Here is a 57,671-nt window from a genome sequence, read left to right on the forward strand (position 1 = left end):
GTATTGTCTCAGCTCGCGCATGCTTTCGAATTCACACGCTGTCCATACTGAAACCTGACCTTCTAACCATTCTATGTCGCGCACGGTTTGTGCAAGTGATTCTGAGGTTTCATCTTCAATCAACCAGGTTACTTTGATGCCTTGAGGGGTTTCAAGTGCTTGCTTATCTGCTGCTGAGTTGATCTGAATGACAGCGTGACCTGTCGCTGTTTCTGGAAGCGTTTTTACTTTTGCAGAAAGCGCAGGTAGAGAAGTCATGTCTGCAACTAAGAAGAACCAGTCTGACTCTAGATTAAGACCTTGAATTAAACCTGGGCCAGCCACTGAAACCGTGTCACCCACTTTTGCGTTCATTGCCCATCGAGCCGCAAAACCACATTGCAAATCTGTAGTGATATGGCGAACAAAATCAACTTCAATCCACTGCTCTACAGGGTTGTACTGACGAATGGTGTAAGTGCGCATGGTTGGGCGCTCACCTTCGTTTAGTTGGCTTAAATCAGTCGTGCCGAGTGGCGAGAATAAAAGCTTGATGTAGCCGCCGGCACATTCTGTTGGGTATTTACTTAATCCCTCACCGCTAAGCGTTATGCGCTGCATGTTTGGAGTAATTGTTGAGGTTTGAGTAACGGTTAATGTGATAGGGCTAGGCTTGCTCATATAAGGCTCTCTTAGATTTTGATTTCCACATCATAATCCTGAACCCAAAAACACTCAATACTAATAGTTATCATTTACTTTGATTTACATATGTGAATGATAACTGATGCGACAGATTCTATTAAGAAACAGAACCGACAAAAAAAGAGCCCTTTAGAAAACTAAAGGGCTCTTAGGATTGATTTGACTCAGCGAACAGAATTAGCTGTTTGCTTGCTCTAGTTCAATCGTTTCGTCAGCGGCTTTCGCAGCTTCTAGCATCTTACGAATAATGAACGATGCTGCCATTGCTATACCTACCATCACGACTGCAAGAACAGTCAGCATTTGGAAGTAATCACCGTAAACCGTTTGCACGATCTCTTGTGTGATCTCTTGACCTTTCTCTAGTGCAATAGACGTTGAGAATACCGCGCCAACAATGCCTGATAGTGCGATAGCAACAGAGAATAAACTTACTGAGAAGTTCTCAATGTGCTTAGGCGCAACAGATAGGATGAAGGCTACAACCATTGAGCCTACAATCACTTCACCGAATGCTAGGAAGAAGTGAATCGCTAGGAAGACTTCTGGGCGGATCAGAACATCGTCACCCACTGTCGTTACTGCCATCGTAAGGATACCGAAAGCGATAGCCGTAAGGATGAAAGAGAAACCGACTTTGGTTGCAGTTGAGAAGTTAATGTTTTTCTTTTCTAGGTTAGAGAAGATACCCGCGATGATAGGGCCAGCAACCATACACCATAGTGGGTTCATTGCCATTGAGGCTTCAGGTGCGACAGGGATGAAACCAAATAGATCGCCACGCATTGTGTTGATCGCTACCATTGTCATCGAAGTCATCATCTGACCGTAGTAAACGAAGAAACATGTCGTCAGGAATGTGATGATTAAGATAGTGCCCATTTTCAGCATGTCTGACTTCTTCGATTTCATCATCAAAGAGACAAAGTAGATGATCGCTGCACCACCAATTGCGTATACGATGTTTTGGCCAATATCCATGTTAGAGAACATGAAGAACACCAAGCCGATCATTGCTGCAGATAGACCAAGGAACGCTGCCCAGTTTTTAGTGCTTACTGGTTTTTGGTCGATTTCAGCGCTTGCCTCAACAAGGCCTTTACGAACAAAGATCATCATCAGAAGTGCGGCACCGGCTAGAACCGCTGAAAGAAGGAAACCACCGTGGAAACCAACAACAAGCACTAGCATTGGGAACAGGTATTGGCCTAACAGAGCACCAATATTGTTTACTGAGTAGTTGATTGGGTAGCAGTTCTCAAAATCTTCTTGAGTTTTGAACGTGCGTTTGTAAAGACTTGGGTAAGAAGGGGACATCAAACCACGTGCATAACTTGCTAACGCAATACCACATAATGCCATCGGAACATTGGTTGCTGCTGCACCAAGTACCAGTAAAACGTAACCACTTGCGAAGCCTAGGAAGGCAATGGTTAAAGATCGGTAAGCGCCTAAAAACTTGTCGGCGATAAAGCCACCTGCAATAGCAAATAGCGGTCCGATTGCAGAGAAAGCCCCAACAACCATCATGGTGTCGGCTTCATTGTAGTTCAGATCTTCAAGGAAGAAACGAGTCAAGATCACCATGACGCCATAGAACGAAAGTCCGAACATCATTTGGCAGAACATCATTGATTTGTTTAATCTATTCCACATTATTTTATTCTCACATTTGTATTAATATGTAGTGTAATTACCCGATTATAATATCATTAGCAGTAATACATAAACTGAAACATCTGTCCCAAACAGAACTTTACTCGATATATCTTTTCTTATGAGTGCATTCATATTTCTCATGAATGAAATTTGCAATGTTAGATTTTGATAGTGGATGCATGGCGGTATGAAATTTAGCCATCATCATTTGTGGCTAAGTAATGAACTAATAAAGGGAAAGTTAGCGATTATCATTCTGTAAATGATTTGGAGTGAGTATCACTTTTAATTGGCTGTTGGACTTTAGAAAAAAAGGTTCATCGCGGCTTTCCGGGGAAAGCCGCTTTTATCTTCAAGAAGGAGTAGTCTGTATCTCGATACCCATACCCCATTCGCTTGATTAGCTTAATCTTGTTGTTTATCTCTTCCAATGTGCAGGTGTTGAGCGGATAACTTGCCGATGCGAGAATGCAGTGAAGATAAGGACTCAGTTTTCGTGCGAACTCTTTCAATGGCTTAATCCCACTCTCTTGTACTTGTGCCTACCACGCCTCCCAGAGCCCTTTGGCATGCACTTCTGATTCACAATACCAAAGCTCTTTGAGTTGTGCTCCGAGGATGTAAGTGGTTATTAAGTCCTTATTGATATTCAATATTTCTGTAAGATAGCTGTCTTGCTGTGTATTTAAGTTGACTCTATTTTTCAATAACACCCAGCGTGAACGCTTGACCCATTGCCTCGCTTTTTTATCTTGCTTGAGTTTGTTGGCTTGGTCGACTCTGACTCTATCCATGACCTCACGACCGAACTTGGAATAAGTCGTAAACGATTTTTGCGTTCGGGCAATGCGCTTTAACTTCAAGGTCAAAAGCCGTGTTCATGTCCATCGCGACCGCTTCGATATTATTGCCATGCTTGCCTAACAACTCGAAGAACGGTCGTATGTCTTTGTGGCTACGGCCTAACCCTACCCAAATGACTTGGTGAGTCTTAGCGTCAGCAATGATCGTGGCATACCGATGTCCTTTAAAGATAGCGAACTCGTCCATGACGAGTTGCCTTAGCCCCTCCCATTTCACTGCCGGTACAACTTGTCGAAGTCGGGGTTTATCTATCTCTTTAATGGTGTGCCAGTGTACGCTCGTTAACTGGGAGATATGCTTAATAGGAAGAAGAGGCAGCAGTTGTTCTATATAACTTTTTAGGCGCTTCGTTATACGAGCATAAGGCTCTAACCAAGATAAAGACTCTGTTTTTATACCGCAGTCACGACACTTAACTCTTCGTGTTTGAACGGAAAGTTCAACAGGAACACCGAGCAACATGGCTTCTTTCACATGATGCCATTGATACTCGTGGATAGCTTCGGCTTTAAGACCACAAAAGCACTTAGCCTCAGAGTTAGGTTTAAGAGTCAGGGTAATAAGTGATGCTGTCTGGTGAGACTTTATTATTTGAAAGCCTTCCCAGAATGAAGATAGGAAAGTATGATTCGGCATGATAACGGTAGTTTGTGTATGATTTTTGTTTGGCGACTAAACCACATCACTTACTAGCGTTTTTGTTTTTAATTCCCGTTAATCCGCGATGAACCATAACAAAGCCCCGCATTTTCATGCGGGGCTTTCTGTATGCATCAACCCATTGAAGGGCGAGACAATGTATTCAAGATTAAGCTAGAAGCTCTTTCGCTGTGTTTACTACGTTTTCAGTAGTGAAACCGAACATCTTGAATAGCTCACCTGCTGGTGCAGACTCGCCAAACGTTGTCATACCGATGATCTTGCCACCGAAACCAACGTACTTGTACCAGAAGTCAGCGATGCCAGCTTCTACTGCGATACGAGCTGTAACGTCAGATGGAAGTACAGACTCACGGTATTCAGCGTCTTGCTTGTCGAATGCGTCAGTTGCAGGCATAGATACTACGCGTACTTTCTTACCTTCAGCTGTTAGCTCAGCAGCAGCATTAACCGCTAGCTCAACTTCAGAACCCGTTGCGATAAGGATAAGTTCTGGCTTACCAGCACAATCTTTCAGGATGTAACCACCCTTAGCGATGTTTGCTACTTGCTCAGCGTCACGATCTTGTTGTGCAAGGTTTTGACGAGAGAAGATAAGCGCAGAAGGACCATCTTTACGCTCGATTGCTAGTTTCCAAGCAACAGCAGACTCAACTTGGTCACATGGGCGCCATGTGCTCATGTTTGGAGTTAGACGTAGAGAAGCGATTTGCTCAACTGGTTGGTGAGTTGGACCATCTTCGCCAAGACCGATAGAGTCATGCGTGTAAACTTGGATGTTCTGAGTTTTCATCAGAGCAGCCATACGCATAGCGTTACGCGCGTATTCCATGAACATTAGGAACGTTGCGCCGTATGGTACGAAACCACCGTGCAGAGCGATACCGTTCATGATAGCCGTCATACCGAATTCACGTACACCGTAGTGGATGTAGTTACCAGAGAAGTCGTTTGCTTCAAGAGACTTAGAACCAGACCACATAGTCAGGTTAGAAGGCGCAAGGTCAGCAGAGCCGCCCATGAATTCAGGTAGCATAGCACCGAACGCTTCTAGAGCATTTTGAGATGCTTTACGTGATGCGATGTTTGCTGGGTTAGCTTGAAGATCTGCGATGATTGCCGATGCTTTCTCTTCCCACTCAGCTGGTAGGTCACCGTTTACGCGGCGTTTGAATTCAGCTGCCAGCTCAGGGTATGCTGCTTCATAAGCTGCAAGTTTCTCGTTCCACGCTGCTTCCTTAGCTGCGCCTGCTTCTTTCGCATCCCACTCTGAGTAAACTTCCGACGGAATTTCAAAAGGACCGTGCTCCCAACCTAATTCTTTACGTGTTGCTGCAATTTCGTCAGCGCCTAGTGGTGCACCGTGACAGTCGTGCGTACCTGCTTTGTTTGGAGAACCAAAGCCAATCACTGTTTTAGTACAGATTAGAGTAGGGCGAGGGTCTGCTTTAGCCGCTTCAATCGCTGCGTTGATAGCATCAGAGTCGTGGCCATCTACCGCTGGGATTACGTGCCAGCCGTAAGCTTCGAAACGCTTAGGTGTATCGTCAGAGAACCAACCTTCAACTTCGCCATCAATAGAGATACCGTTGTCATCCCAGAAAGCAACCAGCTTACCAAGACCAAGCGTACCTGCTAGAGAACATGCTTCGTGAGAGATACCTTCCATCAGACAGCCATCACCCATGAATGCATAAGTGTAGTGGTCTACGATGTCGTGGCCTTCTTTGTTGAACTGTGCAGCTAGCGCTTTCTCAGCCATAGCCATACCAACAGCGTTAGTAATGCCTTGACCTAGAGGACCAGTCGTTGTTTCGATGCCTGGTGCGTAGCCGTACTCAGGGTGACCTGGAGTCTTAGAGTGCAGTTGACGGAAGTTCTTAAGATCTTCAATTGAAAGCTCGTAACCTGCTAGGTGAAGCAGAGAGTAAATCAGCATTGAGCCGTGGCCGTTAGACAGGATAAAACGGTCGCGGTCAGCCCACTCTGGGTTTGCTGGGTTGTGATTTAGGTGAGAACGCCAAAGTACTTCAGCGATATCAGCCATACCCATAGGTGCGCCTGGGTGACCAGAGTTTGCTTGTTGTACGCCGTCCATGCTTAGAGCACGAATAGCGTTAGCTAGATGCTTTCTGTTTTGAGGAGATTGATTCATAAGAACTTCCGAATAAAAATTAAGAAAAACAAAATTGATAAAAGTAGGGGAACTGAACGTTCCCCTATTTGAATTTGGTGAGAGTGATTACAGCTTAGCTGCGATCATGTCTTCTAGTTTGCCTTGGTCAACAGCGAAGTTGCGGATGCCTTCAGCCAGTTTCTCAACAGCCATTGCATCTTGGTTGTGGTCCCATAGGAACTCAGCGTGAGTCATCGCTGCTGGACGCTCTTTAGTACCGTTAGAGTCGATAAGCTTCTCTACTACTTCGCCTTCTGCTGCTTCTAGGTCTGCTAGAAGTTGAGGAGCGATAGTTAGACGGTCACAACCAGCAAGTTCAAGGATCTCGCCGATGTTACGGAAGCTTGCGCCCATAACAACAGTTTTGTAGCCGTGGTCTTTGTAGTAGTTGTAGATATCTGAAACAGAGATTACGCCTGGATCTTCTGAAGCTTCGAAATCACGACCTTCTTTCGCTTTGTACCAGTCCATGATGCGACCTACGAAAGGAGAGATTAGGAATACGCCAGCTTCAGCACAAGCACGAGCTTGAGCGAAAGAGAATAGAAGCGTTAGGTTACAGTTGATGCCTTCTTTCTCTAGGATTTCAGCGGCACGGATGCCTTCCCAAGTAGAAGCCAGTTTGATAAGGATGCGGTCGTTAGTGATGCCAGCGTCGTTGTACATTTTGATAAGTTGACGAGCTTTAGCAACGCTGCCTTCCATGTCGTAAGAAAGACGAGCATCTACTTCAGTAGAGATACGGCCAGGTACAACTTTCAGGATTTCTTTACCGATGTTCACGTTAAGCATGTCGCAAGTATCTTGAACTTGCTGTGCTTTATCACCGCTTTGCGCTTTTGCGTATTCGATAGAAGCATCGATTAGAGGAGCGTACTCAGCAATTTGAGCAGCTTTAAGAATTAGAGATGGGTTAGTTGTTGCATCTTCAGGAGTGTACTTGCTGATAGCTTCGATATCGCCAGTGTCAGCTACAACAGTTGTTAGTTTACGAAGTTGCTCTAATTTATTGCTCATTTTGATCATCCTATGTATCGCATAACACCTCATTAATGGGAGAGGTGTGGGCATTTGCAAGCTAACTAATGAAGTTCTCAATGGTTGTACCAGTGAGCCAAACTTACATTAATTTAAATTTTTCTCCGAACGAACATTTGCACAGAACATTTGATCGCTCGATGAGTAAATGATGTAGCCATATTTATCCGATCTAGCCCCAAAGTCAACGGTAAATAGTGCTGTATGGTGACTTCAGTCAAATATATTTCGCTCTAGTAATCATGGGGTATGCAAGCAAACGTTTAACGAGCAAAGTGAGGTGAATTAATCAACAACAAAACCATGGTTATGACGATGATCAAATGCACCTTGCTGTTACATATGTTCAGGGTGTAAACTTGTGTATCACTTGCTTAAGCATCGAACATTTGTTCTTCAAGCAGGTAAAATAATTGTTAAATATTGGTTGAATGGTATATGAGTAAGAATATCCAAGATGTTTCCGAAGAAAACACTGATCTCCTCACTGAAGTAGCGGTTGCTTATTATCAAGATGGTGCCACGCAAGAAGAGATATCTAAAAAGTACTCTATCTCTCGTGCAAAGGTTGGTCGAATGCTCAAGCAAGCCAGAGATGAGGGCATTGTTGAGATAACCGTGAAATACCACCCTGTCTTTAGTGCGAAGATCGAGCAACGTTTGATCGAACGGTTTGGTGTGAAGCGAGCACTTGTGGCACTAGATCAACCAAATGAAGAGAAGCAGCGATTACAGGTTGCTGGTTTAGTGTCTAACTATCTTACCAGTACACTGAAAAACGGCATGGTGGTGACAGTAGGACAAGGGCGAAACGTATCGTCTGTTGCTCACCACACTGGTGTCATTACGCCACGAGACTGCAAATTCGTGTGTGGTATCGGCGGTATTCACCCAAGAGGCGGTATGTTTAATGCCGACCATATATGCAGGCAGCTAGCTAAAAAGTACGGTGGATCTTCTGAAACCTTGTACGCGCCTGCTTATGCCGAGAATAAAGCGCAAAAAACCGCATTCATGGAAAACAGCACCGTTAAGCAGACCCTCGATCTCGCTCGAAAAGCCGATGTCGCTTTAGTCGGTATCGGTGATATGAGCGAAAACAGTTATATGGTCGACTTAGGTTGGTTTACCGCAGGTGAGGTCGTTCAATCTCGTTTATTACAAGGTGTCGTCGGTGACTTTGCGGGTTACGACTTTTTCGATGTTCACGGTAAAACAGCAAACACAGTAATGAGTGACCGTGTGATTGGTTTGGCCTTGGAAGAGTTCCGGCCAATAGCAGAAGTCATTGCCATCGCAGCCGAAAACAGTAAACCATTAGCTCTATTAGGCGCGTTAAGAACTGGCGTAGTTGATGTGATCGCAACCAGCGTAAGTAATGCTTTGACCGTTTTAAACTTGGACGAACAACTTAGCGTGAATAAACCAAAAGGCGGTGAATAGTAAGTTATTTATGCTTCGTTGAATTCACTATTTGAGTAACCATGGCAACTCCTCCCTAATGTAACCAGTGCAATAAGGGGGATAACTATTAGATATGACTCGAATAGTGAATTTGTTCAGCGGTTGAAAGAATTATCACTCTTTAATGTTAAGCCACACTAAAGGAGATAATTATGAAACTGTCATTTATCACACACGCTATTTCTAGCAACAGTGACCAATCAAGTTCTATCTTTAAATCTATTTCTATCTTTGGGCTTAGCTCAATAGCCGCGGCTTGTATGCTCACACCTACAGCACATGCCGATGATAAAGTCGTCGCAGGGTATTTTGCGGATTGGCAATATCTGAATAAAGACAACCCTTATACCGTTGACGACATACCTGCAGACAAGCTCTCACATATTATTTACGCCTTCTTGAGCATGTGTGGTCCTCATAGCGGTGCTGGTGAGCCCGTCCAAAAACAAATTCAGCAGCAATGTGCAGACAAAGAACCATATACCGCGATTATTGTGGATAAAGAAGCTGCGTTAGAAGTCGATTTCGGAGACGTGGGTGTTGATGTCGCCTATAAAGGTCACTTTGCCCAGTTAGCTCAATTGAAGGCCGACAATCAAAATATCAAAATCTTGCCATCATTTGGGGGATGGACAATGTCTGAACCTTTCCATGCGATGGCGAAAGATCCTCAAGCCATTGCGCACTTTTCAAAAACTGCTGTTGAGTTAATCCACAAATATGACTTCTTTGATGGTATTGATCTTGATTGGGAATACCCAGGAGGCGGTGGCTTAACCACTTCGCCTTGGAACCCAGAGACGAAACTAACGGATGAGCAAAAAGCGCTAGAGCGTGAAGCATTTACACTTTTAGTAAAAACAATCAGAAGTGATTTGGACGCTCTATCAAAGACGACTCAAAGAGATTATGAGCTTTCAACAGCTGTCGGTGTTGGCGCTAAAGCAGCCCAAATTGATTGGAACGCAGCCAGCCCATATTTGACGAATATGTTTGCGATGACGTATGACTTCCTCGGAGGCTGGGGAACTCAAACAGGTCACACAACAAACTTACATGCCACAGAGCGCAGTTGGTGGGGAATGGGAGCTGATGTTTTCATTAATCAGATGATAGAGCAAGGTATTCCTAGCGAGAAGCTCGTGATTGGGGCCGCTTTTTATGGTCGAGGCTGGCAAGGGACAAAAGACTTTGCTGGAGAGCTGCCTAAAGGTGACCTAGTTTCTGAACAAGGGGCGCAGTTTGGTACCGGTGAAAACGGTTACTTCATGTTTTGGGACCTTATGAATAACTACAGCAGCAAGCAAGGTTATGAGTATAAGTACGATGAACAAGCTCAAGCGCCTTATTTGTGGAACCCAGATAACAAAGTATTCATATCTTTTGAAGATCAGCGCTCTATTAAAGCAAAGGCAGAATGGGCGAAGAAATCAGACCTAGGCGGTATTTTTACTTGGGAATTATCAGGTGATCCTTCCGGACAGTTGATCGATGTTATGCATAGTGAAATGAATAAATAGTGAAATGAATAAATAACCGAACAGAAAATTCCCAGAGAATAAGGTAGGTGCTTATCCGCCTACCTTATTTAGCTCGTCTATTTAACTCACGTTCTTAAACAGAACATTCCGCGTGCTCAGTCACCTGCATGTTTAGGTGAGTAGCCAGCTCATCGTAAGGAACAGGGCGAGAGAAGTAATAGCCTTGCATTAAATCACATCCACATGCCTTTAGAATTGCGAAGTGTTCGTTTGATTCTACGCCTTCTGCTAATACCACCATGCCGAAGTTCTTACCGATTGCGATGATGTTTTGCACCATTGTGAGTGACTGCTGATCGACAGCAATGTTCTCAATAAAGCTCTTATCGATTTTAAGCTCATCGATAGGCAGTGCTTTCAACATGCTTAGTGATGAATAGCCTGTACCGAAATCATCTAAAGAGATCTTTATATTCTTCTCTTTGAGGGCTTCAAAAGTCGGTTTCACCAAAGTCACATCTTCAATGAACAAGCTCTCCGTAATTTCTAGCGTTAAACAGCTAGGAGAGAGTTGATACTTTTCTAGTGTCGCGAACAAGTGCTCAGAGAAGGATTGATGAGAAAACTGACGCACTGATATGTTGATCGACAGCCCGATCTTTTGTTCTGTTGTTCGGTGCAAGTGGGCGATCTGCATAATGCTGGACTCAATAATAAAAGTACCCAGTTTTTGCATTAAGCCTGTGTTCTCTGCTATCGGTATAAAGACATCCGGCGGAACAAAACCCAATTCGTCATCAATCCAGCGCACGAGTGCTTCTACACCGTGAATACTCTCATTTGCACGAACCAGTGGTTGGAAAACCATGAACAGTGTTTGTTTCTCAATAGCGATGCGTAGCCTTTGTTCTACTTTCATTTTGTACAGGTGCGCGTCTTGCATTTCTGTTGTGAAAATACTGTACGAGTTTTGCTGCTGTTTCGCTTTGTACATCGAAATATCGGCAGAACGTAACAGGCTATCCAGATCTTTTCCGTGTTCAGGGAAACGTGCTACGCCGATGCTGCAACCTAACAAAAACTGAGCATTTTCAACTTCATAAGGCTGAGAAAGCACTTCAATAATGCGCTTGGCGAGTCGTTTAATTTCAGCTTCATTCGACAAGGGCGTTAAGAACAAAAACTCATCACTGGATTCACGTACCAATAGGCTGAGGCGAGATCGGAACCTCATCAAACGCAAAGCGATCTGTTTGAGAACCTTGTCTCCAAAGTCGTGCCCGTGGGTGTCATTGACGCATTTAAAGTTATCTATATCGATAAACAACAGCGAAAACGGCTCTGACTTATCGTCTATCCATTTGCTAATATTTTTACGCATGTACAAACGGTTTGGCAGAGAGGTTAAAGGGTCATGGTTCGCCTGATAAATGAGTTGGCTACGAGTGCGTTGTTCATTCTTGGCAATCGACTTAACCAAAAAGTAGAAACCAAACTGAAGAAAAATAAAGGCAACGAAAAGAATGCTGAATTCTTTTATGAATATACTATCGACGTGAGTTAGATCCGTACGTCCTACCACCCATAATTTGTAGTTTGGGATGTATTTCGCGCTCATTAAAGAGTGGTACTGTTCATCGTCGACGACAAAAGAGTAGGTTTCTTGCCCATTCATCGCTTCTTGCACGCTAATTCCGAAGCGGTCGGTAAAGATACTTGCAATGCGCTGTATGACATCTTTGCCTACTGGAGAGGAATACGCACTCTCAGATTCGATATCACTCGAATAAAACTGGCGATAGCTGTCTTTTCTGATCAGGCTTAGTGTATTGAAACTTCCGGCGTGAGCATTATTTTCAAATACGATCGTTGCGTCTAATCGTAGCCCTGCGGTCATTACTGCATCGGTTTTCTTGCCATTGATTGAAATGGATTTTCTCAGCGGGATAACCAAGCTATTCAACGATTCTTGAAAATAGGTACGGCCAAGCACCATTCTACTGCTTGATAGGGCGTCTAAAAAGGAGTCTCTTGTTGGCGCGTATTGCAGCAAGTTCCTTTGATTCGCAAGCTCGAGATTTGAGCTGATCGAGAGGTAGTCGCCATCGGTATTCAATAAGCCAAACGCTGCTATCGCAGGGTGGGTTTCAAGTAGCTTGTCTAAAATTGGCCTAATTTGGATAGACGCAGTACGTGTGAAATCAGACTGTTGAGCCAGTTGATGGCCGACCACTTCTAACAAGGCTTCTTGACTGGTCAGCAGCGAGTTGACGGAGCTAGAAAAAAGCTCAACCTGAATGTGTTGCTGCTCTATGAAGTCGTCTCTGTTCGCTTTCCAGTTTGTTATTCCCAACGCGGCGAAAAGTATCAGGGTCAGTAGTACGATAAACGCGTACAGCGACCAGATATTTTTCTTAAATAGAGCCATGTTATGCCTTTTGTTGGTTACTACTTTTAACAGACTGCAAGTGACAAACTATTGGGTCGTCAGCGCGATTCATGCAACGAAAAATACAAACATCAATGATGAAAGTATTAATGATTAAATAGTGTAACGACTACGAGCAGAGATTCTTGAGTGAAAAATTAGTATTCATAACGTCGATAACGATTAGTTTATGATTAATCACGAATTATGGTTAGCAAGTTGATGTGGGTTACAAATCAAACGGCGTGAATCGAGTCTTGGTCTCAAACGAACATAGCGTTAACTGCGACATAAAGGCTTACTTCATGAGACGAGAGGCCATCATTATCAGTAAGCTCTTTATGCATTCGCAGTATATTCTAACAGTGGCAGTAAGCGAAGTTGAATTACTTTTTAGTCACGGCGATAGGGAGTTTGTCGTTAGCACCCCATTCCGTCCATGAGCCATCGTAAACGCCCATTTCACCTTTATAGCCAGTGAGTTTAGCGGCTAATAATATGATGCAGGCTGTTACGCCAGAGCCACAGCTAAAGAACATAGGTTGAGAAGGCGTTAATTCTAACGTTGAAAAGATATCAACAAGCTCTTCTTGAGGCTTTAACTTGCCGTTATCGAGTACTTGGGCAAATGGTAGGCAAATCGAATTCGGTATATGGCCACTACGTAAGCCTTCACGTGGTTCTGGGACTTCTGAATCGAAGCGAGCTTGAGAACGCGCATCTACAATGTTTGCGTTCTTGTTAGTTGAGTAACTTTCAACCTGCTGAGCACTGACAAAGTAGTTGTCTTGAAGATGGCCTTCAAAATTGCCCGCTTTTACTTCGGTGCGATAGTCAGTCTCGGTCGCGTAACCAGCTTCGATCCAAGCGGGCAAACCACCATCTAAGATGAATACGTTGTTGTGTCCCATTGCCATAAACATCCACCACGCACGAGGAGAAGCGAAGGTTCCTGAGTTATCGTAAACCACAATCGTACTGTCTTGATTGATACCAATTTCTTTTGCGCGAGTGTTGAAGTGTTTTTCGCTCGGGAACATGTGAGGAAGCAGAGTGTGCTTGTTACAAAAGTCTTTGTCATAGTCAAAACGAATAGCACCGGGAATCATTTGTCCTTTGATCTTTTCTGACTCGCTTGGAATTTGAAACTCGATACTGGCGTCGAGGAGGATGATGTTGTCTTCTGCTAGCAAACGTTGTTGAAGTTGTTCTGGTGAGATGAGTGGCTGATTCATTATTGTTATATCCATTCTTGTTGTTTTAGCGATTCTTGCTGTTATAGCAAATACAGTGTTAGAGCGATTACTGTTGCTTTTGCGAATCCCGTTGTTGTATCGATAGCTACTGAGCTGCTCGACAGTGGATGAACTGATAACTGCTTTGTCCGGTTAATTGATTGTTTAATGTATCAAGCGCAACAACAGAATCAATAGGGCAGTCTGTGGTAGGAGCAATAGAGACCCGAAATACGTCATTATCTTTTGTCTGAACCGTAAGATAACGCCTGTGTCCATCTAAGGATTGAGTGAGCGTGTTCGAAATGACTTTGGCTTGAATGCGTTGTCCCGTCTCAGATGTTAGCGGGAAATAGGCAAGGGCAACTAACAGACCCAACCCGCACATTAAGATAAATAGACCTATTTTTAACTGTTTCATGAGAGTAAGTCTTTGAAGGTTATCTTGAAAATATAAGTGAGATTGCTGGTAAAGTGAATGCTCTTCGCTAAGAAAGCTGAATTAACTGCTCTTCGACGAAAATAAAAAAGTGAGCATTTCTGCTCACTTCTTACTTACAAACAATCAACTTTGAATCTATTTCGTCAGAGATCTCGCTAACGACAAGTTACCTGCTGCTAAACGACTTACTGCCAAACAATCTGAGAGTCACCGCCAGAAACCACTTGTTGTAATGGAGGTTGACCATCGTAAAACCAAATCTCTATCAAGAGTGCTTCATGGTTTACCGGTGCTGCAAAGTTCGAGGCGAACACACCATTATCTAATGGACCTGCGATGACCTTACTGGAGTAATCCGGCTTCAAGGTTGAGTCATCTCTTGTACTAAATCGGCTATAAACGGTCACAAAAGAACGGTCTGTCGAAATGCTGCTGATGTCGATGTCGAGATCAAACTGTTCAACAGAGTTGTAGTCAAACCCGTCAGGTACCACCAAATCACTCATCGTATAGCTTTGCGCTGCTGCCGCACTTGTCGCGGGAGACGGCGAAGGCGTTGCTGTTACCGGAGTCGTCGGGGTTGCAGGTGCCGAGGGTGTAGATGGCGATGGAGTCGATGCACTGCTACCGCCACCACCGCCGCCGCCCCCACAACCGGCTAATACTAATGGCGCTGCTGCTAATATAACGGCGAGTGACTTCTTCATGTTCCAAGTGCTTTGTACAGACATACGTTTTTCCTCAGAGAGATTGCGACTTGAATTAACGCAATGATTGTCTCGATATTGTTTAGTGTGAATAGTCATAACGTCTCTCCTTATGGTTCGTAACGTTGGTTGTCTGCAGGTGATTGGTACCATGTTTGGTTCGTTTCACCGCCGGATTCTGCGTATGGTTTAAATTCTGGGTAAGCGGTAACAATATCGACGTACTCTAGAGGCCACTCCCATTCGTCATCCGAAGTTACTATGAGAGCCCAAGGGTGGTTTTCTGCTGTTTTAAAGTATTTACCTGTTGATGGATTACTGTCATCGACGCCTAAACCAGCTTCAAAAAGGTTGGTGGTATCAAACGCTTCGGTTGGAGCTTGGTCCGGCAAGTGAACTTCCCAGCTGCGTCCTGGATGTAGAGGTAGGTTTTCACCGTGATAATACCCAGGCGTTGCGAAAATGAACGGGTCGTAAGGCATATCGGTCCAGCTGCCAGTACTCACACCGTCACCGGCTAAAGTAATACCAATTTGGAATGAGAACTGCTCATCCTCTTTACATCCATTACTGGTGCGGTAGAAGGTACAGCCAGTGCTGATTTTTTCTGTCAGGTCATTGGCGATAACAAAGATTGCTTCGCTACGTCCATCTTCTAGATCGAGATCAGTGAATACACCATTGTGTTTCATGTAAGAGCTGCCGCTACTCACCAAGCTCGGGTCTAAGTTAGGAAGTCGAACAGCAAAACCATTTCTGTACGTTGCCCCGACAGCAGCTAGGCGGCCGTCAATAGTGGACTTAACGACTTTTCCATCTTTAAGGATTTCGGTAATGCGATACATAAGAACAGCGTCGTTCATGTCGTAGTCGGCTTTATATGGCCAGTTATCTTCGTACGCGAGCGTTGCGTAACCGGAAGCACTTGGGAAGTAACGAGCGGTGGCACCATCGTTAAGAACATCGACTTGAATATCGACCACCTCACCAGAGGTTGAACCGCCAAAGTAACTTAGGTTGGTTTGTTGACTGAATCTGAATCGAGCCCACGTCGTACCGGTCAGTGCGTTGATATCAACATTAAGGAAAAGATCGTTTTCACCAGCGTCTAACAGGTAATCTGTAAACACTTGCTCGTTGGCGCCATCGAAGCTGCCATCTTGGTTCCAGTCTATCCAAGCTGAAAGGTAACCGGTTGTTGAAGCTTCAATCACTACTTTTGAATCAAGACCAGCTTCAAGTGCGGTTACAAAACCGATACCACCGTTCGCCCACTCATCATCAATACCCACGCTTTCATCCGATTGCGGTGTTACGTAGCCGTCAAGATCGGCGTCGGGCGCATCTGTACCTAACCAAGTCACGCCATCTAGTTCATGTCGAGGACCGTTACTTGCTAATAAGGTTAGGTAAGTATCTGGAGCGTCACCGAAGTCGATGTTGGAATCTTCATCCACAACAGGCGCATTCGCACAGCGAGCACCATCATTTTGATTAGAAGAAGGGCCATTCGATACAAACTCTACAGCAGGAACGACACCTGCAGCGATGTTTGCAGCGTTATCTGGGGATAGGTTGATACGGTAGATCTTACCGTCTTGATTTCGAGATACGTAATAGTAGCCGTTTACATCGAAATAGCCTGCGCCGAATGTCCCTGTTTCTCCGGTGTCACCAATGTAGGTTTCTGCGCCTGTGGTTGGGTTGAATTGGTACAAGCCGCCCGAGTTATTATCTATACCATATAAAGAACCATCACTTGGGTGGAAAGCAAAATCGGTCAGTCTTACGGTTGCTGGGCTACCAGCTATTTTGTTAACTGTAACAGTCGCGTTTGGGTCGGAGTCTAGCGGAGATAGGTCAACAGTGAATAAGCCTTTCCCTGTGCGGTAAAGGTAATACACATGGTCATAGACGTCGCCGACATAGAAGGTATGGTCAGTTGGCAGTCCACTTGTGTTGATAACTTCTGCTTGGAAGTCTTGGCCAAGACGCACTAAGCGTTTGTTGGTGGTGTCATAGCCATAAATATATCTGTCTTGAAAGTCGAAACCCACACCATTGATATTGGCATTCATACCCGTATCGTCTTCTAACAGAGTGGTTGAGCCGGTTACTAGGTTAACGCCCCAAACTTGCACTGGGGTGGATTGAAAAAGGTACGCTTTACTTGGACAGGTATCGAATGGCGCTGCGTTGGCGACTAGGGGCGCACTTAATAGCAAACTTAACGTTGTAATTCTCATATCTACATCCTTGTGATGGAAGGTACAGATACAATTACAAGTTATGTGCCAGTTTTAAATTATTGATTTTTAACGGTTATATTTTTAGGTGCTGATTTTTTTACTGTATTCTCAAAATGAGAACTCAAATGAAACTAATCTCTCATAGAGTATTTCAAATTGATAAAGCGAGTTGAGATGCTGACGTTGAGACATAAAAAAGCCCCAACATATAGTCAAGGCTTAGGTTTTCGATAAGAGGGGATATGATTCAGTCTATCCACACACGGAACAATTAGGCATCTTCATTAAATTCATTTCACGCCAGCTGTGAGACATGGCATCGAGAATCAAAAGTTTGCCTTGCTTTGGTTGTCCAAACTTGGCAATAACCTTGATAGCTTCCAAAGCCTGAGCCGCCCCTACCATGCCAACAACAGGTGCCATCACACCGGCTTCGACACAGCTTAGAGCAGCATTACCAAATAGAGCGCTCAAGCACTGGTAGCAAGGTGCATTTTCATCTTGATAAGTGAATACGCTAATCTGACCTTCCATGCGAATCGCAGCGCCCGATACGAGTGGCGTTTTTGATGCGTAACACAAACGGTTCAACTGATTGCGCGTTTCAACGTTGTCACTGGCATCAAGAACAAGAGAGTGTGCTTCGATCAAACTTGCTAGCGCTTCGTCGTCAAGCCTGTGATCGACAGTTTCAATCGTCAGATGAGGATTCAATACCTGCAAGGACTCAGCGGCAGAATCGACCTTCTTCTTACCAATATCAGCATCGGTATGAAGCACTTGTCGCTGTAAATTTGAAAGCTCGACAATATCATCATCGATCAGTGTTAGCTTACCAATTCCCGCAGTCGCCAGGTATTGAGCAGAGGCGCAGCCTAAACCACCTGCACCTAACACTAAGATTGAGCTCTGTTTCAGCGCTTCTTGGCCTTCAAAATCAAACTGTTTGAGAATGATCTGGCGATTGTAACGAAGCATCTCTCCGTCAGACAGTATTTCCATCAGCAAGCCTCGTTAGTAAAGCGTCGAGTTAAACAGTTGAATCTGAACCGTTTCACCGACTTCAACACGGCCACGTTCGCGCTCTAGTACCACAAAGCAGTTTGCTAAGCTCATTGAGCGGAAAGCGCCAGAGCTTTGGTTACCTGTTGTTTCTACTACAAACTGACCGTTTTCAATCGAGTAGATGCCACGTTGATAATCAGTACGGCCTGGGCCTTTTTTGAATGCAGATTTAGTGATAGCAGGGATCGATTCTGGTGCTGTCCATGCGGTGTGACCAGCCAATTTAGCCAGCATAGGTTGAACTAACACATACATAGTCATCATTGCTGATACTGGGTTACCCGGTAGGCCACAGAACCACGCGTTATCCAACTCACCAAATGCGAACGGTTTACCGGGTTTGATAGCGAGCTTCCAAAAGCCGATTTGACCGAGTTCTTCCAAAATATCTTTGGTGTAATCCGCTTCACCAACACTCACGCCGCCAGAAGTCACAACAACATCTGCGAGTTCTTGAGCTTTCTCGAAGGTTTCTTTAAGCGTTGCAGGGCAATCAGGGATGATGCCTAGGTCAATCGCTTCACAACCAAATGCTTCAATCAGCGGTTTAATGCCGTAGCGGTTGCTGTCGTAGATCTGACCGTCTTCAAGAGGCTGGCCTAGCGGTTTTAGCTCATCGCCAGTAGAGAAGAAAGCGACTTTAGGCTTGTGTGCCACAGTTACATGGCTCACACCGAGCGAAGCAATCATTGGAATGTCACGAGGCGTTAAACGTTCGCCACGGCTAAGAACGATATCGCCTTGCTTGATATCATCACCAGTAGGGCGAATGTTATTGTTCAGCTTGATGTCGTCTTGTTGAATCTCAATGCCAGCGTCAGTTTCAGCCGTGTTTTCTTGCATGATTACGGCGTCACAACCTTCCGGGATCTTTGCGCCTGTCATAATGCGAATACAGGTGTTTGCTGGCCATTCACCTTCAAATGGTTGACCTGCAAAGGACTTGCCCGCTAAAGGCAGTACTTTACCGTTCTCTAGGTCTGCTAAGCGCAGTGCATAGCCGTCCATTGCTGAGTTATCAAAAGGAGGGACGAAAATAGGGGATAGAATATCTTCAGCAAGTACGTAACCCAATGCTTCTGCCAATGGCAGTGATAAGGTCGTTTGAATAGGTTTAATTGGTGATAGCAGCTTATCTAGTGCTTCTTCAATTGGCATCAAGCCCGGAGCGTCGCAACAGCCCATAATTGAAATCCTTTGATCGTTATTATTTTGATTTGGTGGTTGGCACTAGAGATTCAATAGTTATCAAATCATGATGGTTCGCCAACGAAATTGCAGCCACTTTAGCATAGTTTAAGCCCCGTAAATAATGACCTCCCTTAAAATATGGGTGTATTTATTCAAAATTCCGAGTATCCTTGTTTGCCATCCAGAAGGGGTAATAAAAGAGGAAGTTCAATGTCAGGTCTTAGCGAATCAGCGAAGTTGGTTAAAGATGCGCTAGCAAGCCGCGGATTAGAGACACCAATGAGTCCTAACCAGGTTAGCCGAGAAGAGAAAAAGGAACGAATCGAACACCATATGCGTGAGATTCTCACTCTCCTTGAACTTGATCTTACGGACGATAGTCTGGAAGAAACACCGCAACGTATTGCTAAAATGTACGTGGATGAAATTTTCTCTGGTTTGGATTACGCTAATTTCCCTAAAATTACTGTAATCGAAAACAAGATGGGTGTTCGTGAGATGGTACGAGTAAAAGACATTACCGTGACCAGTACGTGTGAGCACCACTTAGTGACGATTGATGGTAAGACTGCGGTCGCTTATATCCCTCGTGGGAAAATCATCGGCCTTTCAAAGATTAACCGTATTGTTCGATTCTTTGCTCAGCGTCCACAAGTTCAAGAGCGTATGACTCAGCAGATTCTTGTTGCATTGCAAACGCTACTCGAAACCGATGACGTTGCTGTCACCATGGATGCCGTTCACTACTGCGTGAAATCACGTGGTGTAATGGACGCGACCAGCGAAACGACAACAACAGCTCTGGGCGGTATCTTTAGATCAAACCCAGCAACGCGCCACGAATTCTTACACGGCCTGCGTTAATTCGCTGTATTATAGGATGAACGCAATTTAGCCTCTGTAAATTGATGTTCGTTGAAAATATTCTAAGCCTCGCTTTCTGCGGGGCTTTTTTACGCCTGTAATGACTACGAATGTCGTTTTTCCCTAGAGTGAAGAATGAGCGACTCATTCATTTTCGTCATTCCCTAAAGCGAGGAACAAACGTAATAGGGAATCTGTTTTGATGAAGTGTTTATTGGTATAGCTGGCACGAGATCCCCGATTCAGTCGTTCCTCCTTCTCGAGGATGACGAAGAGTGTGGGGGAATTAGCTCAATAGTATTTCACCTAAAGCGGTTTTTGTTTCTGTCTAGGCAAACCGAAACGTTGAATCTAAGTAACACGAGTCCGTCATTCCCTAAAGTGAGGAACGAGCGTAATAGGGAATCTCTTGCGGTTAATCAGAATAAGTACGCTCTATAAAAATATAGAGCGTAACTAGAGTCGATCGCTGGTGGAGTGCTTAAGAAAGGTTAAACAGACGCTTTAAGTGGTGAACAATACCGGATGGCTTGTTCTCAGCTTGATAGATGTTCAAACCATCATAAAAACTCGCCATGAACTCTACGCGAATCTCATCATCACTGCTTCTCGATATACGAGACAGTAGCGTAGCGGCTACAGCAGCATGATCATTGGCTAGGCTGTAATCCATGCCTAGTCGTCCTTGAATGAACAACCACAAGTGCGTGACTAGTTTTAACTGTTGAGCGTTAGAGTTTTGAAACTTGTCGCTGTGCTCAGATCCCACTGTATTATCGAATACATTTTGCATCGCCTCATTCGCTTCTTTATTACTTTCAAAGTGATAGCTTGCATCGATATGTACCTTGGTTAGCAGACCAAGCAACGTCTGACGTGCAGAGTTGTCTGGCTTGTTCTCACAAGCGTGTTTAAACAAAGCGTGGTTTTCATCAATAAATGACGACAGCTCTTTCTCGTAGCCTGTCGAGAGCGCTTTTACTGAATCTAAACCTGCTTCTTTTAAACACTGGTGAAGCTTGGCTCTAGCTTGTTGTTTGGCTTTGATTTCTTGCTGCGCGTCGGCTTGTTGCTTGGATTCTTCTAGCTGGCTAGCTGCTGTTTGTGAATTATTCGGGGTTGGACGCTCAGTCATTACTCTGTAGCTCTTCCCACGTTACTTCTGCCGATTGAGTATCGCTGTTAATGAAAGCAGAGTTACCCGTCAGCATGACTGAAAGATCCATCGTGCGTTGTGTCATCGCTGCTAGCTGCTCAATACCATCGTTGTCTAGACGAACGATCTGAGCTTTTAGGTAACCGAATTTCCCTTTGTTCTGCTCCCACCAAACGTTTGATTTAGTGTTGAAGCTGAATACACGCACTGATTTAGATAGGCGAGTTGCCTTCTTAACACGCTCTGGATCAGGTTCGCCCACATCAACCCATTCTAGGATTTGATCATCTAACGACTTCTGCCATAAATCGGGTTCTTCAATGCTAGACAACCCTTTAGTGAACTCAAGTTCAGGAGATGCATTGATACAGAAAGCCATGATTCGAGCCATCATTCGCTGTTCTGTTTCAGAAGGGTGTTGTGCAACCGTTAGATTAAAAGAGTCGTAATAGTCGCGATTCATATCGGTTAAAGAGATACGAAACTTGTAGATTGTCGGTTTAAGAGCCATTGAGAGGGTGTCTTAGGTAGAAATAGTGAAGGGGAATATTACCTTAAATCTCTGAATAGCGGGTAAAAAAATAGCCAGCAGAGGCTGGCTATTTTTAGAAAGCTTTAAAATACTAAATTAAAGTACTTTGATGCTGTCAGCTTGTGGGCCTTTTTGACCTTGAGATACTACGAACTCAACTTTTTGGCCTTCAGCAAGAGTTTTGAAACCGTCGCCAGTGATAGCAGAGAAGTGTGCGAATACGTCTGGACCGTTTTCTTGTTGAATGAAGCCGAAGCCTTTAGTTTCGTTGAACCATTTTACTGTACCAGTAACTGTGTTAGACATGATGATATCCTAAAATTAAATTTTTATTTTGAGCCAATTGTGGCACTGATAGCGCGGAAAAGTTTATTGCTATTGCGTACAACACAACGGGGTTACTAGTAATCCAACGAAATGTTTATATACAAAGAACTTTCTTTCTAGCCGGGAACGAGTCTAAATCAAATCAGGGGATAGTCAATCGAATACATAGGGAAAGGTTGCAGAAACTTGGGGGTAGTCAAACTTTGCATTCCTTAAATATCATGGAGTTACAGTTGTATGGTGATTTGTTGTAGTTTTTGTGAAAAAGGTGGTCGAAATTGATGACGAATTTGGAGTAAATGCACTGTTTTAGCGCATTCATTTTTGCAAATTTAAAGCCGCTAACTGGGCGTTGAGCCCACTTTTAACGGCTTATATTTATAAATGTCGTTGTAAGGTAAATGCCTTTACTTGAACGAGGTCTCGGCTACTTTTTCAATCGGTACAAGTTGCCATTATCAGTGCTGAAGAAGATGTCTCCGTTTGGTGAAGTTTCGATGTCTCTTATCCTTTCGCCCAAGTCCTCTAAAATGCGTTCTTCCTCGATTGCCTCACCTTGTTCATTGACTGTCACAATATTGATGTGAGTAAGTTTTAGTGCGCCAGCCAGCAGTTTGCCTTTCAGCTCTGTGTATTTGTCTCCTTGGTAAACAATCAAACTGCCCGGAGCGATTGAAGGAACATAGACTTTTTTAGGCGCTTCAATACCATCTTTGGTTTCCGATTCGCCAACGCTGATAGGGCCCCAATACTCTTTTCCGTGTGAGGTGACTGGCCACCCATAGTTGGCACCTGCTTTTATTAGGTTAATTTCATCACCACCGCGAGGACCGTGTTCAATCGACCAAAGCTTTTGAGTCGGGAAATCGTAATACAGACCTTGTGGATTGCGATGGCCAAAGCTCCAAATTTCATTGAGCACTTTGTTGTTATCCGTGAATGGGTTATCGCTTGGTGTGCTTCCATCAGCATTCAATCGTAATATTGACCCGGCGTGAGTCATGGTGTCTTGGCCGTTGTCTCGATCACCGCGGTCGCCGATTGAAAAATACAGGTGGCTATCATCAAAGGTGATACGGCTACCAAAGTGACGTCCGGTGTCCGTTCTGGATTTAGATACAAACACATCTGTCCAATTGGTGACTTCATTATTGTTGTAATTAGCAGAAGCCAGTGTTGTTACACCTTCACCATCGACGTCTTTACTGTAAGTGACGTAGAACTTTCCGTTTTCAAAAGGGGAGAGTGCGATATCTAATAATCCACCTTGGCCTTTCGCCCATACATTGGGCAGCCTGAACAGTGTTTTTTGATCGCCTGTTTTTAAATCGACATGTTTAATAACGCCTGATTTTTCTGTGACTAGCATGGACTTATCGTTGACATAAGCGAGCCCCCAAGGGATCACGAGTCCGTCGGTGATCTTCTCTGCCTGCCACGCAAAGGCTGACGTTATAGGACCAGAGGCAAGTAGCGCCAAAGCACATGAAAAAATACGGTGATGAGTGTTCATTGAAGTCCCTTGATTATGAGCATCTAGTGTTAGTCTAGCGCTTGTGGCCGATAGGCGAAAAGCCGAGGTTGCTGAAAAGTGACTATTCACATATTTAGTTGAACGACTATTGTATGATTATACAAGCTCACGTATGTTTACTGTGCCTTTCTCTATTTGATCCCGTCGGAGCATTATGAACAACTCGCCAGCAGCATTTTCGCTATTTTCTCAGTTTTTATGTTGTGAGTTAGATACGCACGATTTTTCTTCGAACGGACGTATTAAACGATGAGTCGTGGATTTGATTTTAAATCGATCTTACTTGCGTGTTTGGTCATCAGTATCGGTCAGCTCAGTATGGGCTTGGTGTTTCCTTCTTTACCTTGGATCGCAAAAGATTTTAATGTCTCGCTAGAGCAAGCTCAGCTTTTGGTGAGTGTGTATTTATTAGGCTTTGGCCCTTCCCAGTTTATTTATGGCCCTATTTCCGATGCTCTTGGGCGTAAGAAGGTACTGCTAAGCGGTTTGTTGATTGCGATGCTGGGCCTCTTGATGATCATCTTCTTCAGTCACTCGTTTACTAGCATGGTGATGGGGCGATTCCTGCAAGGCTTAGGAACCGGTTGTTGCGCGGTACTTGCTCGTGCTTCCACGCGAGACAGATTCAGTGGGGCAGATTTACCGCTCGCGATGTCTTACATTGCTATGGTTGCATCGATTACACCTTTGATTGCGCCGGTTATCGGTGGATTCATTAACTTCCACTTCGGTTGGAGCATGGTGTTCATCTCACTAGTTGGCTATGTCTCTTTGGCTTGGGTGGTATTGGCGTTCAAATTTAAGGAAACCGTGACTCAGGTTTCGGCGATCCCTTCGCCGAAGAAAATGGTTTCTCAATATAAAGAGTTACTTACTTCTCGTTATTTTGTGAGCTTTGCGAGTATCGGTTGGCTTAACTTTAGCTTGATGATCACCACCGTATCAGTGATGCCGTTTATCATGCAGAACCAGATTGGTATGACGTCAGATGAATACGCGATGTGGGCGGTGATACCTGCATTAGGCATGCTTGGCGGAACAAGCTTATGTAACCGCATTCGCCCTATGCTGGGTAACAAGAAAACTCTGTTATGTACTCCTGTGTTACACGTTGCTGCGGCTTTGTGGCTGTTCTTCTGTCCACTCGAGCCTTTGTATCTGATGCTTGGCCAGTTTTTGATGATTCTTGGTAATGGTATTGCGTTACCTTGTGCTCAGGCGTTAGTGATGTTGCCTTATAAGAAGAACGCCGGCGCGGCTGCTGCGATGTCTGGGGGCGGGCAGATGGTGGTCTCTTCAATGGTGAGTATGGGACTGGTTCAGTTAGGGTTAGGGGAAGCGTGGCATTTATCGCTCGTCATCATGCTGTTCACATTGATTACCCTGTTTAACATTTTGCGTGGTTTCAGTAGCCAAGAAGCGAGAGAGTCCCAGCTTAGTTAGTTGTTTAGTTAATTAGCTAGCTGCCCAGCTAGTGGAAAACAAAAAGGCCATTGAAGTTTTGCGATTTCAATGGCCTTTTTAATGTTCAGCGCTTTGGTTTAAGTTGCCAGAATACATGCTATTTGCAGACTGGTTAGGGCAAGTGGTGGTGTTCCCAGCGCAGCTTGCAGCAGGGACGTTAGTTTCCATTATTGGTGGCAGTTATTTCATTTTCTTGTTACTGAAATCTCGAACAACATAGCTTCTGCTAATGACCTAAAGCCATTTCTAATCAAAGCTATTGGCAAAAAGGCTACGAATGAAAAGCAGTGAATGGAGCGATCCATCACTGCTTTTTTGTTGATGTCGTTTAAGTAAGGGAGAATCGTTAAGCAACACAGGTCTCGCTTCTTAATGTGCAAGTTTGGCATATGTTAATAAAATGTATAACCTAAAGGTCTGACCACTGATAAGGTAGCCACCATGCCAAACCTCGATCGTATTACTTGTTCTATCGATGAAAACCAAATTGCGACGGTTGTGTTGAATCGACCCGATAAGCTCAATGCTATTGATATGGCAATGTTCCAAGGCGTGAATAATATGGTGACTCAGCTGAAAAAGAACACTGAGATTCGTGCTGTAATAGTGAAGGGCGAGGGATCTGATTTTTGTTCAGGGCTCGATGTTAAGTCTCTTTTGACCAGTAAATCTGGGGCGATGAAGCTCTTGTTTAAATGGCTACCGACATTGCCTAACGCTGCACAACGCTTTTCATTGGGTTGGCGAGATATTCCATGCCCAGTCATTTTTGCGATTCATGGTCGTTGTTGGGGAGGCGGTCTGCAATTGGTCTGTGGGGGTGATTTTAGAATTGCTAGCCCGGATGCGAACTTCTCAATATTGGAAGCAAAGTGGGGTCTGATTCCAGACATGGGAGGCACTATCGCTTTTAGAGAGCTGATGCGTAAAGATCACACCCTTGAAATGGCGATGACGGCCAAAGTGATCGACTGTGAAACCGCTAAAGAATATGGGTTGGTGACCAAGATTGCCGAAGATCCTTACGCTGAAGCCTATGCGTTGGCACTTGAGTGTGCGAATCGGTCGCCAGATGTCGTCGCTGCTAACAAGAAACTCTACAACAAGACCTGGTGGTCAAGCCCGGGCATGGCTGTGTTCTACGAGACTTGGTATCAGATAAAGGTTGGGTTAGGTAAGAACAGGGCGATTGCTGCTCAACGTGAAATTCATCGAGACAAACCACGCCCTTACGTTGCCAGAAAGTTTAAATAGCGTTTGTACAGTAATAATGGATATTCCCTTTGTTTATAGGGCTTTGCGGTAACCTTAGAGCAATTTAATGTCTAAGGCTAAATGAGCGCTCTGATGAACAAAACTTTTACTTACTCTCTAGCTGCCACTGCAATTTTTACTAGCTTAAATGCATTCGCAAGTGGCCTGTTTTTGCAAGAAGCTGTCGTTGCTAATGCCGGTACTACTGGCGCTGGTGACGGTGTTTACACTCGATCTGCCGCGGCGATGTGGACTAACCCTGCCACTATGTCTCACATGGGCGAAAGCAAAACGACCATTAACACTATGGCGTTTGATCTTGAGATGCAATATCAAGATAACTTAGATTCAAGTGACAACGGTAAAGCTCATTCCATAATGCCTTCATTTGGTGCCTTTCACGCACATCAAGTCACAGACAAACTACACCTTGGTATTGCGCTTGGTGCTGTTGGTGGTTCTAGCCTTGATTACGGCAGTGATTGGGCGGGTGCTGCACTTCTAGAAGATATCACTCTCACTGCAATGCAAGTGAACCCCTCATTGAGCTACCAACTTAATGACCAATGGTCGGTTGGTGCAGGTATTCAATTGAGTTGGGCTGCATTCCAACAAACAACGTCAATGCTTACTGCCAAGCAAGATACTGACTGGGCATACGGTTATAACCTTGGTGTAATGTACACACCGACAGATAAACTTAAGCTGGGCGCAAGTTACCGTTCTAAGCTAGAGCATGAGTTTAACAATGATGTAAATGGCGTTATTAACCAAGGCGTATTGAATTCATTATCAACTGATATTGCTCTACCTGAAATCATCGATGTCAGTGCGAGCTATGCTTTGAACTCTCAACTTGATCTACTTGCGAGCGTTCAGTTCCACCGTTGGAGTGAATGGGATACAACCGTTCTTGATTTTGGAATAGCAGGAAGTCCAATTAATGGTGTTCCGATTGAGCGCGACTGGGATGATGTTTGGAAATTTGCGGTTGGTGCTGATTATCAACTTAACTCAGACTGGCGTTTAAAAGCCGGCTTCTCTTATGAGACCTCGCCACAAGATGATCCTTCAATGCAGTGGGTTGACCTTCCAGTCGGTGAGCAGTACCGCTACTCGATAGGTGCTTCAACGTATTGGGATGATATCTTAATCGACGTGTTCTACGAATACGCAGATTTAGGTTCTGTTGATATGGACCGTAATCTTGCTGGTAGCGATATCAATTTGCTAAACGGTTCGTTCGATGGTCGTATCCACTTTGTTGGCGTTAGCGCGACCTTCTAATGACATTACGTAATCTATTACTTGTTGCTGTGGCAATGCTTGGTTCGATGGGTGCTTTTGCTGAAGAGAAGCACCCTGATGATCCGACTAAAATCGTGACTAAAGCTGGCGTTGCTTATAACGAAGATTTGCAGTTCTCTGGGTCTATTGGGCTTGATGAAGCGCGAATGATTAATGCTCGAGTCAATGCAGACGGCGAAGAGTGGCGAGTAGGCGGTTCATGGCTGTTGCCTATGGGTATCGTGAACTTCAACTTTAGCCGCTCTGAGTATGATAACGATGCTTATAAGAACAACTACAGTATTGGCACATTTATACCACTGAGCTATTTCGATATTGAACCGTTCGGTTGGCAAATCTTCCCTATGGCTGGTTACAGCTATAATGACGGCGAAGTAGCGGTTTTCGATGATGATAATGTTGGCTCTGACTATGTATTGATGCCGAGTGCAACACATGGTGGTTATATTGGTGCGTTTGGCTTAAAAACGATTACGGATGAATGGTCTATCATGGGCTTCGGTGGTGGTTCAATGGGCTCTGATGATTATTCAGGGTACTGGGCTGGCGTCGGTGCGAGCTACAAGTTGAGTGATGCTCAATCCTTTAACTTCTTCACTATCTTTGCTGAGGATGACTTCGGTGAGAATAACAGTGTTGGCGCTTCTTATACCTATGAATTCAAATAGTTATTCTCATAGATCGTCTTAGATAAAAAGAACTGAGTGTAGGGTCACCAATTTAGTGAATCTACACTCAGAACTTATCGCTTTTCTATGAGCTTTCTAGTGTTGAAGCCGTGCTAGCAAGCCGTTTCGTAACGTTCAACATAGCTTTGCATTACCTCGTTCATCGCTTTCGTAATATTGGCGTATTGTGCTTCTTCTAGGTTCGCGAGAGACACACGCAGAGACCACTTTGGCGCATCAAAACCCGCACCCGGCATTACAATCACGCCATGTTCTTCTGCAAGGCGAACCAAGAAATCCAGCGGCTCATACGTTTCTTCTAACCATGCGAAGAAGTCGTTGCTGTGAATCGTTTGAGCAATTTCTTTCAGATCAATCTCCACGTAATAGAACGCACCGGTTTGATCGCCTTCAGCAACGATTGGCGCGGCTAAGTTCTTCTGCATTAGAGTGTGGTAGCGACGACGCACAATTTGTTTCGCGAGTCGTTTGTACTCTTCGCCATCCTTCATCAAAGACAGCAGCGAGAACATTGTCATTTGAATCTGCTGAGGTGTTGAAAGACCGGCGGTATGGTTCAGTGCTACTGCACGGCTGTCTGCCACTAAACGGTCAATGAACTTAATCTTACTCGGCTCAAGTGCAATGCCTTGGTATCGCTGAGATAACGTGCTTCGAGTGTCTTCTGGAAGATCTCGAATCATGCGGTCGAAATTATTGTCTTCGTGTACGCCAATCACGCCTAAACGCCAGCCTGTTGCACCAAAGTACTTAGAGTACGAATACACTAGAATCGTGTTCTTCGGAGCCAGCATCGCTAGTGATGTGAAGTTATCAGCGAAAGTGCCATAAACATCATCTGTAAGAAGGATGAGGTCAGGGCGGCGGTTAGCAACCTCTGCAATCTTATAGAGTGTCTCATCGCTTAATCGAACCGAAGCAGGGTTGCTTGGGTTAACGAGGAAGAAAGCTTTAACACTTGGATCGTTCAGTTTTTCTAATTCAGAGTCTGGGATTTGCCACGCAGACGCTTCATCAGCCATGATTTCTACTTTGTTGAGCGCGTAATCTTCTAGCTCTGGCATTTCAATGTACGGAGTGAAAATCGGCGCACCAATCGCGATGGTGTCACCAGGGTTTAATAGTCGGTTGCTCTTTAGCGTGTTAAAGATGTAAACCATTGCCGCCGTGCCACCCTCAACGGCGAACAAGTCAAACTTTCCTGTAGGTAATGGCTGCGAGCCCGCCATTTCTTGCTCAATGTATTTACGAGCAATGAGTTCCGAATATTTGAGCATGCGATCAGGCACTGGGTAGTTGTTACCTAGAATCCCCTCAACCCATTCATAAATAAGCGCATCACCGTCTACCTGATATTGATCCGTAATAAACTGGAAGGCTTCAATGAGGAATTGCACACCTTCTTGGTCTTCGTATTTTTCACAAAACTGTAGGAAGCGAAGACTCATGTTTTCTTTCTCGCCCATACCGCCAAAGCCTTGGTAACCAGAGAAGGTCGCTTTTGACTCTTCAAGGGCAAACATACCGAGTTGGAAGAAAGCTTCACGAGGCGCTGTCGCAACCCAGTTTGGATTACCACGACCAGCGTTGATCATAGTCTTTTCATGTGAATGCTGAGCAAGGTCAATCAGTGTATTTTTTACTTCGAATGGGCTTAGTGTTTCTAGGCGTTTTTCATCTGTGCGTTTCATAGTCGTTTCTCTTTTAATTTGTTTAAGATCCAAGTTTGTTGGATAGACAAGTGAGTCATTTCTTTGAGCAGCTAGCCTGCTTGGCTAGCTACTGTGTTAAGTCATTAATTAATAAGTTGAATCATCAATTGGCTGATTCGGTGTTGATTACGAGATTTTGGTGATTAGGTTGATGATGATCGGACCCCATAAGGTGAGGAAGATATTGGCAACCGCATAAGTCATCGTGAAACTCGGTACTGGTGTGCTGTTTTGTGTTTTTTCTAGTAGCGATGCGAATGCAGGGTTTGCACTGCGGCTACCCGCCACAACGGCTAAGGCTTCTACCGGGTTTTTGATTTTCAATACGTAGTAGTTGAACAGGAACGTAAGTATCTGAGGAATGAGTGTGACCAACACACCAAGCAGCAGCAGGGTTACGCCATTTTGTTTGATTGCCGTCAGCGCTGGAGCGCCTGCATTAATACCAACAACCGCAACAAATACTGCAAGGCCAAAGGTTTGCATGAAGTTAGCGGCACCGTGGTTAATGCTGCCCATGCGTGGTGTGCGCATTCTTAAGTAGCCAACCAATAGGCCAGATACCAAACAACCTAAACCTGAACCTAGAGCGATATGAGAACCGCCGATGGTGAAACCAATCTCGCCAATCAGATAGCCAAGCACCATGCCGAAAGACATTGTTACGAAGTCAGTTACGCTTGGAAGCGGGCTGTTGTAGCCGACTTTTTTGGCTACTTTGGCTAGGTCTTCTTTTTGGCCGACAAGAGTGACTTCATCACCAAGGTGAAGTTCTGTTTCTGGTAGCGTTGAGATGTCGTGTCCCATACGAGAAACCTGTGTTACGTATACGCCTCGACGTACGTTCGCATTGGTTTCATCACGCAGTTTACGCAGAGTAACGCCAGCGAGTTTTTTGTTGGTCAGTACGATTTTTTGTCGTGTGTGAACCACATTGTTTTCTTCGCTAAATTCACCGATCTCAATACCCAGCGAGGTCACTTTAGGGAATGCTTGAGTTAACCCTGTAAGGTAGACTTTGTCGTTGGCTGCTAGGATTGGGTTTTTGGTCAGATCTAAGCTGGTGTCTTTGTCTTCATTTCCTCGGTGAATCGCTTCAATCGTTAGGTCTGCATTGAACGCTTCTTCAATCTCAACCACGCTTTTGCCAACAAATATTGAATTGCTGCCTACTTGATAAGCACGTGATGACACTCGGCTTAATGCTGAGAATTCCCCTTCATTTAACTGTTTGCTTCCAGAGCCCATTTGTTCAGCGAGTTTTTTCGCTTCTTTAGTGATGTTCCAACCCATTACCATCGGAATGAGCGACATCATTAGAATCGGACCAAGAGAGCCGAAGATGTAGGTGATTGAATAACCCACAGCAACATTTGTTTTAAGTGTTGAGGTAACATCTGGTGCTAGGTTCAGCTGATCGATAGCATTACCTGCAGTACCTATGATTGCCGATTGAGTTAAGCCACCTGCCGCTAGGCCCGCAGCTAAACCTTTATCTAGTCCTGCCCATTTAGAGAGCAACACAACCGTGATTAATCCTACAAACGTCATCACAAACGAAGCGAATAAGCGTGTGAGTGAAGAGAGGCGGAATGACGAGAAAAACTGAGGACCGCCGTTGTAACCCACCATAAAAATAAATAAAGCAAAGAAGATACTTTTTACTTCGTTAGAGATAGCGATACCACCGATCTGACCAAGTGCTACAGCAACAAGCAGTGAACCTGCGATTCCACCTAATTCAAACTTACCGATTTTAATTTTACCGATTAAGTAACCGAGACCGAGTGATAAAAAGAGCGCTATAAACGGATAGTCTCTAAGTTGTTCAATAATAAATGACATAATAATCCTTGAATGAAATAGCAATCATCACTGACTCGCTATTTCATTTTTTAATTTGGTTTAACGTTTGATTAAGCATTAATCCATATTTGGTTGATGAATTGATCTAATGCTTATTTTTAATAATCTGGAATTAACCCAGGTTTCTACTTTTTATGATGCAGTCGTGACGATTTTTTGTGGTCATGCATTTTATTTTTGTGATGCTTATTATGATGACCATCAGAATGGTGATTGACTAAATGCTTGTGACCTTCTGGGTCGCCACCGTGTTGACCAGAATGAGAGGGTTGATGCTCTCTATATTCTAAATGGTCTTTATTATGCTTATGGGCAACATCTTCTCCATATATACGTTTCATCTTTTCTTTAATAGCGACTTTAGTGTGATTAATTTGATTCGACATAGTTAACTCGTTTAATTGTTTAAGGAACGATGAGAATTATATCGATCGAGAAAATAGATAAATCATTTTCAAATAAAATAGCAATAAAACAAAAATTGAGTGTGGATTGGTGTTTCGCGTTTAAGTTGTTGATTTTTATTGTTTGATTTTTATTTTATATAAGATGAAGTGGATGTTATATGAGTTTTATTTATTGGTGGTGTCGATGGATAGAATGACCAGACTTAAAAAAACAAGGTGAACACATGAGTAAGTATAAAGGCGTTATCGTCGGGTCAGCTCTTTTTATATTACTGTCTTTTGTATTTGGATTTCATTATGTAAAAGGTGAAATGATCAAAGAGAAGGTCGCTAATTTTAAAATGCCAGCCATATCTGTAACAACGGAAAAAGTAAATCAAGATACTTGGGACAAAAGTTTAAAAGTCATTGGTAACATTCACTCTAATCAATCTATTGATGTGACGAGCCAAATGTCAGGCCAAGTAAAAGAGATTCTCTTTACTTCAGGTCAGCAAGTAAATAAGGGTGATGTTCTTGTTAAATTGGATGACGCTTTATTGAAGTCCAACTATAAGAGCCAGCAATCCAAAGTTGAATTGGCAAGAGTCGAATTGATGAGAAATAAATTGCTCCTTAGAAATAACAGCGTTTCAAAAAATTCGGTTGATAAGCTACAAGCTCAATTTAATGCTGAAGGTGCAAAGCTCGAATATATTGCTACGCAAATCGACTACATGAAAGTGAAAGCGCCATTTTCTGGCAGTGTTGGGATTCGCAATATCGATGTGGGTGATTTTATTAATTCAAGCACAGCGATTGTCGAGCTGGAAGACAAATCAAAGCAGTATGTCGATTTCTCTATTCCAGAGCTTTATTTACACGATGTGAAGGTAGGGCAGGATTTACAGTTTTATTCAGAAGCAACCAACGATGAAGTCTTTCACGGCACTATTTCTGCCATTGAACCGAGCTCAGACAGCAACACGCACAATATCGAATTGAGAGCCATGGCTAACCAAGCTGTGCCGTTAGAAGCGGGTATGTATGTCGACGCTACGTTAATCACATCGGAATCGGACACTATCGTGGCGGTGCCTTCTGTTGCGATCAGTTACACCTTATACGGGAACACCGTGTTTGTGTTGGATACGTCGACCAAAAAAGCCAGCGAACACACAAGCAAAGATGCATCACCATTCTATGAGTACAAGGTTGTGCAACGCACTGTCGAAGTCGGCCCTAAACAAGGTGGTTATGTTGGCGTGGTTTCTGGCTTGAAAGCAGGGGATGTGGTTGTGACTTCAAACCAACACCAACTTAAGAACGGTGGATGGGTTCTGGTTAACAACCAACATCCGCTGATCACTGACAAAAGCACAAAGCAAAGTAACTAGGAAACTCCCATGACATTTACTGATGTATTTATCAAACGTCCAGTTTTGGCTACGGTATTAAGCCTTGTACTGTTGGTGTTAGGTCTTAAAGCCTTCACCTCACTGCAAGTGCGTCAATATCCAGAAATTGAAACAGGCGTTATTACCATTACAACGAGTTATCCAGGTGCCAGTGCATCCAGCGTTCAAGGGTATGTGACGCAGCCACTGCAGGCAGAAATTGCTCAAACAGCGGGCATTGATTACATGACATCGGATAGTGCTCTGGGTAAGTCGGTTATCACGGTTTATCTGAAGCTAGGATATCCATCGGACAGTGCTTTGACTGAGATTTTGTCTCTCGTGCAGCAAGTAAAATATAAGCTGCCATCGGGCGTATTGGATCCGAGTATTCTTAAGTCGACGTCTCAGTCTCCGATCTTATATGTTTCATTTTCGAGTGACACATTGAAGACGGAGCAAGTCTCGGACTATGTGAGCCGTGTGGTTAAGCCGACTTTCTCTACTGTTGAGGGGGTGTCAAAGGTCGACATGTTGGGGCAAGAAGATTTTGCGATGCGAATCTGGCTGAACCCTCAACGACTGGCTTCATATGGTTTGACGGCTGAAGATGTTCAAAACGCGCTTCGTGCAAATAACATTGTGAGTGCGGCGGGCAAGCTGCAAAACCCTTATATCGAAGTTGATATTAACGCTCATACCGATTCAAGTTCAGTAGACGATTTCAAGAACATGTCTTTGAAAACGCATGATGGGCAACTGGTGCACTTGAAAGATGTGGCGACGGTTGAATTAGGCGCAGCAAACTATGACTCAGACGTTGAGTTCAATGGTGTGACTACCGTATCAACGGCGATCAGCAATACGGCAACGTCGAACCCGTTAACCGTTGTTGAAGGCATTTACGAATTGCTTCCGCAGATCCAAGCAGGCCTACCTGATGGTATTAAAGCGGACGTAATCTATGACTCAACTAAGTTTATCGAAACCTCAATTGATGAAGTAGCGAAAACCTTAATGGAGGCTGCGCTGATCGTTGTCATCGTTATCTTCGCCTTTTTGGGCTCAATGCGAGCGATGTTGATACCACTTGTAACGATTCCTTTGTCATTGATTGGCTCTATGTTCTTCATGTTGAGCATGGGTTTCAGTATTAACCTGTTGACGCTGCTTGCCATGGTATTAGCGATATCGCTGGTGGTTGATGATGCCATCGTCGTTGTAGAAAACACATTTCGTCACTTAGAAGATGGCACCAGCCCAATTAAGGCAGCAATAGACAGTGCACGTGAAATTGCAGGCTCGGTTATTGCGATGACCATTACATTGGCCGCAGTGTATGCGCCTATTGGTTTCATGGGAGGACTCACCGGTAAGCTGTTTACTGAGTTCGCATTCACTTTGGCGGGTTCAGTATTAATTTCGGGTTTCATCGCTTTAACGCTAACGCCGATGATGTGTTCAAAATTGCTTAACAAATCGGTTCTCGATGGAAAGCTGGTTAAGAAAATCGATGCGGTAATTGAAGGCGTAACAGAGCGCTATCGTAAAGTGCTCGAACATGTGTTGAACAACCGTGTTTATATTTGGCCAGTGGTAGGAACGTTACTGATCAGTCTGGTGTTCATGTTTATGAATACTTCATCTGAACTGGCACCTGAAGAAGATCAGGGCGTGATGATTGTGATGGGACAAGGTCCAGCACAAGCGAATACCGATTATATTCGCCACTTTACTCCAGCTCTGATTGACTCTATCAGCAAGAACGATGAAGTCGAAATGACCATGCTAGATAACGGTTACATGAACAACAATGCGTTCTTTGGTTTGGGTGTATTGAAAGATTGGGATTCGCGTGACGCAACGGCAAAAGAAGTAATGCAACGTTTCGAAAAAGAGAGTTCTGTATTACCGGGTTTGCAGGTGTATACCTTCTCTCCACCGGACTTGCCAGGCACACCGCAAGGCTTGCCATTCCAGATGGTTCTGAAAACGCCAACGGGTTCTTATCAGGATCTTTATCAGTACGCTGAGCAACTGAAAGAGTACGCACAGAAGAGTGGTAAATTCATCTATGTACAAAACGACCTGAATTTTAATAAACCACAGGTAGAGATTCGCATCGACCGCGATAAAGCGGCTCAGATGAACGTGAACGCACAAGACATCGGTACCGTGTTGTCTCGATTTATCAGTGAAGGCTTCGTGAATTACTTCTCGATGGACCAGCGCAGTTACCAAGTTATCACTCAGGTCCCTAATGAGAACCGTAACTCTTGGGATGATTTGAAGAACTACCACGTCCGCTCTAACACCAATGAGATGGTACCGCTGGCGTCATTGATTGAAATTAGCCAATCAGTACAGCCGTCAAAAGTGGATCAGTTTCAACAGCTTAATAGCGCCATGATTGAAGCGAAAATGATGCCGGGAATCAGCATCGGTGAAGCTTACAAAGTGATGGAAGAAGGGGCAGCGAAGATATTGCCTAAGTCTTATAGGACGGATACTTCAGGCCAGTTGAGACAGTTCCTGCAAGAAGGCTCTTCACTGGTTACGACGTTCTTCCTTGCGCTTGTGATTATTTACTTGGTGTTAGCAGCTCAATTTGAAAGTTTGCGAGACCCACTAGTGGTATTAACCAGTGTGCCATTGTCTATCTTTGGTGCTCTGATGCCGCTGTATTTGGGCATTGATACGCTCAACATATACACCGAAGTAGGGCTGGTGACCTTGATAGGCTTGATCAGTAAACACGGTATTTTGATTGTGGAGTTTGCAAACCAAATGCAACAGGAATTGAAATGTAGCCGACGCGAGGCCGCTATTCGTTCAGCGACTGTTCGAATGAGACCAGTATTGATGACCACAGCTGCGATGGTTGTCGGTGTCGTACCGCTCTTGATTGCAAGCGGAGCCGGTGCTCAAAGCCGTTTCTCGATTGGTTTGGTCATCACGGTTGGTATGTCGGTGGGTACATTATTCACCCTGTTCGTTGTACCAACGATATACACCTACTTGGCGGCGGATCACCGCGGGCAAGAGCAAGAAGTTTAGTCCGTTATCTGGCTGGTTACTTTAGTCGGCCAATACACATAGAAGCTTAATCAACACGAATCCCAATTTATGAGCCTTATCGCTTAGGGATTCGTGCACACAAAATTTAGAAAATTAGAGGTTCACATGAAACTACATTACCTATTCCCATTGATCGTTTTATTCACTGCTGGCTGTTCAAGCAACATGCCAAATAAACAAGAAATCCAGAGCGTCGACTCAAACCACTACTTCATTGATAGCCAGTTTGATGACGACATGAAAGGGGTGTCATGGATAGCCAAAGACAGCCATTCACTTCACTTCAATGAGTTTGAATTTACGACCGTTGGCATAAAAAGTTCGGGGATTGACAAGCGAGTATCAAAGCAGGTTCAGTCTCAATTCAAAACACAGCTCCACAAGAAAATGGACGAGAAGCTGGCGACTAAATTACAGGGTTACAAGAATGTAGTTTTGGAGAATAAGGAGCTCGATATTAGCGTGATGCTCTATGACATCAATGATATTCCAGAAGACATGCGTGTGACTGAGTTTATCCCTGTGGGCTCTGTTATCGGCGCCATTAAATATGCGGCGGGCACTCGAGACCGTTCGATTCGCATATTGGCGAGTGTGGATCTGAAAGATCATGATTCATCTCAGCTCATTGGTCGCCGTATTTTCGTTGTTAACGATAATGGTGTACTTGAGAACGACAAATCAGAAATCACCATAGATATGCTCGACAAAAACCTTGAGCAAATTACCCAACAAGCGGTCGACTTTGCTTTTGAAGTGACTTATCTCAATAAAAAACAAGGGTAGTGTGATGCAAGCTCGTAAACAGAACAGCGCTAGTAAACGCATCGGGATTGGTGAAAGTCTAGCTAGACACAAAAACACGCTTGCTCTGCTGGCTATCGGTCTCGCTGTGAATGCTTCAGCGCATGCCAATACTGGCGGTGCTGATGAACGAGCAAGCTATGAGCAATGTATCTTGTCTTCATTGGCCAAAGCGACCAATCAACAAAGTATTGAGTGGTTAAAGCAGCAATGCGCATCCCAAGAAGCCGTTATATCAAACAAGACACCCGAGAATAAGTTGTCGGGGGAAACCAGCGAAGACGGTTTAGACTCAATCAGCGAAAGTGCACTTGAGTCTAAAGTCCCGCGATTGAAGATGGAGTACACAACCGAGGATAACCCGTTTGTAATAACGCCTTATCGCTTGAACTACATTTTGCCCGTGACTCACATGACCAACGTGAATACACAGCCATATGGGGATGAGCGATTCGGAGGTAAAGCGGATGACCTCAGTGATGAAGAGATCAAACTGCAATTAAGTTTAAAAATTCCGGTGGTCGATGATGGTGTGTTTAATCAAGCAGATAAAATCTATTTTGGTTTTACCTTGAAGTCATTTTGGCAGGCGTATTCATCCGATATTTCGGCACCATTTAGAGAGACCAACTATCGCCCAGAGATCTTCTATGAAACACCTTTGAATATCGAGTCGGCTGATGGTGTTTGGTTCTCGCGTTTGGGTTTAGAGCATGAATCTAACGGACGAACAGCAGAGCTTAGTCGTAGCTGGAACCGCGCTTATGTTGGGCTAGGGTATACCGAAGATGATTTTGCGATTTACTTCCAGCCTTGGTACCGAATTCCTGAGTCGAGCAGTAGCGATGACAACCCTGATATTCAAGATTATCTCGGTCACTACGAATTGTCTGGCGCCTACAAGTGGGATGGTTTCGAGGTTTCAGCATTGGGCCGTTATAACTTTCAAACCGGGTATGGCGGAATACAGACATCACTCAGCTTTCCTCTGTATGGCCGGCTTCAAGGGTATGTCCAGTACTACAAAGGCTATGGAGAGAGCTTGATTGATTATGACTACAACAGTGAAAGGATTGGTGTCGGTATTCTGCTAACCAATGCGTTGTAGCTGTTATCGCTTTTTATCAAAGATTTAGCGATTAACGACTACTGTGAGAACCAAAAAACACACCGCCTGAGTAAGCGGTGTGTTTGCAGTCTTAATTGCTAACGGCTAATAGCTAAGAACTCAGAGCTGTTAATCATTGGTTGATACCCAATTTGGATTCAATCTCGGTGACGTTACTTTTGAAAAACATGGTTTGGGCGACTTTCAAAACTACAGAGTGACCAGATTCCAATATCGCTTCATAGTAGTACTCTTCCGCCATTGAAGGGTTGCCTTGAGACTCTTCTATTTTTGCCAAGATAATCATAGACATCACACTGTACTCATTTCTCGGTATCAAGCTCAGATAGTAATCGGCTTGGTCTGGATCATCTTCAGTGAGGAAGTAGGCTGCTAACGCGTCATAGACTCGGTAGGAGTTGGCGTTGTTCTGAGCGTTTAGTAACTGTTTTTTAAATTTCTTGTTGAGCGCTTCAACCTGCTTATTCTTATGTTTCGATCTCAATATAAAAATATCAGCAAGCTCATACATGTAGCGACTCGACATAACAAAATGGTTATCGGGTTCTAGCTCATTGGCTTGGGCGATCTTAGATAAGGTGTCGGTTCTGTCTAACGTCATGAAGGTGAGCCCGAGCGATTCAAGGGTAAGTTTTAAAGCTTCTTCTTGTTTGGGTAACTCGGATATTTGCTGCTTCAGTATCGATTTTTGAATATCCAAATTAAATGAGTCCAATAGGTCATCGAGCATTGAACGCATGGTCGTGTGGAGTGAGGCTGGGTCAATCAGGTAATCTCGACCTAGGTGTCTGAAGTTAGAAATTCGGTTGAAGTAGGTGATATCAAGGTATTCTCTGTCGCCATCAATTTCGCTCTTGAAACTGATCACATTGGCTGAATTCGGCACCAAGGTTTCATCGACTACGACACGAAAGTCGCGATAGGTGGTCAAGTAGCTCATTAATTTATGGATAATCCCACGCTTAAAGGCATCTGTCTTCAAGTTGTCATCGATACTTACGTAGATATATCTAGGTTCTAAAGACAAGTAGTGAACAGATTCGTGTGCTTTATGGGCATCTACATTTTGACTGCTTGCCGTCTGGTTAGAGCGACTTTGTTCCGTTAACTGGTTTGAGTCAGGCTGTGACTGGGAGGATTCATTAGCTGCGTTATTTAAACTACTTAAATTCAAGTCGTTCGATGTAGAGCTGGTCGGCTTTAACATCCACCAAATTAGCCCAAGTGCGATAACTAAAGCGCCCCCGAGCATCACTGCACTCGACGGTCTTTTTTTAGGTTGATTTGCTGCGATAGGCGCTTGTTTGTCGTTAGTAGTTTTATTTACGGGTGAGTGTTGAATTGACGGAACTGTACTCGAATCGGTATGGCTTGGATTGATGTGGCTCGAAGCACCTTGGTTCGAATCGCTAGATTTTGATTCAACAGGCTGAGTTGACTCTTGCGAAGCAGGTTGTTCTGAGAGGTTATCGACTGAATCCTCTTTAGATTCTTCGACTTGTTGTTTTTTATCCTCATCCAAAACTGGCGACGTATTTGGTGCGTCTGACTGAATTGAAGGAGACGGTTCTACATCTGCGACGGACACGGTATTTGTGGTGACACTAGCTGGCACCAAGATGGTTTTGTGAACTTCAACATCCAATTTATAACCGCGTTTGGGCACGGTGATGATGTGTCCCATGGAGTGTCGTTCAGCCACTTTGAGTATTTTGCGCAGTTCAAAAATGGCTTGTGTGATCACCTGATCCGTCAAGATTGAGCCATTCCAGACTTCATTAATCAGCTCATCTCGTGAGAATACGATCTTAGGATTTTGGCAGAAAAAGTTGAGCAGCTTAGACAAGCGATTATCGATAATCACGTCTTCTTCGTTCATGATGAGTTTGTCTTCATCAGGAATAAACAACCACACGTCGAAAGAATATTGAATGCGTTCTTTTTTCATAACCACCGAGACTAAGTCATTGTATTAAAATTACTTTAGTAGACATGTTGGGGCAATTCAATTAACCAATGTCTAATTATGATACGTGGTCGTGCTTTTGAGTAGATTAGTGAGAACCAGCAAAAACTCAAAAATAATATTGAGACTTATTCTCATTTATTGATCTCGATAAAGGAACGGTTTAGATTGTCTGGTTAATATCACTACAACATGAATATTATGAGGTTTTTTATGAGTACGGTCGTTGTATGGGGAGCAGGAAGTGGGCTAGGTGCTGCAATTGTTGAGCATTTTCACAAGCAAGATTATCAAGTGATAGCGATTGCGAGAAACCCAGAGAAGAACACGCGTTTAGCTGAACTTGGTATCACCACACTTCGCTGTGATGCTACCGATAAAGAACAAGTTGAATCTGTGATCGCTCAGTTACCTAAATCAGCACTCATTGTTTCAAGCATGGGCAGCTTCAGAGCTGACATTCCTGTTGATTACATTGGACACAGACATCTAACAGATGTGCTTGAAGCCAATGGCATCGCTCGATTTGTACTGGTAACGTCGTTGGGTTGTGGTGACTCTTGGCAGTATTTGTCGGAGCGATCTAGAAAAGGGTTTGGCGCAGCGGTTCGTGAAAAGTCGTTGGCTGAAGCTTGGTTAACCTCGAGTTCTCTGGATTACACCATTTTACGCCCGGGTGGCTTGTTAGACGGCGAGGAGACCGGCAACGGTGAGCTGTCCCAACAGGTCGAAGTTCATGGTGTGATTTACAGACAAGAAGTGGCGCGCCTTATCGAAGCCTTGTTAACCAATGAAGCGAGCATTGGGCAGATCTATCAGTGTGTTGATCCTACGGTTAAATATGGATAACGCTGTTAAGTCTGATTTTTAGTAAAGCCTTCAAGCGATAAGCCTAAAAATCTGTGAAGCCGTTTAGTGAAATTAAGCGGCTTCTGTTTACTTCCTTTGTTTCCTCTAATTTCTCTTTTCTCATCTTTTGCTGTCTCTTTCTGTCTTTTTCCATATGAGAGTGCCGCTCTCTTAATCTAGATTAAGTTTTCCCTGTCTTATTCTCTGTAGTATCCGCCTGAATCAGTGCCCATGCTTAATGGGTAACTCGCGTAATACGATTTTGAGAGGAAGACATTTGAGCACTTTGTTTACAGAAACCCACATTGGCAAGATGACACTAAAGAACCGCTTCATGAGAAGTGCAACGTGGGAAAATATGGCCACCGAAGATGGGCATATGACAGATAAACTTTACGCTATCTATGAAGAGTTGGCTCAAGGTGAAGTCGGCCTGATCGTAACGGGTTACGCGAACATTGTTGAAGAAGAAAAGCCGAATGCGGGCATGATGGGGATGTATAACGACTCATTCATTGAAGAGTATCAAAAGCTGACTCAACTTGTTCATGACAACGACTCAAAAATCGTGATGCAATTGGCTTATGGTGGCACGAAAACCACGCATGATCTTGGCGAACGAGTAATCTACGCACCAAGTGAGGTTCCAGAAAAAGGAACTCAAACACTAGGCAAAGCGATGACCAAAGACGAGATCGACTACATTGTTGATGCGTTTGCTCAAGCGTCTTTGAGAGCACAGAAGTCAGGTTTTGATGGCGTTGAAATCCATGCCGCTCACACTTATCTGATTAACCAGTTCTTAAGCCCTTATTACAACCAACGTGAAGATGAGTACGGCGGTAGCTTAGAAAACCGCATGAGATTCTTGTTAGAGATCTATACCGCGACGCGCAAGCTGGTGGGTGATGATTTCCCTATCTTGGTTAAGCTTACAGCTTCGGAGTTTTTTGAAGGTGGCGTCACCTTCGACGAAACGCGCTTAGTTTGTAAAAAGCTTGAACAAGTGGGCGTGGATGGCATTGTCGTATCAGGTAATATTCATGGCAAAGCAGACACTATGATTGGCGAGTCGCACGATGGTTTTACCATTCAAGCTGAAGGCTACTTCCATGAGTATGGTCACGCGATCAGCCAAGACGTTAATATCCCAGTGATCACGGTTGGTGGTCTAACGGATTTTGATGCTATCGAAGCGATTGCAAACAACACAGGCATTGAATACTTCGCGCTTTCAAGACCGCTGCTGTCTGAACCGCATTTAGTGAAGCGTTGGAAAGAGGGTGACCGAAGCCCAGTTGAATGCGAACGATGCTCTAAATGTCGTACTAAGCGCGGTAACTTCTGCGTGGTGAATAAAGACAGAAAAGTACAGCTTGCTCGCATGTAGTCGCTGAACCCAGCTCCAAGCGAGAGCCGAAGTTTATAGCCGAGTCTAAGTTTGAGCCTGTGTAATCGCGCAGGCTCTTGTTTATTCCGTATTCCACGAAACGAAATTTGAAACCTTATTAATCACATCTTCCTGTCAAATTGGCGCGATTAAACAGATACACTACACCTGTAAATTATCCAACCAAGTTATCGATAACAAACTGAGCAAATTGTGAAATTACTTCCTCTTCTTAAGCAACCTCGAATCCACTGACGACTCTTTAGTTTTAGCGACTTTGCTATGATTTAAGCGTGATACTCACTATTCATCCCAGTGAACCCTGTGTTTATAGGGCGTTAGTTCGTGCACCTTGAATTTGCAGCGTCGAACATTTGATATTGAAACGAATAAAACTTAATAGATCATTCAGAGGTAAAAATGCAAAAGAAGCATTGGTCCAAATTCGAGTTGCTGCATGAAGTCGTAACCAACCCCAATATTCACGTAAAAGGTCAACACAGTTATTACAGCGATTGCTGGGATAACGGCTTTGAACAATCAGTAGTTCGCTATTTACACGGCGACGAAGTCAGCCGCCAGTGGGAGCCTCGATGGGAAATAGACGAACTCTATATCGGTGATTATGTCTGTATTGGCGCAGAGGTTGTGATTTTAATGGGCGGCAACCATACACACAGAGTTGATTGGTTTTCGCTGTATCCATTTATGGATGTCATCGACGACGCCTACATTGGCAAAGGCGATACTCACATTGAAGATGGGGTGTGGTTAGGCATGAGAGCGATGGTGATGCCCGGTGTGACGATTGGCGAAGGCGCTGTAGTTGCAGCGAATAGTGTGGTGACTAAAGACGTCGCTCCATACAGCATTGTCGGTGGCTCTCCAGCTAAAGTCGTCAAATACCGCTTTGATGAGTCTGTTATTGACGAGCTCATTTCATTCAAAATATACGAGTGGCCCTCAGATAAATTTGAAGCGCTGAAACCGTATTTATGTAACTCAGACTTTTCAAAGTTAAAGCAGGCGATAACGGATTACGACAATTGTTTGTAAGGAGCGTTTTTAAGGTACGGGTTTAGCCACAGATTTGTGTAAAAAGATCTCTGTCATATTTATATTGAAAAACACGTTAAATCAGTCCGTTACCTTGCAATACTGAACATGGTGTACCAATCTTATTTCATAAGCATGGATAAGGATTGTGTATGCCCGCAAGTTCAATGAAAAACAAAGGGGTGGTGGGGAAAGTCCTACTGCCTTCTTTGCTCATAAATCTTCTTTCTCTCGCCGTTCCGCTAACGGTTTTACAAATTTACGATCGTATCTTACCTAACCAGAGTTATGGGACTGCCACTCTGTTATTAGCGGGTGCGACGTTGGCTGTCGCTATGGAAGCGCTAATTCGGTTTGTGCGAACTTGGCTTTTGTCTGCTGCGGCCAGTAATACCGAGAAAGCGACCTATCAAACCATGGTTGAAAGGGTGACTAATGCTTCATCAAGTCATCTTCGTCATTTAGGTGTTGGCGGTGTAGAAGAAGGACTCGGCTCTGTATCCAAAGTCAAAGATTGGTATTCCGGTGGTGTGATTGCAGGCTTTATTGATTTGCCTTTCGCATTGATCTTCTTGGGTTTGGTGGCTTACATCGGCGGTGAGCTGGTGGCTATACCTTTGGCAGTTTGGCTGATTACTCTCGGAATTGTTTGGTTATCTTCTATTCGCGTTAAAAGCCTAAGTGAAGAGGCTTCCCAAGATGAGCAGGAGCGAAAAGCGTTCTTGATTTTACTGAGCCAAACCATTCAAGGAATCAAACGTCAGGCTGTTGAGTCTCGAATCTTCAATCAATTTAAATCCCTCAATAATGTTCGTTCTCAGTCTAAAGCGAGAGAAGAGGAACAGAATGCCTTCGCTCAAGAGTGTATTCAGCTTGCCGCATTAGCGACGTCAGTTTTACTCGTGATTACTGGCAGCTTATGGGTGTTGGATGGCCAGTTAACCACAGGTGGATTGGCGGCATGTTCTATCTTATCGGGCAGAGCGGTTGCACCTTTAAGTGCTTTAGTGGGAGTTCGAATCAAGCTTAATTCAATACACACTGCCAATCAGGCAATAGAAAAATTGAGTGACTTGTCACTATCGGAATCTTCAGATTCTGAGCAAGCTGAGAACCACTTATCTGACTTTGAGGTGTTGGAAATCAAGCAAGCGACCGTTGAAAGATACGGTGAACTCGCTCATGCGGATGTCACATTGAATAAAGGTGAGTTGATATTGTTAGAGAGTGAGGATCGACACACCAACAGTCATTTATTGTCGTCGATTGCAGGTATTGATGATCTAAAAGCGGGGCAGTGCTTCATTAACGGAGCTGCCGTTTCAATCGTATCCGTAACCAATATTGCTGCCTACTGTGGCGTTAAAGGACAACTGGTGTCGGGGACCATTCTTGATAACTTGTGTGGCTTTGACCCTGAGAAAACGCAAAGCGCCAGTGACTATGCAAAGCGTTTGGGTTTAACCAAAGAGATTACTCGATTACCCGATGGGCTCGAGACACAAATTGGCCATACGAGTGCTTCTTTGTTGAGTATGGGTAACGTGAAAATGCTCAATATCGCGGCTCAATTGGCAAGTGATAAACCCATAATCATGTTGGAAAGGCCGGATTCTTCACTTGATTTAGACGCCCTTGGGAATCTAGCTAAGGTGTTGGAAGAAGAAGTAACGGCAGGACGCACGATACTGATGGTGAGCTACCATTCTAAACTTCGCGAATTAGCTAATCGAATCATTACAGTGGAAAGTCGAGCTATTGCGATCGGCAGCGAGAACAACCAGGAGGCCGTCGTATGAATCGTTTAGATATTGGTAACCCTTCAGGTACGAACAACCGTGCAGATACCAGCGGTCGACAAGAGGTGATGAATCATTTAGAAACCGAGAGCCTTTCCGTTCTTAAGCAATTGGAAGTTAATGCTAATATCCAGTTGTTCGCACATCAATGGGTCGATGAAAATGGCATTGAATCAATCGACGATATGTTTGCCTTGTTCGACAGGCTTGCACTGCCTTATCGCTTGGTTGCCAACCTAGATGAAGTTGGTGAACATAAATTGGTCTTACTGGTACTTGGTGAACATGAGCTGGTCTCTGGTCATTTAGAATCCAAGCAATTTGTTGCCTTTAATGCCAATGACGAAATCACCGATGTCCCTCAGTTTTGTATTGTTATCGAAGGGCCACCATTAGAGAAGGCCTCTCCTGATTGGGTTGGCGAAAGGTTACATGCGTTTCGTCCCATCATTCCTAAATTGTTATTGGTCAGCTTTATCACTAACTTATTTGCGCTTGCTGTTCCTTTCATCACGATGTCGATTTATGACCATGTGATTGGTGGTGATGCAGGGCATGAGTTGCAAGGTATCGCCATTGGCGCGGCGTTGTTGTTTGTGATGATGGGTTGGTTGAGAACATTACGTAGCCGAGTGTTTGCTTCAGTTTCCAACCGAGTAAGTCGTGAGATTTCTCAATCCCTCGTGCAGCGTCTGCTTCGTAATAGCTATGCTCAAAATCAGCAAACAGCTTCTTCTAGTCAGCAAAACCAAGTGATGTTGTCAGAGCGTATTTCAGGTGTGCTATCGGGGCCATTAGGGAATGCGTTATTTGACTTACCATTCATTCTTATTTTTGTACTTGCGATAGGTGTTTTAGGCGGGTGGTTGGTGCTGGTTCCAGTCGTCTCTTTAATCCTTTATTACTTGCTAGCAAAACGTTCGATACGCTCTAGCAGCAAGCGCTCGATGCAATCGACAGTCGCAGGTACGAATCGTCAAAACATGACTAATGAGCTGTCATCCAAGCTTGCCTTTATTCGCAGTGCCGGATTCTCAGAGCACTGGATTCAACGTTTCAAAAAGGCCAATCTTCTTGCTTCAACAGTGACCTTTAATCAATCGGTTCTCCAGAGCCGGTACACCTCGATTTACTATTTCATTGGTGTGGGCTCGACACTCGCGGTGATGGGGTTAGGCATAGGACTTATTTTTGAACAAGTGATGACCCCTGGTGGTTTGATTGCTTCAATGATGTTGATATCTAAGGTGACGGGTCCTGCTCAGGTGTTGGCAAACAGTGCGATGCGTTTTAACAGCTTCAATCAATCCAAATTGCAAGTGAACCGTATCTTGTCTCAGCCGTCCGAGCGTGAATTCAGTTACCAGCATCACCCGTTACCTGTGGTAGCGCCTAACTTGACATTAGAACAAGTGACACTGCGTTATCCTAAACAGAGTCGCCCCGCTTTGAATGGTGTGAGCTTTGATATTGAAGCGGGTGAAATTGTTGCGATTACTGGCCCTTCTGGGAGCGGTAAATCAACATTGATCGAAGTACTGTCTGGCTTGCAGCCTATCCAAAACGGCATGGTCGAGCTTGAAGGCGTTAACCTCGTTCAATACGACCCGCAGCTCTATCGTCACTGGTGTTTTATTCGAGCAGCTTATCCTGATTTGCTTACGCTGAGTATTCGAGAGTGGCTAAACGACGGTCATAAAGTCTAAGATCAGAAAATGATCTCTGCGATTGAAATGGTCGGCGGAAAGCGTTGGTTCGAAACATTGTCAGGTGGGCTAGACACCTCCATCAGCAGTATTCAGCCGGATAGCCTTTTTGACATGTTGTCTGGTAGCGTCGCGCAGATCCTCATTGATGCAAAAGCGCTGGTTTATGACTACCCAATGTTCTTAATGGATAACCCTGTGCCTGATGCTCATCCAAATGCTAAGCGTATATTTGGTGAGTTTGTGCAATCGAAAAAAGGAAAAGCAACGGTGATCTACACGTCCCACGATCCGGATTTAATCAAGCTTGCCGATAAAGTGGTGGTATTAAATGAAGGTGCAGTGGTTTATGCCGGTCCATTAGAGCCGGAGCAGTCTTCGAAGCAGGAACAGCCTTCAGAGCCTCAAGCTTCCCAAGAACAATCAGAGTCTAAGCAAGGAGTCGCTAATGGCTAAACAATCTATCGAGAAGGGCAAGCGCTACGGTGAACTTGTTGAATCACAAAATACGGCTCGTACATTGGCATTGGCGACGTGGTCAGTTGCTTTGTGTGTTATCGCTTTTGCCACTTGGTCTGTCGTCACCCAAGTTGATGAAATTGCTAAAGCCAAAGGCGCAGTTATTCCAGAAGGCGAGAAGCAGGTACTTCAAAGCGCGATTGGCGGTAAATTAAAGCAAATTCTGGTTAAAGAAGGTCAGCTGGTCGAGAAAGGCCAGCCGCTTGTTGAGTTTGATGCGACCTTCCAACGTACCGCTCTTGAAGAATTGAAATCCCAACAAGTGACGCTTCTAGCCAGTGTAGAGCGTATGAATGCTCTGCTAGAACAGCGTGAGCCAAACCTTGCTGAGTTCGAGGTCGATTACCCAGAGATCGTTAGCCAACAAAAAGCGCAGCTGAACGCACAAAAAGCCCTCTATTTTCAAAAGCGTGTGGTACTTGAGAAAGAGAGCGAGCAGATTGCAGAGCAGCTTCGCAGTGTAGACAAGTCATTGCCTAGCTACGAGAAAGAGCTGAATGCGACCAAGCAAGAGTTGAACATACTGGAGAAGGGTTATAAAGCGGGTAACATTTCACGTTTACGTGTGCTTGAAATGCGACAAAAACTGGCCAGTATCGAACAGAAAATTGAAGAAGCTCGTGGTAAGAAAGCTGTGTTAATCAAGCAAGCAGACAGCACAGAGCAAAAAATTGAACAGCTTTTAGCAGAGGCTAAGGCGAAGGTCAGTGACGATCGTTCTAAAGCCGTATCTGACTTATCGGCATTGAATGCGAGAGTTCGTTCAAGCCAAGCTAAATTGACCAACACCATGTTGGTGTCACCGCTACAAGGCTTGGTGCAAAGCCTGCCAAGCACGCAAAACGGTGGTGTTATTCAGCCAGGTGGTACTGTGGTTGAAATCGTTCCTGTTGGTGGGAAAGCAGACTTTAAAGCTCGCTTATCACCGAGAGATATTGGTTTCGTGAACGTAGGGCAGCCGACTCGTATCAAGATTGATGCGTTTGATTACAGCCGCTTTGGGGCGCTAAAAGGGGCGGTTGAGAGTATTTCACCGACCACAAGCCAAAGTGAACGCGGTGAAATCTATTATGAAGTCGTCGTCTCGGTGGATGTTCCTTATTTCCGTGATAATCCGGAGAGCTTTTCTATCTTGCCAGGTATGACGGGCGAGGTAGATATTACTACTGGTGAGAAATCTGTATTCCAGTACCTGTGGAAGCCAATTTACACCAATGTCAGTGTCGCATTTGGTGAAAGGTAATCGTTATAAAGAGTCGTTGAGAGTAAACGAATAACAACAGCAAATAATAAAAAGGGAGCACATTATGTGCTCCCTTCTGTTTAGTCTCGTTATCGGTTAACTATTTGGGTCAATGTCCGGTAGCCCGTCTACGTCGTTGTGATGATGGTGCTCATCATCTTGGTTATGGTTGATGTTTGCATCATGGTGTTCCAGCGCGTCTGACATATCCAAGTGCGCTTGGTCATGTGTTACTGCATCTGGTTGGTCGACTTGTGCAAGTATGATATCCATATCCGCAGGTTGATCATGAACCGTTGTCGATGTCGCATCGGGTTTAATGCCCAATGCATCCAGATAAGCGGCTGCACCATGGTGACTGGTTTTCTGATCGGGTTCTTGATGGATCTGCTGGGTTAAATCTAGATTACTATCATCGCTTAGAGTGACGGTAAAGTCGGCTTGTGAAGCCATGTCTGGCTCGTCATGTTGAACAGGAGGCGGTGGTGGGGGAGCTGGGTGTGATGTATGGACCAAAGGTGTGATTGTCATATCAACCACTTCAGTTCCAACTGTCAGCTTTCCACTATGTCCAGGTCCATGACTGAGTATCTGGATATTCACATGGGCGACAACTTCATCTTGATTTGTCCCTTGCAATGCTACTTCAAATTTATCTTCATGTTGACCTATACCAGAAGCGCTGCCATGAGGGCCCGTGTGAACTTGGGCTTGCTCTTGATAATGTAAATGACCAGTCTGAGGGTCAATGGTTAATGTACCGTATTGGCCATGATGGCTAGTGACGTACTGTCCGTTAGGTAAATGGATTCGCCAACCGCTTTGTGCTGTTGGTACCGGAGTTAATGAAGGTAATAGTGGTGGAACCCCAAGCGTGCCAGATACTTGGTGGCTTCCGGATGGTGGTCTGACAATGATAGGTTCAGGAATAGCGCTTGCAGCGAAACCTTGGCTACCTGCGGTATTACCGTGTTCGTCAGTCATTGTTGCTTGTACATTAGAACCGGGATGAACTTCAATTTGTATTCCATGCTGAAGAGTATGAGCATCTAATACATGATCCTGACCGTTAACGACAAGATGCTCACCGATTTTTGCATCACCGGGAGGCGTAACGGTTGCTGTGATCGTGTTTGCCTGTCCTCGGGCGATTTCAGCTTTACTGTATAAGTTGTCTGCCCCTGCGTTTTCAAAAGTAATCGTAGGAACGCTAACCTGTGTATCGACTTGGTAAGTAACATCTGCAGTGGCATGAGCGCTATTACCTGCGGTATCTGTTACCGCTACTGATGCCTCTATTTTTTGGTCAGCATCAGCGATGAGTTCACTGCCAGGTACGGCAATTGAATAGTGTCCTTTTGCATCGACCACGCCAGTATGCTGTGTCCCATTTACATCTAAAGTCACAATGTCGCCTGTATTAAAATCGCCAGAAACGGATCCGGTGATGTCAATGGAGCTGTTGGATTCTTGAGCATTAATCACATTGTCGGCGGTAATCGGGTCTGATTGAATACCGACGTGTACTTGCGTATCTATATGGACAGACAGAAGCGAAGAAGTTGCAGGCATCACTGATGAAGGAGCCAATGCTTTGGCGGATAGATTATGATCGCCATTCGACAAGCTGCTTACTGAAACACTATATTGGCCAGAGGCATCAGATACCACGTGTCCAACGGGTGTGGAACCATCGTAAATCGTGACTTTCGAGAATGGAATATCAGTGTGTCCGGTAATCGTTGGCGTAGTGTCGTTGGTAAGGTTGTCAGTGTTCGACGAACCCGAGTCACTCGTTGATGCCAAATCCAATGTCACCGAGTTTGTTGTCGCTACGTTGGTGACCATTTGCACAGTTGGTAGTGTCGTTGTAACCGTAGGTTGTTGAGGCACTGTGGTTGATATGACTAGGCCACCCGTTGGTGACATGGTGACATGCCCCGAGGCATCAAAGGTGATGAATTTCGAATCATCCGTATGGCCGTCACTGACTTTTACTTCGAATACATCGACACCATGATAGGAGTTGGTGGCAGAGTTATAACTCATTCCTGTGATAGACGTATTTGGTGTGTAGACGTAGTCACCAGTATTTGGATCGACGGACAGTGAACCGAATTGACCCGCAGAACTAACGACAGAGAAGGTATGAGAGTCAGTAACATCTACATCAGTCTCTGTTAATGTACCTGTTGTTGATGATGTTTGGTTAACGCCGAGAATCGGTGCGTCATTGGTTCCGGTAATGGTAACCACGATATCATGGTGCGTGCCATCTGCAGATTGGACCGTGATGGTTTCAGTGTCTGTCTGACCTTCGCCAAGCTGTTGAACTATAGGATGGTTGTTGTCAAGGTCGTAAGTCCAGTGACCATTTACATCGATATGAGCGTGCCCATAGCCTTTGCTTCCGGCTATTCCAGCTCCACCCTGTACCGCGGTAAACCCAGCTGTTCCATCAGGATCACTCGCCGTCAACGTACCTGAAGCTTGAAGTGTTATGTCTTCTTTTGCCACTCCTGTGGAGTCTCCACTGAATGTTGCAGGGTCAGCGACACTCGCTATATTAATGAGTATTGACCCTTCTTTTGAATCAAGATGACCATCGTTTGCGGTAAATTGCACCCCTCCTAATCCGCTGACACCAGAACTAAAGTAGTTGTGAGTTGGGGTGAAGATGAGTGATGAAACGTCGGAGGCGCTGACGTCATCACCAACATTCACTGTGGCGCCATTCAGCGATAACACGCCATGGGCGACATTGGTAATCGTGATGTGGTTTAACGCATCTCCATCAATATCAGAATATTTAAAGTCTGCGGTGGTGAACGCATGAGGCTTATCTTCTAAAGAACTAATAAAACTCGATCCAACGATAGGTGCATCATTGACTGCATTGACATCCACTACCATCGTTGCGTTTGCCGAATCTTGATGGCCATCATTCGCAGTAAATGTAAATTGCGCATAGTTGGCGCCGTTTTCATTATTGATCGGCGTGAAAGTTAAATGGCCTGCGTCTAAGTCAGCCTTGCTGATTTGCTGGTTGGCGGTTACGGCGTTACCGTTTAGAAGTAATAATCCATGACTCGGTATGCTGCTAATAGTCACGAACTGTAACGCATCGCCATCTTGATCACTGTAACCAAATTCACTGGCCGTAAAGGTTCTGGTGATGTCTTCATTTGTAGAAACGGTTTGCCCTGTCACCGTTGGCGCATGTTGTAGAGGAGGGGTGACTTCAATAGAGAGAGAGTTTTGAGAAGAATCTCCTATTGGGTTACCCCCATCATCACCGACACGATAAACCATACTTGGCACTTTACCTGTAAAGCCAGCTTCCGGGGTGAAGGTATAATGACCATTCGCTTCGATCGCGAGTGTACCGATACCGGCCATAGTATGTGGTTGCCCAGGCCTTACCGCGACATAACCTGACACGGGGTCCTTTATTTGAATATCTTGCAACACCAGATGTGCGTTGGAATCGGTGTCTGTTGCTGCACCACTCAATCCTTGATCCGTCCCAGAGCCAGTAAGTAGATTCCCTTCAACTGGACCACTATGTTGAACACCAGAATCACTGAGACTGTGTAGAGTAGGAGCGTCAGTAGTCCCGTTAATAGTGACGGTAATTGAATGCTTGGTACCGTCTTTTGATGTGACTTCAATGCTATCTGTGAGTGTTTGTCCATTGTCTAAGTCTTGAATCTGCGTACTCTTGTTGTCTGCTTTATAAACCCATATCCCAGTACTAGTGATGTCGAAATGACCGTAGGTTCCATCCAGAGATATTTTCGGTTGCCCCTTAAGATCTAATGCAGCTTCGCCATGACCATCAGCGTCAGAAACAATCAGGTGCCCATGACAAGAAAGGGCATCTGGAATAGTTGCTGACCCCGTTATATGCGCGTTGTGGTGAATGTTTGTATCTTCTCCTATGCTGCCGGAGTCACCGGTAAATGTGGCGGCATCATTAACTGCTGCAAGGGTTGTGATTGCTCTTGTATGAGCTATGCCACCGTGTCTATCGGCAACATCGTAAGTAAAGTGGACCGTTCCGTTGTAATTAGGGTCGGGGTTAAAGGTAAAACTGCCATCTGAATTTGATACCAAGCTACCGTGGTCTGCAGTCAAGTTTTCAACGTGTAACCAACCTCTATCGTTAGTATCAACATCTGTCGCATTAGCGATTAATTCAGCTTGTGTAATATGTATTGAAGTATCTTCCTTACCTGAAGGTAAAGAGACCTCACCACTAACGGTTGGTACATCATTATTGCCATGCACAACAACAGAGACACTTTTCGAGACATGGCTACCATCAGTAGACACTGCCTCAACCGTAAAGTGCTCCCAATATTCGTCGCCGTCTCCTAGTTTTGTCGCTTTGCTCTGATCAACGTCATAATGCCATTGTCCATCTGCACTTAGATGGAACGTTCCATACTGACCGCTAATGCCACCTGTTGGTGTTTGTGTCCAGCTCACCGTATCGTGGAGATCAACATCATGTGCGACTACATTGCCGGAAACTGAAGCACCTGTTTGGGCATTTTCTACGACATGACCCAGTTCTGAATTGGAATCGATGACGACCCCATCCTCTGTGCCGTTAACCTTAACCGTAATAGGAAATTCAGTACCATCGGTTGCTATTAGCTTTATAGATTCGGTTAATGATTCGCCATGCTTTAACTCTTGAACATGAACATTATTATTGTCGCCAATATAACTCCAAGAGTGCTCACCTTTGTGAGATCCACTTGCGATAGTGTGGAACTGGAATTTGCCATAAGGAGTCGTTACATCTAGGTTACTGCCTATATTCCATGTGTATTGTTTGCCTGCAAATTCGACAGTGACTTGAGTATTAGGGCTGTCTACATCAGTAACTTGTAGCGCTTGCCAATCTACAGCATCCATAATATTGGCATTCGTAGACATATGAGTGGCGATATCTTCAGTTGCAACACCATGATCAATGCCAGAAATAATGGTTTTGTCATCGACAGCAGCAAGTGTCGTACTCGCTCCAGTATGCGCAACACCACCATGCGCATCTTTTACATCGTAACTAAAATGAACTTGGCCGTTATAGTCTTTGGTTGGGGTAAAAGTGTAGGTGCCGTCTTTGTTATCTTGAATAGAACCATGATCGACATGAAGGTTCGCAATCGTCAGCTTGCCTAAGTCATTCGCATCTACGTCGACAGTATTGGCAAGAAGCTCTTGAGTAGTCAACGATACTTGCGTGTCTTCTTTACCACTATTAAGTTGTACTTCACTATTGCAATAAGGCCTATCGTTGTCACCATGTATGGTGATAACAATATCATGAGTAGTACCGTCTTTACTTTGTATCGTTATCGTATCAGTGAGTGTCTCATTTGCACCAAGTTGATCAATCGTCGATCCTACCTTTGTTGTTAATCCACCATTTACATCAGCAGTGCCGGTCGCAACACCATAAAACCATTTACCATCTGTATTAAGAATCAAATGGCCATATTTTCCATGATAGGTATAACCAATACCTTTAGAATCAAAACTATTCTCGCCGGTATCTGGATCGATGATTGTTAGTTGCCCCTCAACATGAATCATACTATTAGTTAAATGTGCCATACCTGGCTGGGCAAAGTCTGGCGACATATCAGGGTTTCTGTTTTCATAAACATCGCCAGTATCCACACCTGATATAACGGCTTTATCTCCCACCGCATCAATATGAAGTGTGTTGGTAGCCTCTGCAGAGTCGGTATGCCCATCGTTAACAGTATATTTAAACTGAACATCGCCATTGAAATCTTGCGCAGGGACGAACTGAAGTTTACTGATGTCAGCTGTAGGGATCTGTTGTCCCGCTGTAACATCGTGTCCATCAAGTAAAAACTTACCTTGTGTTGCTGGCGGAAGATCTGTGATTGCCATGGAATGTAGCGTATCGCCGGAGTCGATATCATTGAATCCAAATTGGCTGGCTTGCATTTGGTAGTGCGTGTCTTCAGTGCCATGTGCAAGTGTTGTCGCAATGATGGTCGGCTGATCATTGGTGCCTGTCACCGTTATTGTTATATCGTGGGCAGTGTGGTCTGCAGAATAAACACGATATACAACCTTTTCTACTTCACCTTCAGCTAATGATTGCAAGCGACTGTTTGAAACCTCATACCCCCAACTTCCAGCTGGAGTTATTCTTAGATCTCCACCAAAGGGGTCATGTATCGCTTTCTCACCAAATTGGTTAAACCGGAAGTGATCTTCGCCTGTGTCAGGATCAGTTACAGACAAAGAGCCTGATATTGCAATCTTTTGAGCTGAGCTGTGCCCGACATTATGATCTTCAATAATCGTTCCTGCATCATTGCCAGAAATCACAGCAGAATCACGGGTGGGAGTGAGAGTTATTGAGGCTGATGTAGCGACACTTCCACCATGTGCATCCTGCACATCATAGGTAAAGGAGACTTTGCCGTTGTAATCTTGGTTAGGGTGAAAGGTGAAGGTTCCGTCGTGATTATCGGTAATCTTTCCATGATCCGCGATAAGATTTGCTACAGAGAGTTTCCCCGCATCATTGTGGTCGATGTCTGTAGCGTTGGCGAGTAAATCAGAAGCATGTAGAACGACATCTATATCTTCAGTTCCAGCCGTAAGTGTAACTGCGGAGCTAACAACTGGAGCATCATTGTCACCTTGGATAGTGACTTGAATTTGATGAGGCGTACCATCAGCAGAACGTACAGTAACAGTATCAATTAACGTTTCACTACTACCGAGAGATTGAATCTTTGCGAGGCTATTATCAATTTCATAGCGATATGAACCATTGGATTGAAGAATGAGTTTTCCACCTTCCTGTGTTGTATATCCGGTATCCCATGTGCCTGTTTGTTGGTTTTGATGAAGATTCCCATCAAAATGATCTTCTCCAGCATCGGCGTCAGTAATGGTCAATTGGCCGTTGTATATAATCGTATTACCTGAGTTTAGAGTAAGGTTATGATCTTCTTGAACAGTAAAGGTGTCTTGCCCGCCAATTGTTGCACTGTCATTCGTTCCGTGTACAACTAGCGTAAGAGTCTTCGTATCCGTACCACCATTATGATCATCCACTTTTACCTGAACATGTATAACTTGGTCATTGTTTGCTCCCAAGTTTTGATAACTTGCATGGGAGGGGTCAAAAGTGTAACTACCATCATTGTTAAAGGTTAAGCCATCTACAGCTTTGTCAATAGTGAAGGTATGCGTGTCTTTTGTATCCACATCCGTGGCATGCATCTGGCCAGATAAAAGGGTCCCCCCTTCTGTTATTGATTGCGTCTGAGCGGTGAGTACTGGTTTATCATTAGTACCTTCAACGGTAAACTCCACTTTGTGCTGAGTTCCATCGACGCTGTGAATGGTGTACTCCTCTTTGAGTATTTCACCCTCTGAGAGATGTTGTACTAAATAATTACTCATATGGTAGTAATAGTTACCATTACTATTAACTTGAAGATCTCCACCATGAGACCCTTGATAAATACCACCATAAAGGACATCTGGAAACTGTGACTGTGCGGGACCATCAGGGTCAACAACATGGAACACACCAGAAGCTCCAAGGAGATGCCCACTGGAGATATCCACATTGATATCCTCTTTAACCCCAGAACCGGAGCCTGTAATAACCGCCGCATCACTGGTTGGTGCTAACGTCATACTCGCTGAAGTCGCTGTACTGCCAGCATGTGCATCTTTTACATCATAGCTAAAAGAGACTTTCCCATTGTAATCTAGGGCAGGATGAAAGGTAAAAGTACCGTCATGATTATCGGTGATTTTGCCATGGTCGGCGGTGAGGTTGGCCACTGAGAGTTGCCCTGCATCATTGTGGTCAATGTCTGTAGCGTTGGCGAGTAAATCAGAAGCGTGTAGAACGACATCTGTATCTTCAGTTCCTGCAGGAAGAGTTGTTACCGAAGAAACCTTAGGGTCATCATTTGTACCGTGGATTGTGATCTGAATTTCATGACTTGTTCCATCGACACTGTGGATTGTCACCTTATCGACAAGAGTCTCTGTTGACCCAAGATTTTGAATTTCTGGTTTACGATTATCAATTGTATAAGTATAAGTACCATCTTGTTGTAAAAGTACCCACCCACCCATTTTTGTATCATAGCCAATTCCGTGATAGGTGTGGCCTCTTTGAATATCAAACTGAGCTTCACCTTGGTCGGGGTCAACAATATCTAATTTTCCATCAAAATGAAGATTATATTGTGTATCAATATAACCACGATCTTCTG

Annotated in this window: 36 protein-coding genes and 3 pseudogenes (2 of these 39 cut by a window edge); 18 read left to right on the plus strand and 21 right to left on the minus strand. The window is 44.4% G+C overall.

Annotated features, from left to right (window positions below; genetic code table 11):
* The 5 genes and pseudogenes from AB6E85_RS14070 to tal form a co-directional block, all read right to left on the minus strand.
* Positions 1 to 660, minus strand: partial view of a siderophore-interacting protein gene (locus AB6E85_RS14070; RefSeq protein ID WP_048608813.1) — the 5' portion only. 123 nt of this gene lie to the left of the window's left edge; the window shows 660 of its 783 coding nt (coding positions 1-660); the start codon lies at positions 658 to 660; its stop codon lies beyond the left edge, outside the window.
* A 201-nt stretch (positions 661 to 861) separates the two neighbouring features.
* Positions 862 to 2,340, minus strand: coding sequence for a peptide MFS transporter (locus AB6E85_RS14075; RefSeq protein ID WP_048616933.1), 1,479 nt, complete (start codon positions 2,338 to 2,340; stop codon positions 862 to 864).
* A 320-nt stretch (positions 2,341 to 2,660) separates the two neighbouring features.
* A pseudogene (locus tag AB6E85_RS14080) lies at positions 2,661 to 3,843 on the minus strand (ISL3 family transposase).
* A gap of 172 nt (positions 3,844 to 4,015) precedes the next feature.
* Positions 4,016 to 6,022, minus strand: a complete 2,007-nt coding sequence (gene tkt / locus AB6E85_RS14085; RefSeq protein WP_372143061.1) for a transketolase — start codon at positions 6,020 to 6,022, stop codon at positions 4,016 to 4,018.
* Between the two features lie 87 nt (positions 6,023 to 6,109).
* Entirely contained in the window at positions 6,110 to 7,060 is a 951-nt protein-coding gene (tal, locus tag AB6E85_RS14090; protein WP_009845571.1) for a transaldolase, read from the minus strand.
* Between the two features lie 459 nt (positions 7,061 to 7,519).
* On the opposite strand from tal, the gene AB6E85_RS14095 reads away from it, so the two are divergent.
* Positions 7,520 to 8,524, plus strand: a complete 1,005-nt coding sequence (locus tag AB6E85_RS14095; RefSeq protein ID WP_048606180.1) for a sugar-binding transcriptional regulator — start codon at positions 7,520 to 7,522, stop codon at positions 8,522 to 8,524.
* A gap of 173 nt (positions 8,525 to 8,697) precedes the next feature.
* Positions 8,698 to 10,065: a glycoside hydrolase family 18 protein gene (locus tag AB6E85_RS14100; RefSeq protein WP_157359202.1), complete on the plus strand. Its 1,368-nt coding sequence runs from the start codon at positions 8,698 to 8,700 to the stop codon at positions 10,063 to 10,065.
* Between the two features lie 94 nt (positions 10,066 to 10,159).
* Here the strand turns inward: AB6E85_RS14100 and AB6E85_RS14105 are convergent, their stop codons facing one another.
* The 7 genes from AB6E85_RS14105 to moeA all read right to left on the minus strand — a co-directional run bounded on the left by AB6E85_RS14105 (position 10,160) and on the right by moeA (position 19,337).
* The gene (locus tag AB6E85_RS14105; protein ID WP_372143062.1) at positions 10,160 to 12,454 is read right to left on the minus strand and encodes a putative bifunctional diguanylate cyclase/phosphodiesterase; all 2,295 of its coding nucleotides are present in this window, start codon (positions 12,452 to 12,454) and stop codon (positions 10,160 to 10,162) included.
* Positions 12,455 to 12,840: 386 nt separating this feature from the next.
* Positions 12,841 to 13,689, minus strand: coding sequence for a sulfurtransferase (locus AB6E85_RS14110; protein ID WP_050632992.1), 849 nt, complete (start codon positions 13,687 to 13,689; stop codon positions 12,841 to 12,843).
* A 106-nt stretch (positions 13,690 to 13,795) separates the two neighbouring features.
* Positions 13,796 to 14,110, minus strand: a complete 315-nt coding sequence (locus AB6E85_RS14115) for a hypothetical protein (RefSeq protein WP_050632993.1) — start codon at positions 14,108 to 14,110, stop codon at positions 13,796 to 13,798.
* 206 nt (positions 14,111 to 14,316) lie between these two features.
* On the minus strand, positions 14,317 to 14,937 hold the full coding sequence (locus AB6E85_RS14120; protein ID WP_372143063.1) for a hypothetical protein: 621 nt from the start codon (positions 14,935 to 14,937) through the stop codon (positions 14,317 to 14,319).
* Between the two features lie 11 nt (positions 14,938 to 14,948).
* Positions 14,949 to 17,084 carry an LruC domain-containing protein gene (locus AB6E85_RS14125; protein WP_372143064.1) on the minus strand — a complete coding sequence of 712 codons (2,136 nt, stop codon included), beginning with the start codon at positions 17,082 to 17,084 and terminating at the stop codon, positions 14,949 to 14,951.
* Between the two features lie 255 nt (positions 17,085 to 17,339).
* Positions 17,340 to 18,089 (minus strand): molybdopterin-synthase adenylyltransferase MoeB, encoded by a 750-nt coding sequence (moeB, locus tag AB6E85_RS14130; protein WP_372143065.1) that lies wholly within the window; start codon positions 18,087 to 18,089, stop codon positions 17,340 to 17,342.
* A 12-nt stretch (positions 18,090 to 18,101) separates the two neighbouring features.
* Positions 18,102 to 19,337 carry a molybdopterin molybdotransferase MoeA gene (moeA, locus tag AB6E85_RS14135; RefSeq protein WP_086968280.1) on the minus strand — a complete coding sequence of 412 codons (1,236 nt, stop codon included), beginning with the start codon at positions 19,335 to 19,337 and terminating at the stop codon, positions 18,102 to 18,104.
* A gap of 216 nt (positions 19,338 to 19,553) precedes the next feature.
* Between moeA and folE the strand changes: the two genes are divergently transcribed.
* On the plus strand, positions 19,554 to 20,207 hold the full coding sequence (gene folE, locus AB6E85_RS14140) for a GTP cyclohydrolase I FolE (protein ID WP_017061725.1): 654 nt from the start codon (positions 19,554 to 19,556) through the stop codon (positions 20,205 to 20,207).
* A 481-nt stretch (positions 20,208 to 20,688) separates the two neighbouring features.
* Here the strand turns inward: folE and AB6E85_RS14145 are convergent, their stop codons facing one another.
* The 4 genes from AB6E85_RS14145 to AB6E85_RS14160 all read right to left on the minus strand — a co-directional run bounded on the left by AB6E85_RS14145 (position 20,689) and on the right by AB6E85_RS14160 (position 23,735).
* Positions 20,689 to 21,342: a hypothetical protein gene (locus AB6E85_RS14145; RefSeq protein ID WP_372143066.1), complete on the minus strand. Its 654-nt coding sequence runs from the start codon at positions 21,340 to 21,342 to the stop codon at positions 20,689 to 20,691.
* Positions 21,335 to 21,874, minus strand: coding sequence for a YaeQ family protein (locus AB6E85_RS14150; protein WP_017061727.1), 540 nt, complete (start codon positions 21,872 to 21,874; stop codon positions 21,335 to 21,337). Before AB6E85_RS14150 ends, AB6E85_RS14145 begins: the two co-directional genes overlap by 8 nt.
* A 117-nt stretch (positions 21,875 to 21,991) precedes the next feature.
* A complete protein-coding gene (locus AB6E85_RS14155) occupies positions 21,992 to 22,201 on the minus strand; it encodes a cold-shock protein (RefSeq protein ID WP_010430417.1) in 210 nt (69 codons plus the stop codon).
* Positions 22,202 to 22,649: 448 nt separating this feature from the next.
* Positions 22,650 to 23,735, minus strand: coding sequence for a PQQ-dependent sugar dehydrogenase (locus AB6E85_RS14160; RefSeq protein ID WP_372143067.1), 1,086 nt, complete (start codon positions 23,733 to 23,735; stop codon positions 22,650 to 22,652).
* 270 nt (positions 23,736 to 24,005) lie between these two features.
* Between AB6E85_RS14160 and AB6E85_RS14165 the strand changes: the two genes are divergently transcribed.
* The 5 genes and pseudogenes from AB6E85_RS14165 (at position 24,006) to AB6E85_RS14185 (ending at position 28,450) form a co-directional block, all read left to right on the plus strand.
* Positions 24,006 to 25,199, plus strand: coding sequence for a multidrug effflux MFS transporter (locus tag AB6E85_RS14165; RefSeq protein WP_372143068.1), 1,194 nt, complete (start codon positions 24,006 to 24,008; stop codon positions 25,197 to 25,199).
* A gap of 115 nt (positions 25,200 to 25,314) precedes the next feature.
* Positions 25,315 to 25,440 (plus strand): annotated as a pseudogene (locus AB6E85_RS14170) (iron chelate uptake ABC transporter family permease subunit); the annotation flags it as partial.
* Positions 25,441 to 25,661: 221 nt separating this feature from the next.
* A complete protein-coding gene (locus tag AB6E85_RS14175) occupies positions 25,662 to 26,474 on the plus strand; it encodes a crotonase/enoyl-CoA hydratase family protein (RefSeq protein ID WP_372143069.1) in 813 nt (270 codons plus the stop codon).
* A 93-nt stretch (positions 26,475 to 26,567) separates the two neighbouring features.
* On the plus strand, positions 26,568 to 27,761 hold the full coding sequence (locus tag AB6E85_RS14180; protein WP_372143070.1) for an OmpP1/FadL family transporter: 1,194 nt from the start codon (positions 26,568 to 26,570) through the stop codon (positions 27,759 to 27,761).
* On the plus strand, positions 27,761 to 28,450 hold the full coding sequence (locus tag AB6E85_RS14185; RefSeq protein WP_372143071.1) for a hypothetical protein: 690 nt from the start codon (positions 27,761 to 27,763) through the stop codon (positions 28,448 to 28,450). The genes AB6E85_RS14180 and AB6E85_RS14185 overlap by 1 nt, the downstream gene beginning before the upstream one ends.
* Positions 28,451 to 28,563: 113 nt before the next feature.
* Here AB6E85_RS14185 and AB6E85_RS14190 read toward each other — a convergent pair whose 3' ends face one another.
* The 3 genes from AB6E85_RS14190 to AB6E85_RS14200 all read right to left on the minus strand — a co-directional run bounded on the left by AB6E85_RS14190 (position 28,564) and on the right by AB6E85_RS14200 (position 32,435).
* Positions 28,564 to 30,162 (minus strand): bifunctional aspartate transaminase/aspartate 4-decarboxylase, encoded by a 1,599-nt coding sequence (locus AB6E85_RS14190; RefSeq protein WP_372143072.1) that lies wholly within the window; start codon positions 30,160 to 30,162, stop codon positions 28,564 to 28,566.
* 147 nt (positions 30,163 to 30,309) lie between these two features.
* A complete protein-coding gene (aspT, locus tag AB6E85_RS14195) occupies positions 30,310 to 32,028 on the minus strand; it encodes an aspartate-alanine antiporter (RefSeq protein ID WP_372143073.1) in 1,719 nt (572 codons plus the stop codon).
* Positions 32,029 to 32,174: 146 nt separating this feature from the next.
* Positions 32,175 to 32,435 carry a hypothetical protein gene (locus AB6E85_RS14200; RefSeq protein WP_048615401.1) on the minus strand — a complete coding sequence of 87 codons (261 nt, stop codon included), beginning with the start codon at positions 32,433 to 32,435 and terminating at the stop codon, positions 32,175 to 32,177.
* A gap of 245 nt (positions 32,436 to 32,680) precedes the next feature.
* Here AB6E85_RS14200 and AB6E85_RS14205 point away from each other — a divergent pair, with 245 nt between their 5' ends.
* The 4 genes from AB6E85_RS14205 to AB6E85_RS14220 all read left to right on the plus strand — a co-directional run bounded on the left by AB6E85_RS14205 (position 32,681) and on the right by AB6E85_RS14220 (position 38,822).
* Complete coding sequence (locus AB6E85_RS14205; protein WP_372143074.1) at positions 32,681 to 33,832, plus strand: efflux RND transporter periplasmic adaptor subunit; 1,152 nt, start codon at positions 32,681 to 32,683, stop codon at positions 33,830 to 33,832.
* 9 nt (positions 33,833 to 33,841) lie between these two features.
* The gene (locus AB6E85_RS14210; RefSeq protein ID WP_372143075.1) at positions 33,842 to 36,889 is read left to right on the plus strand and encodes an efflux RND transporter permease subunit; all 3,048 of its coding nucleotides are present in this window, start codon (positions 33,842 to 33,844) and stop codon (positions 36,887 to 36,889) included.
* Between the two features lie 126 nt (positions 36,890 to 37,015).
* On the plus strand, positions 37,016 to 37,696 hold the full coding sequence (locus AB6E85_RS14215) for a DUF3313 family protein (protein ID WP_372143076.1): 681 nt from the start codon (positions 37,016 to 37,018) through the stop codon (positions 37,694 to 37,696).
* A 4-nt stretch (positions 37,697 to 37,700) separates the two neighbouring features.
* Complete coding sequence (locus AB6E85_RS14220) at positions 37,701 to 38,822, plus strand: phospholipase A (RefSeq protein WP_372143077.1); 1,122 nt, start codon at positions 37,701 to 37,703, stop codon at positions 38,820 to 38,822.
* Between the two features lie 133 nt (positions 38,823 to 38,955).
* Here AB6E85_RS14220 and AB6E85_RS14225 read toward each other — a convergent pair whose 3' ends face one another.
* Positions 38,956 to 40,791: a winged helix-turn-helix domain-containing protein gene (locus AB6E85_RS14225; protein ID WP_372143078.1), complete on the minus strand. Its 1,836-nt coding sequence runs from the start codon at positions 40,789 to 40,791 to the stop codon at positions 38,956 to 38,958.
* Positions 40,792 to 41,022: 231 nt separating this feature from the next.
* On the opposite strand from AB6E85_RS14225, the gene AB6E85_RS14230 reads away from it, so the two are divergent.
* The 6 genes and pseudogenes from AB6E85_RS14230 to AB6E85_RS14255 all read left to right on the plus strand — a co-directional run bounded on the left by AB6E85_RS14230 (position 41,023) and on the right by AB6E85_RS14255 (position 49,371).
* Positions 41,023 to 41,658: an SDR family oxidoreductase gene (locus tag AB6E85_RS14230; protein ID WP_372143079.1), complete on the plus strand. Its 636-nt coding sequence runs from the start codon at positions 41,023 to 41,025 to the stop codon at positions 41,656 to 41,658.
* Between the two features lie 277 nt (positions 41,659 to 41,935).
* On the plus strand, positions 41,936 to 43,048 hold the full coding sequence (locus AB6E85_RS14235) for an NADH:flavin oxidoreductase (RefSeq protein WP_050633018.1): 1,113 nt from the start codon (positions 41,936 to 41,938) through the stop codon (positions 43,046 to 43,048).
* Positions 43,049 to 43,468: 420 nt separating this feature from the next.
* A complete protein-coding gene (locus AB6E85_RS14240; protein ID WP_102499846.1) occupies positions 43,469 to 44,104 on the plus strand; it encodes a CatB-related O-acetyltransferase in 636 nt (211 codons plus the stop codon).
* A 152-nt stretch (positions 44,105 to 44,256) separates the two neighbouring features.
* Positions 44,257 to 45,903 (plus strand): ABC transporter transmembrane domain-containing protein, encoded by a 1,647-nt coding sequence (locus AB6E85_RS14245; protein WP_372143080.1) that lies wholly within the window; start codon positions 44,257 to 44,259, stop codon positions 45,901 to 45,903.
* Positions 45,900 to 48,065, plus strand: a pseudogene (locus AB6E85_RS14250) (ABC transporter transmembrane domain-containing protein). The gene AB6E85_RS14245 and the pseudogene AB6E85_RS14250 overlap by 4 nt, the downstream one beginning before the upstream one ends.
* The gene (locus AB6E85_RS14255; protein WP_372143081.1) at positions 48,058 to 49,371 is read left to right on the plus strand and encodes an HlyD family type I secretion periplasmic adaptor subunit; all 1,314 of its coding nucleotides are present in this window, start codon (positions 48,058 to 48,060) and stop codon (positions 49,369 to 49,371) included. The pseudogene AB6E85_RS14250 and the gene AB6E85_RS14255 overlap by 8 nt, the downstream one beginning before the upstream one ends.
* Positions 49,372 to 49,467: 96 nt before the next feature.
* Here AB6E85_RS14255 and AB6E85_RS14260 read toward each other — a convergent pair whose 3' ends face one another.
* Positions 49,468 to 57,671: the 3' portion of a VCBS domain-containing protein gene (locus AB6E85_RS14260; protein WP_372143082.1), read on the minus strand. Its footprint extends 4,261 nt past the window's final position; only the last 8,204 of its 12,465 coding nucleotides appear in the window; its start codon lies off the right edge, out of view; its stop codon occupies positions 49,468 to 49,470.

This window comes from Vibrio sp. 10N.247.311.51, assembly GCF_041467855.1.
GTDB lineage: Bacteria > Pseudomonadota > Gammaproteobacteria > Enterobacterales > Vibrionaceae > Vibrio > Vibrio coralliirubri.

Coding starts and splice junctions, on each gene's coding strand:
- AB6E85_RS14100 (WP_157359202.1), top strand. CDS start 8,698: ATGAAACTGTCATTTATCACACACGCTATTTCTAGCAACAGTGACCAA.
- AB6E85_RS14180 (WP_372143070.1), top strand. CDS start 26,568: ATGAACAAAACTTTTACTTACTCTCTAGCTGCCACTGCAATTTTTACT.
- AB6E85_RS14255 (WP_372143081.1), top strand. CDS start 48,058: ATGGCTAAACAATCTATCGAGAAGGGCAAGCGCTACGGTGAACTTGTT.
- moeB (WP_372143065.1), bottom strand. CDS start 18,089: ATGGAAATACTGTCTGACGGAGAGATGCTTCGTTACAATCGCCAGATC.
- AB6E85_RS14215 (WP_372143076.1), top strand. CDS start 37,016: ATGAAACTACATTACCTATTCCCATTGATCGTTTTATTCACTGCTGGC.
- AB6E85_RS14145 (WP_372143066.1), bottom strand. CDS start 21,342: ATGACTGAGCGTCCAACCCCGAATAATTCACAAACAGCAGCTAGCCAG.
- AB6E85_RS14185 (WP_372143071.1), top strand. CDS start 27,761: ATGACATTACGTAATCTATTACTTGTTGCTGTGGCAATGCTTGGTTCG.
- AB6E85_RS14110 (WP_050632992.1), bottom strand. CDS start 13,689: ATGAATCAGCCACTCATCTCACCAGAACAACTTCAACAACGTTTGCTA.
- AB6E85_RS14230 (WP_372143079.1), top strand. CDS start 41,023: ATGAGTACGGTCGTTGTATGGGGAGCAGGAAGTGGGCTAGGTGCTGCA.
- AB6E85_RS14200 (WP_048615401.1), bottom strand. CDS start 32,435: ATGTCGAATCAAATTAATCACACTAAAGTCGCTATTAAAGAAAAGATG.
- tal (WP_009845571.1), bottom strand. CDS start 7,060: ATGAGCAATAAATTAGAGCAACTTCGTAAACTAACAACTGTTGTAGCT.
- AB6E85_RS14190 (WP_372143072.1), bottom strand. CDS start 30,162: ATGAAACGCACAGATGAAAAACGCCTAGAAACACTAAGCCCATTCGAA.
- AB6E85_RS14155 (WP_010430417.1), bottom strand. CDS start 22,201: ATGTCTAACACAGTTACTGGTACAGTAAAATGGTTCAACGAAACTAAA.
- AB6E85_RS14205 (WP_372143074.1), top strand. CDS start 32,681: ATGAGTAAGTATAAAGGCGTTATCGTCGGGTCAGCTCTTTTTATATTA.
- AB6E85_RS14245 (WP_372143080.1), top strand. CDS start 44,257: ATGCCCGCAAGTTCAATGAAAAACAAAGGGGTGGTGGGGAAAGTCCTA.
- AB6E85_RS14175 (WP_372143069.1), top strand. CDS start 25,662: ATGCCAAACCTCGATCGTATTACTTGTTCTATCGATGAAAACCAAATT.
- AB6E85_RS14220 (WP_372143077.1), top strand. CDS start 37,701: ATGCAAGCTCGTAAACAGAACAGCGCTAGTAAACGCATCGGGATTGGT.
- AB6E85_RS14105 (WP_372143062.1), bottom strand. CDS start 12,454: ATGGCTCTATTTAAGAAAAATATCTGGTCGCTGTACGCGTTTATCGTA.
- AB6E85_RS14120 (WP_372143063.1), bottom strand. CDS start 14,937: ATGACTATTCACACTAAACAATATCGAGACAATCATTGCGTTAATTCA.
- AB6E85_RS14210 (WP_372143075.1), top strand. CDS start 33,842: ATGACATTTACTGATGTATTTATCAAACGTCCAGTTTTGGCTACGGTA.
- AB6E85_RS14160 (WP_372143067.1), bottom strand. CDS start 23,735: ATGAACACTCATCACCGTATTTTTTCATGTGCTTTGGCGCTACTTGCC.
- AB6E85_RS14240 (WP_102499846.1), top strand. CDS start 43,469: ATGCAAAAGAAGCATTGGTCCAAATTCGAGTTGCTGCATGAAGTCGTA.
- AB6E85_RS14115 (WP_050632993.1), bottom strand. CDS start 14,110: ATGAAACAGTTAAAAATAGGTCTATTTATCTTAATGTGCGGGTTGGGT.
- AB6E85_RS14075 (WP_048616933.1), bottom strand. CDS start 2,340: ATGTGGAATAGATTAAACAAATCAATGATGTTCTGCCAAATGATGTTC.
- AB6E85_RS14095 (WP_048606180.1), top strand. CDS start 7,520: ATGAGTAAGAATATCCAAGATGTTTCCGAAGAAAACACTGATCTCCTC.
- AB6E85_RS14125 (WP_372143064.1), bottom strand. CDS start 17,084: ATGAGAATTACAACGTTAAGTTTGCTATTAAGTGCGCCCCTAGTCGCC.
- tkt (WP_372143061.1), bottom strand. CDS start 6,022: ATGAATCAATCTCCTCAAAACAGAAAGCATCTAGCTAACGCTATTCGT.
- AB6E85_RS14225 (WP_372143078.1), bottom strand. CDS start 40,791: ATGAAAAAAGAACGCATTCAATATTCTTTCGACGTGTGGTTGTTTATT.
- aspT (WP_372143073.1), bottom strand. CDS start 32,028: ATGTCATTTATTATTGAACAACTTAGAGACTATCCGTTTATAGCGCTC.
- moeA (WP_086968280.1), bottom strand. CDS start 19,337: ATGGGCTGTTGCGACGCTCCGGGCTTGATGCCAATTGAAGAAGCACTA.
- AB6E85_RS14165 (WP_372143068.1), top strand. CDS start 24,006: ATGAGTCGTGGATTTGATTTTAAATCGATCTTACTTGCGTGTTTGGTC.
- folE (WP_017061725.1), top strand. CDS start 19,554: ATGTCAGGTCTTAGCGAATCAGCGAAGTTGGTTAAAGATGCGCTAGCA.
- AB6E85_RS14150 (WP_017061727.1), bottom strand. CDS start 21,874: ATGGCTCTTAAACCGACAATCTACAAGTTTCGTATCTCTTTAACCGAT.